The following is a 54,851-nucleotide window of genomic DNA, read 5'->3' as shown; positions in this document are numbered from 1 at the left end:
CCACCGCCGATCACGGCAGATCGTCGCCGATCACCGGTGATCGCCGTTGATCACCGTAGAACGGAAAGTCTCCCGTAGGAAAACGCGAGAGGTCTACACCACTCACATATCGCTTCTGCAACGCATCGCGCGGGGCTCCACCGCCCCTCACCAGGACGAATTTGTATCCGAGCTCAACAATCCTCCGCAGTGGACTAGACCTTTCGGGCATCTTCGCGCGAGACTGTCCCCGTGAGACACGTCATCGCCCTCGATGTGGGCGGCACCGGCATGAAGGCCGCCCTGGTCGGGGCGGACGGCACCCTGCTCCACGAGGCCCGGCGCGCCACCGGCCGCGAGCGCGGCCCCGAGGCGACGGTCGAGACGATCCTGGGCTTCGCCGAGGACCTCAGAGCCCTCGGCCAGGAGCGCTACGGAGAGCCCGCCGCCGCGGCCGGGGTCGTCGTCCCCGGCATCATCGACACCGAGAGCGGCATCGCCGTCTACGCCGCCAACCTCGGCTGGCGGGACGTCCCCCTGCGCGCCCTGCTCAGCGAGCGCCTGGACGGCATCCCCGTCGCCCTCGGCCACGACGTGCGCACCGGCGGCCTCGCCGAGGGCCGGATCGGCGCCGGACGCGACGCCGACCGGTTCCTCTTCGTGCCCCTCGGCACCGGCATCGCCGGCGCCATCGGCATCGGCGGCGAGATCGAGGCCGGCGCGCACGGCTACGCCGGCGAGATCGGCCACATCGTGGTCCGTCCCGGCGGCATCGAGTGCGGCTGCCGCCAGCGCGGCTGCCTGGAGCGGTACGCCTCCGCCTCCGCCGTCTCACTCGCCTGGGCCAGCGCCTCGGGCGACCCCGACGCGGACGCCGCCGACTGCGCCAAGGCCGTCGAGTCCGGCGACCCGGCCGCCGTGCGCGTCTGGCAGGACGCCGTCGACGCGCTGGCCGACGGACTGGTCACCGCGCTCACCCTGCTGGACCCCCGCACCCTCATCATCGGTGGCGGTCTGGCCGAGGCCGGGGAAACCTTGTTCACACCCCTACGGGCCGCGGTGGAGGAGCGCGTCACCTTCCAGAAGCTGCCCGCCATCGTCCCGGCGGCCCTCGGGGACACCGCCGGATGCCTGGGCGCGGGCCTCCTCGCCTGGGACCTGCTCGCCGACCAGCGCCCCGCCGACTCGGAGGTATCCGCCTGATGGCCGTTTCCACAGTTCTCACCGGGGCCCGTGTGGTGCTGCCGACCGGGATCGTCGAGAACGGACGAGTGATCGTCGAGAACGGCCGCATCGCGGGGGCCACCCGCGAGGACGCGCCCTCCCTCGACCTCACCGGCCACTGGCTCGTGCCCGGCTTCGTCGACATGCACAACCACGGCGGCGGCGGCGCGTCCTTCACCTCCGGCACCGTCGACGAGGTGCTCAAGGGCGTCCACACCCACCGGCTGCACGGCACCACCACCGTCGTCGCGTCCTTCGTCACCGGCGAGATGGACTTCCTCACCCAGCGCGCCGGCCTGCTCTCCGAGCTGGCCGAGCAGGGCGAGCTCGCCGGACTGCACTTCGAGGGCCCGTTCATCTCCCCGTGCCGCAAGGGCGCCCACGACGAGACCCTGCTGCGCGACCCCGACCCGGCCGAGGTGCGCAAGCTGATCGACGCGGGCCGCGGCCAGGCCCGGATGGTCACCCTCGCCACCGAGCTGCCCGGCGGCATCGACTCCGTACGGCTGCTCGCCGAGCACGGCGTGATCGCCGCGATCGGGCACACGGACGCCTCGTACGAGCAGACGCAGGCCGCCATCGACGCGGGCGCCACCGTGGCCACCCACCTCTTCAACGCGATGCCCGGCCTCGGACACCGCGCGCCCGGCCCGATCGCCGCCCTCCTGGAGGACGAGCGGATCACCGTCGAGCTCATCAACGACGGCACCCACCTGCACCCGGCCGCCCTGGAGCTCGCCTTCCACCACGCGGGCGCCGACCGGGTCGCCTTCATCACGGACGCGATGGACGCCGCCGGCTTCGGCGACGGGCGCTACATGCTCGGCCCGCTGGAGGTCGAGGTGAAGGACAGCGTGGCGCGGCTCGTCGAGGGCGGCTCCATCGCCGGCTCGACGCTGACCCTGGACCGCGCCTTCAAGCGCGCGGCCACCATCGACAGACTGCCGGTGGAGTCGGTCGTCCAGGCCATCTCCGCCAACCCCGCGAAGCTGCTCGGCGTCTACGACCGGGTCGGCTCGCTGGAGCCCGGCAAGGACGCCGACCTCGTCGTCCTCGACGCGGACTTCGAGCTCAAGGGCGTGATGCGCAAGGGCGCCTGGATCGTCGAGCCGCAGCTCGGCTGACCGGGTCACCCGCTGACCTCGCGTCAGGGCGGTTGGTCCGGGGGTCTGGGCCAACCGCCGTCTCTTTGGCATGATCGGGCGCCAGCGGCTCCGATACGGGACGACCACGAGACGACAGGGGGTGGCACCGGTGATCCTCACGGTCACCCTCAACACGGCGGTGGACCTGACCTACCGGGTCCCCGCGCTCGTCCCGCACGCCTCGCACCGGGTCACCCAGGTCATCGAGCGGCCCGGCGGCAAGGGCCTCAACGTCGCGCGGGTGCTCGGCGCCCTCGGGCACGAGACCGTCGTCACCGGCTTCGCGGGCGGGGCGACCGGCGCGACGCTGCGCGAGCTGCTGGCCCGCACGACGGCCGGGCAGCCGGTGCGCGACGCGCTGGTGCCCGTCGCGGGCGCCACCCGCCGCACGGTCGCCGTGGTCGACGCCGCCGACGGCGACACGACCCAGCTCAACGAGCCCGGACCGGCCATCACCCCGGCCGAGTGGGCCGCGTTCACCGCGCGCTACACCGAACTCCTCGGCGGGGCACGGGCGGTGGCCCTCTGCGGCAGCCTCCCGCCGGGCATCCACGTCGGCGCCTACGCGGAGCTGGTCCGGCTCGCCCGGGGCGCCGGCGTCCCGGTCCTCCTGGACACCAGCGGCGAGCCGCTGCGCCGGGGGATCGCCGCCCGCCCCGACCTGATCAAGCCGAACGCGGAGGAGCTGGCCCAGCTCACCGGCTCCCGCGAGCCGCACCGCGCCACCCGCGACGCCCGCCGCCGGGGCGCCCACACGGTGGTCACCTCGCTCGGCCCCGAAGGTCTCCTGGCGGCCACCCCGGAGGGCCTGTGGCAGGCGGCCCCGCCGGCCCCCGTCCGGGGCAACCCCACGGGCGCGGGCGACTCGGCCGTCGCCGCCCTCCTGGCGGGCCTGGTCGAGGGCACCGACTGGCCCACCCGCCTGGCCCACGCGGTCGCCCTCTCGGCGGCGACCGTCCTGTCCCCGGTGGCGGGCGAGTTCGACGAGACGGCCTACGAGACGATGCTCCCCCGCATCACGGTCCACACCCCGGCGACGGCGGCCTGAGGGGTCCGTCAGCTACCGGGGACGGACTTCACTTCCAGCCAGTCCAGCAGCACGTCGCACTGGTTGCCGGTCTCGCACGAGATCTTGATCTCGTTCTCGCCCTTCTTGAGGTCGACCGGCGCCCAGGTGGTCTGCCAGTTCTTCTCCAGGTTCGGGTCCGAGGAGCTTATGAAGTTCTTGAGGCCGATCGGCTGGGAGTTCGCCTTGCCGTTCACCGTCAGGGTGGCGTTGGCGTCGACGGCCGGGATCGCGTAGCGGACGGTCAGGCGGTACCTGCCCTCCGTCGGCATCGTCGCGTGCCAGGTCACCGAGGAGCCGACCGCGTTGAACCCGGTCACATAGGCGCCGTCCGCGCCCTGCGCGCCCTTGATGTCCTTCGCCAGCACCGCCGACCCGCCCAGCTTCAGCGTCGCCGCGTCCTGCTGGGGCAGGGCCGTGGGGGGCTGGGAGGAGGGGGTGGGGGCGGTCGACGGGGAGTCCTCGACCTGGGTGGGGCCGCCGGAGCCGCCGGCCGTGGCACCCGCCGTGTCCTTGTCCTCGCCACTGTTGGTGATCACCGCCGCCGCGATGCCGATCACGACCACCGCGACGACCGCGACGGCGCCGATCAGCAGGCCCTTGGTGTTGGGGCCGCCGCGCCCGGCCGGGGGCTGCTGGATCGGGCGGGTCTGGGGGCCGCCGGGGTACGTCTCGGGGGCCGCGTACTGCGGGTGCGGCTGGTGGTAGCCCTGCTGCTGCGGCACCTGCGCCGGGGGGCCGCCGTACTGGCGCTCGCCGACCGTACGGACCTGGTTGTACGAGGTGCGGGGGACGCCTGGCTGGGACGCGGGGCCTGGGTAGCCGTAGCCGCCGCCCTGGGGCGGCTGGGCTCCCGCGGCCTGCCCGTCCGCGTACAGGTAGCCGAACGGATCGTCGTCCTCGGGTGTCTTCGCGCCGTCGTTACCCGCAGCCATCCGGGTCACTCCCTTTCCCTGCCCGCCGGCCGTCGCCGACCGGCCGAGCCTACCCCGAACGGCCCTGCGGGGAATTCCGCGCTCCGTGTACGTCCCGTGAACGGGGGCCTCCGGCGGCGGCCTAGCCGGCCCGCCGGTGCATCTTCGAACGGGACCGCTTCTCGATGTACATCCGCTGGTCCGCGCTGTTCAGGACCTCTTCCACGGTCATGCCGCACTCGGCCCAGCCGATGCCGAAGCTGGCCCCGACCCGGACCGCCCGCCCGTCCACCCGGATCGGCGGAATGATCGCGTTCCGCAGCCGCACCGCGAGGTCGGCGGCGTCGGCCGCGCCCAGGCCGTCGGCGAGGACCACGAACTCGTCGCCGCCGAGCCGGGCGACCGTGTCCCCGTCCCGTACTCCCGTGGTGAGCCGGCGGGCGACCTCGATGAGGACGGCGTCGCCGGTGTGGTGCCCGAAGCGGTCGTTGATCGACTTGAAGCCGTCCAGGTCGCAGAAGAGGACCGCGAGCCCCTTCGTGCCGTCGTCGACCTCGCCGCCGCTCGGGGCGACGGAGTGCACGTGCCCGTCGTACGCGCCGGCGGCGGCGCCGACCGGGCTGAAGCCGAAGCCGTGCCCGTGTCCCTGTTCGTAGTCGTACTCGTAGGGCGGCTCGTACGCGTCGGCGGAGGCGCCGGAGCCGGCGAAGGGACGCTCGCAGAGCCGGGCGGAGAGCCGGGAGCGGAGCTCGGCGCTGTTCGGCAGGCCGGTGAGGGCGTCGTGCGAGGCGCGGTGGGCGAGCTGGAGCTCGTGCCGCTTGCGCTCCTCGATGTCCTCGACGTGGGTGAGGAGGAAGCGGGGGCCGTCGGTGGTGTCGGCGACGACCGAGTTGCGCAGGGAGACCCAGACGTACGTGCCGTCCCGGCGGCCGAGGCGCAGCTCGGCCCGGCCGCCCTCGGCGGAGGTGCGGAGCAGGGTGCCTATGTCCTCGGGGTGGACGAGATCGGCGAAGGAGTAGCGGCGCATCACGGAGGCGGGGCGGCCGAGCAGCCGGCACAGCGCGTCGTTGGTGCGCAGCAGGCGGCCGTGCTGGTCGCCGCCCATCTCGGCGATGGCCATGCCGGAGGGCGCGTACTCGAAGGCCTGCCGGAACGACTCCTCGCTGGCGCGCAGGGCCTGCTGCTCGCGTTCGAGGCGGACGAGGGCGCGCTGCATGTTGGAGCGGAGCCGGGCGTTGCTGATGGCGATGCCGGACTGGGAGGCGTACATCTGGAGGGCTTCGCGGCCCCAGGGGCCGGGGTGGCGTCCGTTGCGCGGGCGGTCGACGGAGATGACGCCGAGGAGCTCGCGGCCGGAGCCCGGGGGTCCCCCCGGGTGGGCGGAGCGGGCTCCGGAGGAGTACATGGGGGCGTAGAGGCGGTCGTGGGGGTGCCACTCGTCCTCGAAGCGGGGGGCGGGGCCCTCGGTGTGCCACTGCGGGACGTCGTCCTCGATGAGCACCCAGCCCTCGGTGTGCGGGATGAACCGCAGGTCGCCCCAGGACTCGCCCATGGTGAGGCGGCGGTCCCAGGAGGCGCGGGAGCCGACCCGGCCGGTGATCAGCGCTTCGGCGGCGGGGCTGCCGGCGAAGGCGGCGACGACCAGGTCTCCGTCGGGGCGCACGAGGTTGACGCAGGCCAGCTCATAGTTGAGGCCCGCGACGATGCCGTCGGCGACGGCCTGCAGGGTGTCCGCAAGGCTGCGGGCGGTGTTGAGGTCCGCCACGACCTGATGCAGCTGCCGCAGGGTCGCAAGACGGACGTACGGCTCCGACTCGGTCTCCATCGCTCGCTCTCCCCGAGACCTCGACAGCTAACTCCAGGGTTCTCATCGGCTTCGTACTGCACTGTCCCAGCCACTGAATCACAGCGAGCTGTGCACCCGGTACACAGGGTCAACAAATACTGCACTCTGTGACTCAAGTCACAGCAGGTCGGGGGGTGTTCCGAAGCTCCGGTGGACGTGCGGCGACGGCTCGGCGGAAGGGGTCCCGGGGCCGGCGGGGCCGGTCCTAGGACCGGCGGGGGAAGGCGGACCGGTCCCGGGGCCGATGCGGGGCGGCGGCGGGCCGGATTAGCGTGCGGGGGTGCTGCAGAAGACCCCCGCCCCGAGCCCCACCCGGCCGCCCGTGCGCGACCTGGCCATCCCTCATGCTGAGGGGGTGAGCGACGACGAGTTCAAGGCGGCGATGTCCCGCCTCGCGGCGGGCGTGGTCCTGGTGACCGCCCACGATCCGGACGACGGCCCCTCCGGCGAGGACGTCGGCATGACGGCGACCGCGTTCCTGTCGGTGTCGCTGGACCCGCCGCTGGTGCTGGTCAGCCTCCGCAACGACTCCCGCATGGACGACCTGCTCGCCGAGGTGCCGGTGTGGGCGGTGTCGCTGCTCGCCGAGAGCCAGCGGCACGTCGCCGGGCGGTTCGCGATGAAGGGCCGGGTCAGCGACCGGCTGCTCTTCGCCGACCTGCCGTACACCCGGGGCGAGCACAGCGGCGCCCCGCTGATCGGCGGCGCGCTGGCGACCCTGGAGTGCCGTACGGAGAGCCGGGTGGTGGCCGGCGACCACACGCTGGTCGTCGCGCGCGTGCTGGCGACGAACCTGCCCTCGGCGGAGGGCGGCCCGCTGGCGTACTTCCGCGGGCGGTACCGCACGCTGGGCTGAGCCGCGCGGCCCGGGGAGCCGGGCTCGGCCGGATGACCGGGCTCAGCCGGATGACCGGGCTCGGCCGGGTGACCGGGCTCGGCCGGGTGACCGGGCTCGGCCGGGTGACCGGGCTCGGCTGGACTACCAGTCGCGGCCCTGGCGGCCCCGCTTGGTGTCCGAGCGCTGCTTCTTCTCGCGCAGCCGCCGCTCGTTGATCCCGCGCGGGATCCGGGTCGGGCGGCGCGGCTTCGGCGGCGGGGCGGTGGCCTCGGCGAGCAGCGCGGCGAGGCGGACGGCGGCGGTCTCGCGGTTGCGCCACTGGGAGCGGTGCTCCGAGGCGCGGACCGTGACGACACCGTTCACCAGGCGGCTCGCGAGCCGTTCGAGCGCGCGGGCCTTCCAGACGGCGGGCAGCGCCTCGGTCGCCGCGAGGTCGAAGCGGAGCTCCACCTGCGAGTCGCTGGTGTTGACGTGCTGCCCGCCCGGCCCCGACGACCGCGAGAAACGCCACTGGAGCTCGGCCTCGGGCAGCGAGACGGAGCCGCGGATGGGATACGGACCGGACATGCGGTCCATTGTTCGCCGCCACGGGCCCGCGCGTCACCCCGATTACGCCCGGGAGCTGGAACCGGCGCGCTCCGCCGTGCGTTATCGGGGATGAACACACCGCGATGAAAGGGACTCCCCATGGCTGTAAGCCTCTCCAAGGGCGGCAACGTCTCCCTGACCAAGGAGGCCCCGGGCCTCGCCGCCGTCACCGTGGGCCTCGGCTGGGACGTCCGCACGACCACCGGCACGGACTTCGACCTCGACGCCTCGGCGATCGGCGTCGACGGCGCGGGCAAGGTCGTCTCCGACGCGCACTTCGTCTTCTTCAACAACAAGTCCACCCCGGACCAGACCATCGTCCACACCGGTGACAACCGCACCGGCGAGGGCGGCGGCGACGACGAGCAGATCAACGTCAACCTGGCGGGCCTCCCGGCCGGCGTCGACAAGATCGTCTTCCCGGTCTCCATCTACGACGCGGTCAACCGCTCGCAGAACTTCGGCCAGGTGCGCAACGCGTACATCCGCATCGTCAACCAGGCGGGCGGCGCCGAGCTCGCGCGCTACGACCTCTCCGAGGACGCCGCCACCGAGACCGCCATGGTCTTCGGCGAGCTCTACCGCAACGGCGCCGAGTGGAAGTTCCGCGCCGTCGGCCAGGGCTACGCCTCGGGCCTTGAGGGCATCGCCCGCGACTTCGGCGTGAACATCTGATCCGTCACCCCCGCGTGAGCCGGAGCCCCCATGTCCCAGGGCGTGGGGGCTCTACGCTTGCCGCGTGATCGTCGAACCCCTGGCCGCCAAGGACCCGCGCGACCTCCCCGGCCCGCTGCTCACCGAACTCACCGCGCTGTACGCGTCGAACCACGCGTTCCAGCAGCTCAGCGGCGACTTCCCGGACCCCGACGACATCCGGCCCGAGCAGGTCGCCGCCGCCCTCGCCGACGAGCTCGCGGAGCCGTCCGCCGAGGTGCTGCTGGCCCGCTCCGGGGGACGGCTCGTCGGCATCGCCGTCACCCTCGCGCACCACCCCGACCCGGCCGACCCGGACCCGTGGCTGGGCCTGCTGATGGTCCACGCCGAGGAGCAGCGGGCCGGGCACGGGCGGCGCCTCGCCACCTACGTGGCGGACCGCTTCCGCGCCGAGGGGCGCACCGGGCTGCGGCTCGCCGTGCTGGAGGACAACGCTCGGGCGCTGGCCTTCTGGACCTCCCTCGGGTACGAGGAGACCGCGCGCCGCCCGGACCTGGCGCACGGCCGGCCCTGCGTCGTCCTGCGCAAGGCGCTCTGACCCGGAGCGAAGGGCCGGGCGCCGGGACGCCAGGACCTCCGGACGCCAGGGCGGCGGGACGCCAGGGCCTCCGGACGCCAGGGCGGCGGGACGTCGGGACGTTTGGGCGTCGGGACGTCAGGGCCTCAGGGCGCCAGGGCGGCGGGACGTCGGGACGTTTGGGCGTCGGGACGTCAGGGCCTCAGGGCGTGGCGGGCTTCGCGTCGCCGTACAGCCACACGTCCCACACCCCGCTCAGGTCGCGGCCCGCGACGGACTCCACGTACCGCGTGAAGTCCTCCGTGGTGGCGTTGGCGTGCCGGTACTTCGCCGGCCAGCCCTTCAGGATCTCGAAGAACCTCTCGTCGCCGACCGCCTGCCGGACCTTGTGCAGCACCATCGCGCCCCGCTGGTAGACCGGCGAGGCGAACAGGTCGTCGGCGGTGGGCGGCGCGGCGGGCGGGAAGGCCCAGGCGTCCTCGTCGGCGAAGGCCCCGTCGAAGCTCTTCTGCGCGGGCGTGTCCTCGAAGTCCTCGTCGTACAGCCACTCCGCGTAGGTCGCGAAGCCCTCGTTCAGCCAGATGTCCTTCCAGGACGCCGGCGTGACGGAGTTCCCGTACCACTGGTGGGCCATCTCGTGGACCAGGGTCGGGGTGTTGAAGGAGCCGAAGGGGAACAGCGGGCGGCTCTGGGTCTCCAGGGCGTAGCCGACGTCGCCGTCCCGCTCGACGATCGCGCCGGCCGCGGCGAACGGGTACGGGCCGAAGTTCTCCGTCTCCCACTTCAGGATGTCCGGGACCTTCGCGCGCAGCGCGGCGCTCTTCGCGGCGACCTCCGGGTCGGCGGCGGTGAGCACGGGGACCTTGCCGAGCGCGGTCCCGGTCGTCGTGTCGTACCGCCCGATCGCGAGGGTCGCGAGATAGCTCGCCATCGGCTCCGGTGAGTGCCAGACGGAGGTGGTGCGCCCGTCGGCGGTGGTCTTCTCCGAGGTCAGCACCCCGTTGGAGACGGCCTTGAGCCCGGCGGGGACGGTGACCGTGAGGTCGTAGGCGGCCTTGTCGGAGGGGTGGTGGTTGCCGGGGAACCAGGCCATCGAGCCGGTCGGCTCGCCGACCGCGACGGCCCCGTCGGAGGTCTTGAGCCAGCCCTCCTTCGAACCGTCCGGGTCGGTGATGGTCTCCGGGACCCCGTCGTAGGTGACGACGGTGCGGAACTCGGAGCCCTTGTCGATCTCGTCGCGCGGCCGCAGGGTCAGCTCGTTCCCGGCGCGGCTGACGGAGGCGGGCGCGCCGTCGACGGTGGTGTCGCGGACGGTGAGCCCGGCGAGGTCGAGGTTGAAGGCGCTGAGGGTCTGGGTGGCCTTCGCGGTGATCTCGGCGCGCCCTTCGAGGCGGCCGGTGGCCGGGTCGTAGGCGAGGGTGAGGCCGTAGTGGCCGACGTCGTAGCCGCCGTTGCCGAGCCGGGGGAAGTACGGGTCGCGCAGCCCGGCGGCACCGGGCGTGCCCCGGACCCCGCCGGCTCCGCCGCCGGAGCAGCCGGCGGCGAGCAGGGCGAGGGCCGCGGTGAGGGCCAGGGCTCCGGTTCGGACGCGCGCGTTCACGAACCGATCCTAAACAGGCGTACGAACGTAAACAGGCGTACGAGGTAAACAGACGTACAAGATGAACGGGTGCGCCCAGTGAACGGGGCACCCAGCGCATGGGCGCATGGGCGCATGGGCGCATGGGCGTATGGGCGTGCGCCCGCACGGCCATACGGGCGGAGCCGGACATGACGGATCGGCGGCGCCCGGCGGGGGGTCCGGGTGCCGCCGATCCGCGCAGGGGACCGGGCCGGGGCCGGCCGCGCGGGCCGGGGCCGGGTCAGTCGTTGAGCGCGGCCACGCCCGCCTGGGCGAACTTCTCGTCCAGGTCGCCCGAGGGGGCGCCGGCCACGCCGATGCCCGCGATCGGGGCGCCGTTCGCGGCGACGGGGGCGCCGCCGGCGAGGAAGAGGGTGCCCGGGATGTCCTTCAGGTTCGGGGCCTGGGCGAGGCGGCCCGCGAGGACGGAGGTCGGGGCGTTCCAGGAGACGGCGGTGAACGCCTTGCGCTCGGCCGACTCGTAGGACTGCGGGCCGGCGCCGTCGCCGCGCAGGGTGACGATCGTGTTGCCGTTGCGGTCGACGACGGCGACGGAGACCCGCTGGTTCTCCTTCTCGGCGGCCTTCAGGGTGGCCTGCGCGGCCTTGGTGGCGGCGGCGATGGTCAGGTGGGTGTCCTGGCGCAGGTTGCCCCGGTCCGCGTCGCCCTTCTTCGCCACGGCGGCGGCGGGCGCGGCCTGCGGGGCGGAGGCGCTGGCGGAGACGGCGCCGAAGGTACCGGCGGCGATGACGGCGGCGGTGGTGGCGCCGAGGAGGATCTTCTTCTTCATGGCGGGCTCCTGGAAGTCGAGGGCGGCGGCCGGTGTCGGTGTTCCGTGTTCCGTTCGCTCTGCATCGATCCTCCGCCCGGAATCCGGGCCGTTCGGTCCACGATCCGGCTCGGCCCGGCGCGCACACTGGAGGACGGGGCCGTCAGCCGATCGGTTGATGCCGCCCTGGCCCCCTTGGGTCAGGATGGATGCGTACGACCAGGTCAACGGCTTGACTCGATGCTTGAGGTGGATGATGGAGCGCGACCCGGACGCCCGCTGGCTGGCGCGGGTCATGCACATCGCCTTCTTCCTGCTGCTCGGCGCCTCCCTCGCCCGCTTCCTGCTGCGCCACCCCTGGGAGGACCGCAGCCCCTGGATCGTCGCCCTGTCCGGCGCGCTGGCCTCGCTCTACCTCCTCGGGCCCGTCCTCGGTACCCGCGCCACGCCCCGGCGGATCGCCTGGCTGGGCACGGTCGTCGCCGTGTGGATGGTCCTCGTGGTGCTGGCGCCGAGCTTCGCCTGGTGCGCGGTGCCGCTGTTCTACACGGGCCTGCGCACCCTGCCGCCCAAGGCCGCCCTCGGGCTGGTCACGCTCCTCACCGCCTTCGTGGTGACGGCCCAGGTGAAGCTGTCGCACGGCGGCTGGGACCCGAACCTGGTGATCGCCCCGCCGGCCGTCGCCGCCATCGCGACCGCCGTGTTCGTGCACGCCGAACGGCAGGCGGACCGGCAGCGGGCGCTGATCGACGACCTGATCCGCACCCGCCGCGAACTGGCCGCGACCGAGCGGCGCGAGGGCACCCTCGCGGAGCGGCAGCGGCTCTCGATGGAGATCCACGACACCCTGGCGCAGGGCCTGTCCAGCCAGCAGATGCTGCTTCAGGCGGCCGACCGCACCTGGGACGGCGACCCGGCCACCGCCCGCCGGCACGTCCGCACCGCCCAGTCGATCGCCGAACGGAACCTCGCCGAGGCCCGCCGCTTCGTGCACGACCTGGCCCCGGCGGACCTCGCCGGGGGCGGCGGTCTGGAAGAGGCGCTGCGCGGGCTCGCGACGCGCGAGTCGGCCGCGTTCCGGGTGGACGGGACGCCCGTCGCGCTGCCGGACCGGGTGCAGTCGGCGCTGCTGCGGATCGCGCAGGGCGCCCTCGCCAACATCCGCGAGCACGCGGGCGCGAGCGCCGCCGCGCTGACCCTCAGCTATCTGGACGACCAGGTGGTGCTGGACGTCGCCGACGACGGGCGCGGCTTCGACCCGGCGCCCGCCCGCCCGGACGGCGGCGTCCGGGGCCACGGGCTGCCCGCGATGCGGGTGCGGGCCCGGCAGCTCGGCGGCACGCTGACGATCGAGTCCGCTCCCGGCGAGGGCACCGTGCTCTCGGCCGCGATCCCCCTCTCACACCCCCTGGAGGCAGGCGAGTGACCGTACGGATCCTGCTCTGCGACGACCACGCGGTGGTCCGCGCCGGACTGCTCGCCCTGCTGGGCAGCACCCCCGACATCGAGGTGGTCGGGGAGGCGGGCAGCGGCGAGGAGGCCGTGGCGATGGCCCAGCACCTGCGCCCGGACGTCGTCCTGATGGACCTCCAGCTCGGGCCGGGCATCGACGGCGTCGAGGCCACCCGGCGGATCTCCGGGGCGGGCTCCGGCGTCCACGTGCTCGTCCTCACCACGTACGACACCGACGCCGACATCACCCGCGCGATCGAGGCGGGCGCCACCGGCTACCTCCTGAAGGCCGAGCGGCCCGAGGAGCTGTTCGCCGCGATCCACTCGGCCGCGCGGGGCCGCACGACGCTGTCGCCGCCGGTCGCCAGCCGGGTGATGGACCGGATGCGGGGCGCGGCGGGCCCCACGCTCACCGACCGGGAGCGGGACATCCTCGGGCAGCTCGCGCACGGCCTCGGCAACCGGGAGATCGCCCGCGCGCTGTTCATCAGCGAGGCGACGGTCAAGACCCACCTGGGCCGCATCTACGCGAAGCTCGGCGTCGACACGCGCGCGGGTGCGGTGGCGGTGGCGAAGGAGCAGCGGCTGCTGCCGTAGCCGGGCCCGGGCAGCGGCTGCCGCCGTGGCCGGGCCCGGCACGGCGCCGGGCGGGGCGAGCCGCGCACTGCTACCCTGCGTTGCCATTCCAGCGCACAGTGTTATGCCCCGTGGGAGCGCACGTGAAGATCACCGTCGTCGGCGGCGGGCCCGCCGGTCTGTACTTCTCGATCCTGATGAAGCGCCAGGACCCGGCCCACGAGATCACCGTGTACGAGCGGAACCCGGCCGGCTCCACGTACGGCTGGGGCGTCACCTACTGGGCGGGGCTGCTCGACAAGCTGCGCGCGGGCGACCCCGAGTCCGCCGACGCGATCGCCGCCGCCTCCGTGACCTGGACCGACGGCGTCGCCATCGTCCGCGACGAGCGGACCACCCACCACGGCGACGCCGGCTTCGGCATCGGCCGCCGCCGGATGCTCAACCTGCTCGCCGACCGGGCCCGCGCGCTCGGCGTCCGCGTCGAGTTCGAGCACGGGATCGGCGGCCCGGACGCCCCCGAGCTGGCCGGCTCCGACCTGGTCGTGGCCGCCGACGGCGTGCACAGCGCGCTCCGCGAGGCGCACGCCGACCGCTTCGGCGCCGAGCTGACCAGCGGCCGCAACCAGTACATCTGGCTCGGCACCACCAAGGTCTTCGACTCCTTCAGCTTCGCCTTCAAGGAGACCGAGCACGGCTGGATCTGGTGCTACGCGTACGGCTTCAGCGGCGAGCGCTCCACCTGCGTCGTCGAGTGCTCCCCCGCCACCTGGACCGGCCTCGGGCTGGACCGGATGACCGAGGCGGACAGCCTGAACCTGCTGGAGAAGCTCTTCGCCGACCTCCTCGACGGCGAGCCGCTGATCGGGCGCGCGCACAGCGACGGCAGCGCCCAGTGGCTGACCTTCCGCACCCTGACCACCCGCGCCTGGCACCACGGCCGGCTCGTCCTCCTCGGCGACGCCGCCCACACCACCCACTACTCGATCGGCGCGGGCACCACCCTGGCCCTGGAGGACGCCCTCGCGCTGGCCGCCGCCCTGCGCCCGGCGGGCGACCTGGACGCCGCGCTCACCACGTACGGCGCGCGGCGCCGCGCGGAGCTCGTCTCGGCGCAGAGCGCGGCCCGCTACAGCGCCCAGTGGTACGAGAACCTGCCCCGGTACATGGCGCTGGAGCCGGCCAGGATGTTCGCCCTGCTCGGCCAGCGGCACTCCCCGCTGCTCCCGCACATCCCGCCGCAGCTCTACTACCGCCTGGACCGGGCCGCCGGGTCGCTGGAGCCGCTGCGCCGGCTCAAGCGCTGGCTGGGGCCCCGGGTGGCCCGGGCGGTGCACCGTTCCACCCGGGCATGACACCATCTCCCCGTGCTCGACATCGGCTACTCGCTCTCCCGCCGCTTCCCCGACCCGCCGCAGACGGACTACCGCCACGCGGACGTCCACGCGCTGCGGCACGACCTGTTCTGCGGTGACGTCTACCTCGCGGACACGGAGAAGGACCAGGAGGTGTCCACCGCCTGGGGATGGGTGCCGGTGCTCGACTTCGCGTGGGCGCTGTGCGACATCGTCGAGCAGCTCGACCAGGACCCGCGCGGCAGCCGTGCCGCGCAGCCGCGGTACGCGGAGCTCGACTTCACCGAGTCCTCGGACCGGATGCTGTTCGAGCGCCGCTTCGGCTGGGTGGACGTCGAGGCCGACTGGATGCCGGGCGAGGAGCCGCCGCTCACCTTCAACCACGCGGCCCTGCGCCGCGAGGCCCGCGACTTCCTCCACGACCTGATCGCCGACCTCACGGACATGCACGAGGGCCTCGCCGACAACCCGGCCGTGTGGTCCCTCCAGGCGAAGTTCCCGCGCGTGACGTAGCACGCGGACGTACGGGGGCGAGGCCGGGCGGCGGCGCGGGCCCGGACGGCGGGCGGCCAGCGCGGGCCCGGGGCCCAGCGGCCTCCGGGCCCCGGCAGCCCCGGGCCCGGCCCCGGAGGTCCCGGGCGTCAGTCCTCCACCCGCACCCCCAGCTGCGCCGCGAACACCGGCGCCAGGTCCAGGAGCTGGCCCGTGGAGATCACCGCGCCCGCCAGGGCGTCCACCCCCCGGGCGATCTCCACCCGCTGCGCCGTGCGCAGGTCCACGTCCTTCAGCGTCGCCCGGCTGAGCTCCACGCCCGTCACCACGCAGTCCCGGAACTCCACCCGCTCCAGCTTCGCGCCCCCGAAGTCCGGCTCGCTCAGCACACAGCCCTCGAAGAGCACGTCCCGCAGCTCGGCGCTCCGCAGATTCAGATAGTCGATCTTCCCGCCGCGCACCCACACCCGCTCCAGCACCGCGCCGTGCAGCTGCGTGCCGCCCAGCCGGGCGTCCACCAGCTCGACGTCCCGAAGCTGCGCCCCGGCCAGGTCGGTGCCCACCCCCCGTACGCCCGCGAGCACCGAGTCGAGGAAGCGGGCCGATCTCAGCCGCGTCTCGTCCAGCGCGCAGCCCCGCAGCGCGCAGTCCAGGAAGCGCGCCCCCGCGCCGTCCTGGCCCGCCAGGTCGAGCTCCTCGAACTCCACCCCGTCGTAGTCCCCGTCGGGGTCGAGACCGGGCCCGCCGAAGGGCGCCAGCGGCGGCAGCCGCACCTCCGGCCTGCGGACCTTCGCCACTTTCCTCACCGTCTTGCGCGTCATGCGTCCCATCGTGACGCACCCCACTGACAACGCCCCGCCCGCCGATGTCACGAACCCGCCCCCGCCGTCCGTCACCCCTGTGCGGCCCGGAGAACCCACCGGGCCCACGGACCACGAGGGAGCGGACCATGCGGAAGATCACCATCATCGGCGGCGGCTTCGCCGGACTCACCGCGGCGATCACCGCCGCCGAGGCGGGCGCCGACGTCACCCTGCACGAGGCGCACCACACCCTCGGCGGCCGGGCCCGCACCGCGCCGGGCCCGTACCTCACCAACGACGGCCCGCACGCCCTCTACTCCGGCGGCCCGCACTGGACCTGGCTCAAGCAGCGCGGACTCCTCGGCGAGCTCGCCCCGCTGCCGCCCCTCGCCGTCACCCGGCTGCGCTTCCACCACCGGGGCGCGCTGCGCCGCACGCCCCCGTTCGGCCTGCTGCGCCAGTCCCTCCGCGGCGGCGGACAGGCGCCCGTGGACACCGACTTCCTCACCTGGGCGAGCGGCCTCGTCGGCGAGACCGGCGCCCGCGCCGCCGCCGCGTACAGCGCGGTCGCGCTCTACCACCACGACCCGGGCGCGCTGTCCGCGCGGTTCGTGCAGGAGCGGCTGCACCGGGCCGCCTCGGTGCCGCCCGAGGCGCACTTCGTCAAGGGCGGCTGGGGCCGCCTGGTCGAGCGGATGGCCGCGCGCGCCCGGGAGCTCGGCGTCCGGATCGAGACCTCGTCCCGGATCGGGGGCCTGCCCGCGCAGGACGGCCCGGTCGTCGTCGCGACGGCCCTCAGCTCGGCCGCGCGCCTGCTCGACGACCCGTCGCTGACCTGGGAGTCGGGGCGCACGGTCCTGTTCGACCTGGCGCTGCGCACCCGCGCGGGCGACCCGTTCGCGGTCTCCGACCTGGACGCGCCCGGCTGGATCGAGCGCTTCACCACCCAGGACCCGAGCCTCGCCCCGGCCGGCGAGCAGCTGATCCAGGCCCAGTTGCCGATCGGCCCCGGCGCGTCGAAGGCGGACGGTGTGGCGCACGCGGAGCGGCTCCTGGACCTGGGCTTCGCGGGCTGGCGCGAGCGGACCGTGTGGCGGCGCGAGGCCGTCTCCCAGGGCCGTACGGGCGCGGTGGACCGCCCGGGCACGACCTGGCGCGACCGCCCGGCCATCGACCGGGGCGACGGCGTGTACCTGGTGGGCGACCAGGTGGCGGCGCCGGGGGTGCTGGCGGAGGTGTCGTTCACGAGCGCCGTGGAGGCGGTGTCCCTGGCCCTGCGCGGCACGCGCGGGCCGCGTCCCGCGCCACGGCCGCTTGACCTCAAGCGCGCTTGAGGTCGGAGGCTGGTGCCCACGAGTACGCACCGCGCACCCGCCGAGCACGCGACGAACAGGGGAACGCCATGCACGCCATCCGCCTCCACACCTACGGCCCCGCCGAGAACCTGACGTACGAGAGCGTCCCCGACCCGGTGCCCGGCCCCGGCCAGGTCCGGATCAGGGTCGCGGCGGCCGGCGTGCACCTCCTCGACACCGCGCTGCGCGAGGGGATGCCGGGCCCGTTCCCCGCGCCCGTCGAACTGCCCACGGTGCCCGGCCGCGAGGTCGCCGGCACCGTCGACGCGGTCGGCGAGGGCACCGACCCGGCCTGGCTCGGCAAGCGGGTCGTCGCCCACATCGGCATGGCCCCCGGCGGCTACGCCGAGCTCACCGTCACCGAGGCCGCGCGGCTCCACGAACTCCCCGGCCACCTGGGCGAGGCGGAGGCCGTGGCCATGATCGGCACGGGCCGCACCGCACTGGGCATCCTCCAGTTCACGGAGCTCGGCCCGGAGTCGGTCGCGATCGTCCCGGCCGCGGCGGGCGGCATCGGCACGCTGCTCGTGCAGTACGCGAAGAACGCGGGCGCGACGGTCGTCGGGCTCGCGGGCGGACCGGAGAAGGCCGCCAAGGTCCGGGCGAACGGCGCCGACCTGGCCGTCGACTACACGCTCCCCGACTGGCCGGAGCGGGTCCGCGCGTGGCTCGCGGGGCGCGCCGCGACGGTCGTCTTCGACTCGGTCGGCGGCGCCACCGGCCGCGCGGCGGTGGACCTGCTCGGCGAGGGCGGCCGGCACGTCGTCTTCGGCTGGTCGGGCCAGGGCGTCCACGACGGCGAACCGCTCACGTTCACCGCCGAGGAGCAGGCCGCCCGGGGCATCACGTCGGAGAGCGTCCTGGGCCCCGTCATGATCCAGAAGGCGGGCGGCGACGTCCGCGCCCTCGAACTCGCCGCCCTGGAGGCCGCCACGAAGGGCACCCTGCGCCCCGCCGTCCACCGCTTCCCCCTCGCGGAGGCGGCGAGGGCGCACCGCGCCCTGGAGACCCGGGGGACGACGGGAAAGGTGGTCCTGGTCCCGTGAGGGCCCTCAGACCCCGAGCACGTCCCAGGAGTGCCCCTTGAACTCCTTAAGGAACTCGGGGTGGTCCTCCCACATCCGGGCGATGGAGCGCAGCACGTCCCAGTTGTGCTCCAGCGCCTGGTCCACGACCTGGCGCAGCGCGGGCTCGGTCTCCCGCTTCTCCACCAGCCCGTTGACCGCCGAGGCGGCCTGCACGCTGTAGCGCAGCGCCCGCAGCGCGCGGGAGGTGTCGTCCATGCCGAAGCCGTGGTCGCTGCCGTTCGCGGGGTCGAAGAGGGGCGTGAGCCGCGCCTCGATGAAGGCGGTGATCCGCGCGAACCGCGCCTGAACGCCCATGTCGGTGCCGCTGTCGATGTCCGTGTCCATGCCCCCTTCCTACACCCCGCCCCCGCCCAGCTCGCGCAGCGCCCCGTCCGTCAGCCGGTACACGGTCCACTCGTCCTGCGGGCGGGCGCCCAGGGACTCGTAGAAGGCGATCGAGGGGGCGTTCCAGTTCAGCACCGACCACTCCAGCCGCTCGTAGCCGCGCTCCACGCAGATCCGGGCCAGCTCGGTCAGCAGGGCCTTGCCGTGCCCGCCGCCGCGCACCTCGGGGCGCACGTACAGGTCCTCCAGGTAGATGCCGTGGACCCCGCGCCAGGTGGAGAAGTTGAGGAACCAGAGCGCGAAGCCGGCGACCTCGCCGTCCGCCGTCTCGGCGATGTGGGCGTAGGCGGCGGGCCGCTCCCCGAACAGGGCCTCGTGGAGCTGCTCTTCGGTGGCGCGGGCCTCGTGGAGGGCCTTCTCGTACTCCGCGAGCTCGCGGACGAGGCGGTGGATGACGGGTACGTCGGCGGGGGTGGCGTTTCTGATCATGGGCTCAGGGTGCACCGGACCGGGCCCCGCGCGACAGCAGCGTCCGGGCGATGGACACCTGATCGGGGTCGAGGGCCGGTGCGCCGTCCTCGACGTCCCACAGGCCGTTCTGCAGCACCCGCCCCAGGGTCCAGGCGAGGGCCCGCTCCCGGTCGAGCCCCAGCCGCTCGGTCAGCAGGTCGAAGCGCCACAGCGTCTCGGCCGGGTCCGGGTTCCACAGGTCGGTGAGGGCCGGGAGCAGGTCGAAGCCGGGGTCGCCGGCCAGCGGCTTGGGGTCGATGGCCAGCCAGGGCTCGCGCTCGGCGGCCAGGATGTTGTCGTAGTGCAGGTCCCAGTGGAGCAGCCGGTCGCCGGGCTCGGGCAGGACCTCCCGCACGGCCGCCGCGCAGTCCCGCAGCAGGCGGGCGTCGTCGGCGCCGAGCCGGTCCGCCGCGGCGGGCGCCTCGGCGACCATCCGGCCGGCGATTCCGGACAGCGTGCGCAGCCCGGGCGGGGCGGGGTGGGAACTGAGGCCGGCCAGCAGGCCGGCGAGGATCCGGACGGCCTCGCGGTGGTCCGGGTGGGTCGAGAGGTGGCGGGTCTCGTCGGCCCGTTCGAGGAGCATCACGCCCGTCTCCGGGTCGTGGTCGAGCAGCCGCACGGCGCCGCGGCCGGCCCAGATCCGCAGCCCGGCCGGCTCGCCCTCGCTCTCCTCGTCGAGGATCTGGAGCTTGAGGGCGGCGGGGGTGCCGTCACTCCGGCGCACGGGCAGCACCAGGGAGGCCACGCCGTGCATCGAGGGGCCGGTGAGGACGAGGTCCCAGCGCGCCAGGAACTCCTCCGCGCGGGCGGGCAGCGCGGCGACGAAGGCGCGGCCCGCGGCCCCGTTGTACGTGGCCTGGGAGGCGGCCAGTTCGGCGGGGACGTGGATCGGCGCGCGGGAGGGAGGGCTCACGCACCGAGCCTAGACACCGGCGTCGCGCAGCGCCTTCGAGAATTGCCCCGCGTCGTAGAGGCCGTTGCCGGCGGCGAGCGGCTTGCCGTCGACGAGGACGGTGGGGGTGCCGCCGACGCCGGAGTCCTCGAAGGCGTGCTGGGCGGACTTCACCCAGTCCTTGTGCGCCTTGTCCCGGACGGCCTTGTCGAAGGCGGCGCCGCGCAGACCGGGCACCTGGTCGGCGATCTTCAGGAGGTGGTCGGTGGAGAAGCCGTCGCCGCCCTCGTCGGCGGGCTGACTCGCGAAGAGGTGCGCCATGAAGGTCGCGAAGGCGCCCGGGGCGCCGTCCGCCGCCGCCCGCAGCGCGTTGGCCGCGTCGGCGGAGCCCGTACCGCTGGTGCGGGAGTCGAGGAAGGAGGCGATCACGTACTCGATCCTCACGTCGCCGGCCGCGGCCCGCTCCGCGAGGACCTGGCCGGACGCGGCCTCGAACGTGGCGCAGTAGCTGCAGCGCGGGTCGACGAAAACCGTCACCGTGTGCGGGGCCTTGGGCTGCCCGACCACGATCCGGGGGCCGTCCACGGCGGCGGGCAGCTTGCCCAGCACGTCCGTGTGGTCCGCCTTCTCGACCGTGAAGCCGGCCGACGCCGAGGGGGAATCCTTCGAACAGGCCGTCCCCGCAAGGCCGATGACGGCGACGGTCAGCGCGGCGGCCACCGCCCGCCGGGTCCTGCGTACGCGCATGGCGAGGTCCTTCCACGACGGGGGGCACACGACGGAATCCGCAGCTTCGAACGTAGGCGGCGACGCGGCGGGCGGGAGGCCGCGAAAGGCCCGTATCCAGGGGACCAAGGGCCCGGTAGCCTCCCGCGCACGGACCCGGAAGAGGGATAGACATGAGCACGATCAACGGCGGCATCTCGTTCTGGTACGCGCGGGAGGGCGCGGCCGCGCCGCGCGAACCGCTGCCCGGCGACGTCACGGCCGACGTCTGCGTGGTCGGCGGCGGGTACACGGGTCTGTGGACCGCCTACTACCTCAAGAAGGCGGCGCCCTTCCTCAACGTCGTCGTCCTGGAGGCGAAGTTCTGCGGCTACGGGGCCTCCGGCCGCAACGGCGGCTGGCTCTACAACGGCATCGCCGGCCGCGACCGCTACGCGAAGCTGCACGGCCACGAGGCCGCCGTCCGGCTCCAGCACGCGATGAACGAGACGGTCGGCGAGGTGATCGACGTGTGCGCCGCCGAGGGCATCGACGCCGACCTGCACCGCGGCGGGGTCCTGGAGGTCGCGACGACCCCGGCGCAGCTGGCCCGCCTGAAGGAGTTCCACGCGGCCGAGCTCGCCTTCGGCGAGAAGGACCGGGAGCTGTACGGGGCCCGCGAGACCGCCGAGCGGGTGCGGATCGCGGGGGCCGTCGGTTCGAGCTGGACCCCGCACGGGGCGCGCCTGCACCCGGTGAAGCTGGTGAAGGGGCTGGCCGACGCGGTGGAGGCGCTCGGGGTGACGATCCACGAGTCGACGCCGGTGACCGAGATCCGCCCGAAGCACGCGGTCACGCCGTACGGGACGGTCCGCGCGCCCTATGTGCTGCGCTGCACGGAGGGTTTCACCGCCTCGCTCGCGGGCCAGCGGCGCACCTGGCTGCCGATGAACTCCTCGATGGTGGCGACCGAGCCGCTGACCGAGGCGCAGTGGGAGTCCATCGGCTGGAACGGCCTGGAGACCCTCGGCGACATGGCGCACGCCTACATGTACGCGCAGCGCACGGCGGACGGGCGGATCGCGCTGGGCGGCCGGGGCGTCCCGTACCGCTTCGGCTCGAAGACGGACAACGACGGCCGGACCCAGGCCCGGACGATCGAGGCGCTGCGCGAGATCCTGGTCCGCTTCTTCCCGCAGCTCGCGGGCGTACGGATCGATCACGCCTGGTCCGGCGTGCTCGGCGTGCCGCGCGACTGGTGCGCGACGGTGACCCTGGACCGCTCGACGGGCCTGGGCTGGGCGGGCGGCTACGTGGGCTCGGGCGTCGCGACGACGAACCTGGCGGCGCGCACCCTGCGCGACCTGATCCAGCAGGACTCGACGCCGTCGGGCCCCACCGCGCTGACCACCCTGCCCTGGGTGAACCACAAGGTGCGCAAGTGGGAGCCCGAGCCGCTGCGGTGGGTGGGCGTGCAGACGATGTACGCGGCGTTCCGCGGCGCCGACCGGCGCGAGGCGGTGGGCCGCACGGCGCACACGGACCCGGTGGCGACCTGGGCCAACCGCCTCAGCGGGCGCTGACCGGGAGCGCGTCGAACAGCCCGAGGAGCGGGCCGGGCAGCGGCTGCCCGGCCCCGAGGGCCTCGACGAGCACCCGCCCGTAGCGGATCTTGCGCCCCTTCTTGGTCCCGAAGAACCGCCGGAGCCGCTGCCCCGGGTCCCGCCCCTGCTGATCGGGCTGCCGCAGAAACGTCCGCAACGCCCGCCCCTCCCCTTCCTCCCGCACCACCTCGACGACCCGCTCGACCCCGAGCAGCCGCACGAACTCGTCCTCAAGGTCGGCGGAGCAGACGAAGACATCCCGCCCGGGCACCCCGCCCCGCTCCCAGGCCCGCTCGAAGTACCCCCGCTCCCGCTCGTCACAGAGCCCGAACAACGGCACCCCCAGCCCCCGAGGCCCCAGCACCCCCACGAACCGCCCCACGCTCATGGCCCCGCCCATCGGCACCACGCACACCCCGTCGCCCCCGAGATCCCACCCGCCCCGCCGCGCCGCGGCCTCGACGGCATGGACATCGCTGTCCCCCTCGACCAGCACGACGGCCCGCACCCCCGCCTCCCGGGCGACCCGTCCGACCCGCCCCCGCACGAGGCCGTCCCCGCCCCCGTCCCCGCCCCCGCCGGCGGCCCACCCGACGACGGCGTCCCGGAACGCGTCCATGCCCTCTCCCACCCAGCCCCTCCGAACCCGGCCCCACGCCGCGCGACACGGCTCCCGCCTACTCCTCGGCGACATCGATGCGGTACTCCGCGATCAGCTCCTGGAGGCCGCCGCGGTATCCCTTGCCCCCGATGCCCCCGATGACGGAGTCCCAGTCCCCGCTCGCCCGGCGCCGGAACGACCCCAGCACCAGGGCGGTCTCGCCGGCGCGTCCGTCGGCCACCCCCACCCGGCACAGCCCGACGCCACAGGCACCGCACGCGCGAAGGGCCGGCCCGGGAGCATCCCCCCGCACCGGCCCTCGGCCCTGGAGCCCCCTGTCGGGTTCGAACCGACGACCCCCGCTTTACAAGAGCGGTGCTCTGGCCAGCTGAGCTAAGGAGGCAGCCCGTGCAGTGTAACGAACCGGCGCCGGGGCGGGGGCGGGAATCTCGTGGGCCGGGGGTGCTGACAGATCGGGTAGCGGCGGGTAGCGTCACTTGCGGTTCACCCAGGTGGACTAGACCTCAATCCCTCCTTTACTCGGATCGTCCGGCACGTTCCTGCCGGTGAAGGGACACATCACCATGGCTTCCGTCACCTATGACAAGGCGACCCTGGTCTACCCCGGCGCCGAAAAGCCCTCCGTCAACGAGCTGGAGATCGAGATCGCCGACGGCGAGTTCCTCGTTCTCGTCGGCCCCTCCGGCTGTGGCAAGTCGACCTCGCTGCGCATGCTGGCCGGCCTGGAGGACGTCACCACCGGCGCCATCCGCATCGGCGACCGCGACGTCACGCACCTGCCCCCGAAGGACCGGGACATCGCCATGGTGTTCCAGAACTACGCGCTCTACCCGCACATGACCGTCGCCGACAACATGGGCTTCGCCCTCAAGATCGCCGGCGTCAACAAGAGCGAGATCCGCACCAAGGTCGAAGAGGCCGCGAAGATCCTCGACCTCACCGAGTACCTCGACCGCAAGCCGAAGGCGCTCTCCGGCGGTCAGCGCCAGCGCGTCGCCATGGGCCGCGCCATCGTGCGTGAGCCGCAGGTCTTCCTCATGGACGAGCCGCTGTCCAACCTGGACGCCAAGCTCCGCGTCTCGACCCGTACGCAGATCGCCAGCCTGCAGCGCCGGCTCGGCATCACCACGGTGTACGTGACCCACGACCAGACCGAGGCGCTCACCATGGGCGACCGCGTCGCCGTCCTCAAGGACGGTCTGCTCCAGCAGGTCGACACCCCGCGCACCATGTACGACAAGCCCGCCAACCTCTTCGTCGCCGGCTTCATCGGCTCCCCGGCCATGAACCTGATCGAGGTCCCGATCACCGACGGCGGCGTGAAGTTCGGCAACAGCGTCGTCCCGGTCTCCCGTGACGCCATCGCCGCCGCCTCCGCCAAGGGCGACACCACGGTCACCGTCGGCGTCCGCCCCGAGCACTTCGACGTGCAGAGCGCCGCCAGCAAGGACGGCCTCGCCGTGACCGTCAACGTCGTCGAGGAGCTCGGCTCCGACGGCTTCGTCTACGGCTCCACCCGCGTCGGCGGCGAGGACAAGGACGTGGTCGTCCGCGTCGGCGGCCGTGACGTCCCGGCGAAGGGCTCCACCCTCCAGGTCGTGCCCCGCCCCGACGAGCTCCACGTCTTCTCGACCTCGACCGGCGAGCGCCTCACCGACTGACCGGCTCACCGGCTGACCGGCTCCGGTACGCGCCGGGCGCACCCCGGCGCGCTCGGCTCGCCCGGCCGCACCTCCCGACGGCTCCGTCCCCGCTTGCGGGGGCGGAGCCGTTCGCGTACAGAAGGCATGAAACCCGGAGTCGGCGAAAACCCCGGCAGAACTGGGCAATCAGGCCCCCGACACCCCACCCTCGTCAACACGGGATTCGAAAAGACACTTCGAACCATCCCCCGCGAGAGTGACTAAATGTCGCCATATCACTACCGGCCGCTACGCTCGCCTGCGTGACGCACACTGCCCGCCGAATCGGCCGCTCTCTCGCCCTCGTCCTGCCCGTCGTCCTGGTGCTCTCCGGCACGCTCGCGGTGTCCGCCGTGCCGTGGGCCGGACGCGACTCCGGGACCGAGCTGCTGGCCTCGTCCACGGACGTCTCCACCCGCGCCAAGTCCCGCGCACCGCAGGATATTCTGCGCGACCAGCTCCTCGCAGAGCTTCAGGAGAAGGACCCCGGAACGGCCCTCACCCACCTCCAGCGCGAGGTCGAGAACCGCCCGTCCCTCGCCAAGCACTGCATGTCCATCGCCCGCTCCCTCGGCGCCGCCGCCGTGCGCCACTACGGCCCCGCGCGCGCCCAGTCCTTCTCCCGCCCGGTCTGCGACACCTCCTTCGCGACCGGCGTCATGCACGCGGGCTGAGTGGGGTCCGGCACCGCCGGTGCGCATATCGTTCCCGGTATGCATACCTCCCCGACGCAGGCCGTGGTCCTGGCGGGCGGCCAGGGCTCGCGGCTGCGCCCGTACACCGACGACCGCCCCAAGCCGATGGTCGAGATCCCGGGCACCGGGACCCCGATCATCGGCCATCAGCTTTCCTGGCTCGCCGCCGAGGGAGTGACGGACGTCGTCGTCTCCTGCGGGCACCTGGCAGAGGTGCTCCAGGAGTGGCTGGACGGCGCCGTGCTGCCCCTCAAGGTGACCACGGTCGTCGAGACGGAGCCGCTCGGCCGAGGCGGCGGCCTCAAGTACGCCGCCGCCCACCTGCCCGAGCCCGACCGGCCCTGGTACGCCACCAACGGCGACATCTGGACCCGCTTCTCGCTGCGCGAGATGGCCGAGTTCCACGAGGAGCGCGACGCCACCGCGACCCTCGCCCTGGCCCGCCCCCGCATCCCCTGGGGCGCCGTCGAGACCGACGCCTTCGGCCACATCACCGACTTCATCGAGTCGCCGCCGTCCCCGTACCTCATCAACGCGGGCGTGTACGTCTTCTCCGCCGCCTTCACGGATCTGCTGCCCGACCTCGGCGACCACGAGCGCACCACCTTCCCCCGGCTCGCCCGCGAGCGGCGCCTGGCCGGCTTCCCGCTGCCCCAGGGGGCCTACTGGCGGGCCATCGACACCGCCAAGGACCTCACCGAGGCCGCCAAGGAGCTCGCCGCCCACGCCTAGGGCCCGTGACGACAGGCCCCAGGCCCCCGCCCGACCCGGCGGCGCGCGCTCAGAGCAGCGCCGCCGCCGTCAGCGCCAGGGCCGAGCCGGCTCCGCAGGATCGCCAGGTCGGCGAGCAGCGCCAGGGAGGAGAAGGCCCGGCACGACGAACACACCCTCGCCGTGTACGAGCGGGCCGGGTTCGCCGGGGCCGCCGCCGACCGGGCCGCCGCCGCCGTCTTCACGTACGTCCTCGACGCCCTCCTCGACGGCCTCCAGGCCCGCCTGGCCCGAGGACGGACACGAGGAAGGGCCCGGGTGCGTGGCACCCGGGCCCTTCACGTCTCCCGTACGTCAGCCCAGCAGGCCGCCGATCGGGTTCTGCGGACCGGACGTGGACGAACCGCCGTCCGAGGAGCCGCCACCGCCGCTGCCGCCGCTGCTCGGGGTGCCGCTCGTGCCGCCCGAACCGCCCGCGCCGGAACCGGAGCCCGTCGAGCTCGGCGGCGCCGCCGTACGCGACTGGCTCGGGCTGCGGGTGCCGCCGCCCTGCGTGGCCGAGGGGCTGGTCCGCCGGCTGCGGGGCGGCTCCGCCGTCTTCGAGGGCTTCGCCGTCTTCTCGGACCGCGCGCCCTCGCTCGCCCCGCTCGTCGCCGAGGGCTCGGGGCTCTTCGGCTGCTTGCGCGACGGGCCCGCGGCGCCGGGCTCCTTCGGCAGCGGCTGGCCGGGCAGGTGGTTGACCGGGTCGTCGTCCGGACCCGGCACCGTCACCATCTGCGTGGACCGCACGGCCCCGCCGAGCATCGAGCCGCCCAGCAGCGTCAGCCCGACGACGACCGCGGCGACGATCGCGCCCCGGCGCAGCACCCGGCGGCGCAGCTCCCACAGCTCGGAGCGCGGCCCGAGGGTCCGCCAGGCCTCGCCGGCCAGCCGCCCGTCGATCGAGTACACCGGGGCGCCCGCGATGATCAGCGGCGACCAGGCGGCCAGGAAGATGATGTCGGGCGCGTCGTAGACCGGGACGGTCTTCCAGCTCACCGTCAGGATCAGCGCCGCCGACAGCATCGCGCCGACCACGGCGGCGACCCGCTGCCACAGGCCCAGCACCGTCAGGACGCCGACGACGACCTGGAGGAAGGCGACCGTGAGGCCCGCGCCGACCGGGTGCTGGAGGGCGAAGTCGCGCAGCGGCTCGGCGAGCGGCCACGGGTGCAGCGAGTTCAGCCACTTGACCATCGAGCCGCGCTCGCCGCCGTCGAAGTAGACGGGGTCGCAGAGCTTGCCCATGCCCGCGTAGATGGAGATGAAGCCGAGGAAGACCCGCAGCGGCAGCAGCACCACGCCCAGGTTCATCCGGCGGCCCGGGTAGTAGGCGTGCCGCACCGCGTCCGCGCCGTGCCGCTGCGCGGCCCGGCCGTCCGGGTCGGCGCCCGGGTCGTGGGCGTCCGGCCCGATCGCGTAGACCTCGTCGTACGCGCCCCCGTCGTACGCCCCCTCGGCGCGCCGCATCGGCGGCAGCAGCGGGGCGGCGGGGCCGGCGGGCACCACCGGGGTCGGCATCGTGTCGTCGATGCGCGGGATGGTCTGCGTCGCCGGTTCCAGCGTGGAGACCGAGGCGGCCACCGACGATTCGCGCACCGCCTGGAGCAGACCGCCCGCGCCGGGCGCGGACTTCCCGGTCCACACGACGGGCCGGCGGCGCGCGCCACCCGCCGCGGCACCTCCCACGGCCGCTCCGGCGAGGGCGGCGATACGGGGGTTCACGGCGAACTTCGGCTGTTGGGCCGGCGCGAGCCGCACACGGAAGCTGGCGTGGTTCACGATCACCTGGGCGGGATCGGAATCCACTTTGACCATGCTCAGCGCGGGCTGATCGTCGAACCCCGGCCGGGGCGTTCTGGTGTCCACACTCATCTAACCGAGTGACGCGCGGTTAGGACACTGCCTTGACGGCTCCCAAATGTCCGAGACCCGTCAAGATCACGGAGGGGGCGCGTCCCCCGATCGGGTCAGCCCGTCCGGGGGACGCCGGGGCGGCGGGTCAGCGCGCCCGGCGGCGCGCCGCCTCGTACAGCACGACACCCGCGGCGACACCGGCGTTCAGCGACTCGGCGCCGCCCGGCATCGGGATGCGGACGAGGTAGTCGCAGGTCTCGCCGACGAGCCGGCCGAGGCCCTTGCCCTCGGAGCCGACGACGATGACGACCGGGCCGGCCAGCGCGTCCAGCTCCTGCACCTCGTGCGTGCCCTCGGCGGCGAGGCCGACGACCGCGATGCCGGCCTTCTTGTACTCCTGGAGCGCGCGGGTCAGGTTGGTGACCCGGGCGACCGGGGTGCGCGCGGCGGTGCCGGCGGAGGTCTTCCAGGCACCGGCGGTCATGCCGGCCGCGCGGCGCTCGGGGATGACCACGCCGTGGCCGCCGAAGGCGGAGACGGAACGGACGATCGCGCCGAGGTTGCGCGGGTCGGTGACGCCGTCGAGGGCCACGATCAGCGGGTCCTCGCCGTCGTCGTACGCGGCGGCGGTCAGGTCCTCCGGGTGCGCGTACTCGTACGGCGGGACCTGGAGCACCAGACCCTGGTGGTTGAGCCCGTTGGTCATCCGGTCGAGCTCGGGGCGCGGGGCCTCCATCAGGTTGATGTTGCCGCGCGCGCCGGCGAGCTGGAGCGCCTCGCGCACCCGCTCGTCGTTGTCGATGAACTGCTGCACGTACAGCGTCGTGGCGGGCACGCCGTCGCGCAGCGCCTCGAAGACCGGGTTGCGGCCGACGACCATCTCGCTCTGGCCCTTGGGACCGCCGCGGCGGGGGGCGGGGCGGCGCTTGGCGGCCTGCCGGGCCATGGCGTTGGAGACGCGGAAGGCCTTGTGGCCCTTGCGGTCCTCCGCCTTGGGCGTCGGGCCCTTGCCTTCCAGGCCCTTGCGCCGCTGGCCACCGCTGCCGACCGTCGCGCCCTTCTTGTTGGACGTGCGGCGGTTCCTGCGCTGGCTGTTCCCGGCCATGACTACCTGTTTCCTCTGCCTGCTGTGTACGTGCGTCAGTCCGCGCGTACTCCCTGTGCGTAAGTCTCTCTGTAGGACGGGTCCGCGTGGAGGACACGTCCGGTAACTGAAGTGTGCCGCCCGGGGCCCCGGACGGCACATCATCGGCGTGCTAGCGGTTGCCGAGCGTCCAGCGGGGGCCGTCCGCTCCGTCCTCGATGGCGAGGCCCGACTGGCTCAGCTGGTCGCGGATGGCGTCCGCGGTCGCCCAGTCCTTGCGCTCCCGCGCCGACTCGCGCTGCTGGAGCACCAGCCGTACGAGGGTGTCGACGACCCCGTGGAGCTCCTCGCCGCCGGACTCGTCGGCCCAGTGCGGGTCGAGCGGGTCCAGGCCGAGGACGCCGAGCATGGCGCGCACCTCGGCGAGGCGGGCGACCGCCTCTTCCTTGTCGTCGGCGGCCAGCGCGCTGTTGCCCTGGCGGACCGTGGTGTGGATGATCGCCAGCGCGTGCGGCACGCCCAGGTCGTCGTCCATCGCCTCGGCGAAGGCCGGCGGCACCTCGGCGGCGGGGGCGACGGGCGCCCCGGCCTTCTCGGTGGCGCGCTGGACGAAGCCCTCGATGCGGGCGAACGCCGCCTCGGCCTCGCGCAGGGCCTCCTCGCTGTACTCGATCATCGAGCGGTAGTGCGGGGTGCCCAGGTAGTAGCGCAGGACGATCGGGCGCCAGTTCTTCACCATCTCGGAGACGAGGACGCTGTTGCCCAGCGACTTCGACATCTTCTCGCCGCTCATGGTGACCCAGGCGTTGTGCACCCAGTACCGCGCGAACTCGTCGCCGAAGGCCCTGGCCTGGGCGATCTCGTTCTCGTGGTGCGGGAAGATCAGGTCGAGCCCGCCGCCGTGGATGTCGAAGGCGGGGCCCAGGTACTTGTGCGCCATGGCCGAGCACTCCAGGTGCCAGCCGGGGCGGCCCCGGCCCCACGGGGTCTCCCAGTCGGGCTCGCCCGGCTTGGTCGCCTTCCACATGGCGAAGTCGCGGGAGTCGCGCTTGCCGGAGACGCCCTCGTCGGGCTGGAGCAGGTCGTCGACGTCCTGGTTGGACAGCGACAGGTAGTCCGGGAAGGAGCGCACGTCGAAGTAGACGCTGCCGTCCGCCTCGTAGGCGTGGCCGCGCTCGATGAGGCCGCGCATCATCTCGATCATCTCGGGCACGTGGCCGGTGGCGCGCGGCTCGTAGGTCGGCGGGAGGCAGCCGAGCGCCTCGTAGCCGGAGTTGAACGCGCGCTCGTTCTCGTAGCCGATGGACCACCAGGGGCGCCCCTGCTCCGCGCCCTTGATGATGATCTTGTCGTCGATGTCGGTGACGTTCCGGATGAACGTGACGTCGTAGCCTCGGTACGCGAACCAGCGGCGCATGATGTCGAAGTTCAGCCCCGACCGGATGTGGCCGATGTGCGGGGCGGCCTGCACGGTGGCGCCACAGAGGTAGATCGAGACACAGCCCGGTGTGAGCGGGGTGAAGTCGCGGATCTGCCGGGCGCTGGTGTCGTACAGGCGAATGGTCACCACTCCAGGGTAGTGGGCGGGTGGTAGTGCCCCGCGCCCGTTTCCCGGTCGCGGGGCGCCTTTTTTGCGCCTACGGGGCCGATTACGGCGCCGGTGCGGGCGCCGTGCCGGGAGTGGCCGGTGCGGCGGGCGGCGCGGCCGGATAGACGAGCGCGGTGGCGATGGCGGCGAGGCCCTCGGCGCGCCCGGTCAGGCCGAGCCCGTCGGTGGTGGTGCCGGAGACGGAGACCGGCGCGCCGGCCGCCGCGCTGAGCGCCTTCTGGGCCTCGTCGCGGCGCTTGCCGACCTTGGGGCGGACGCCGATGACCTGCACGGCGATGTTGCCGATCTCGAAGCCCTCGGCGCGCACGATCCGGGCGGCCTCGGCGAGCAGGGTGACGCCGGCGGCGCCGGACCACTCGGGGCGGGAGGTGCCGAAGTGGGCGCCGAGGTCGCCGACTCCGGCGGCGGAGAACAGCGCGTCGCAGGCGGCGTGGGCGGCGACGTCGCCGTCGGAGTGCCCGGCGAGTCCGTAGCCCTCGCTCGCGGCCTCGTCCCAGAGCAGGCCGGCGCACCACAGCTCGCGGCCCCGCTCGAAGGCGTGCACGTCGGTGCCGATGCCGGTACGGGGCAGCGGGGGCAGCGGAGAGAAGGGAGAGGGGCTAGAAGCCATCGGTGGCCCTCCTGCGGGCGAGTACGGCCTCGGCGAGGACCAGGTCGAGCGGGCGGGTCACCTTGAACGCCTCCTCGTGGCCGGGCACGACGACGACGGGCGCGCCGAGCTTCTCGACCATGCCGGCGTCGTCGGTGGCGCCCTCGCCGGTGAGGGCGACGGTGGCGTGGGCGTTGACGAGGGTGTCGCGGTCGAAGCCCTGGGGGGTCTGGACGGCGCGGAGCCGGGCGCGGACCGGGGTGGCGACGACCTGCTCGGGGCCGCCGGGGCGCTCGGCCGGTTCGACCTCCTTGACGGTGTCGGCGACGGGCAGCGCGGGGACGACGGCGACGGCCCCGTCCCGTACGGCCTCGATCACGGTGTCGACGGTGTCGACGGGGACCAGCGGGCGGGCGGCGTCGTGCACCAGGACGGTGGTGACGTCGGCCGGGACGGCGTCGAGGCCGAGGCGGACGGACTCCTGGCGGGTGTCGCCGCCGGGGACGACGGCGTAGTCGGTGCGCTCGGGGAGGGCGTGCGCGTCGAGGAGGTTCTTCACCTCGGCGGCGCCGTCCGGGGGCGCGACGACCACGACGAGGGAGACGGCGCGGGAGGCGGCCATCGCCCGGACGGCGTGGATGAGCATGGGGGTGCCGTTCAGCGCGCGGAGCGCCTTGGGGGCGCCCGGGCCGAGGCGTACGCCCCGGCCGGCCGCGGGGATCACCACGGCGGTACGTGGAGGACGCGCTTCGTCTGACATCGGTTGCACTCCGGCAGGTTTGTTTCCGCGGGCGACGTGGGTATGGCGTCAACGAGCTTGTTGCGACGCCTCGACCGGGCCCTTTCCGTGACGACGGTCGGGGCGTCGCCTTTGCGAGAGCGGTACGGAGGGTGCCCGGAGACGTGCGGTGGGGGGTCGGGTAGGAAGAGACGAACATGCCGCGGTGCCCGGCGAGGCGCTGTGGCACCGATGGGCCCCTGGGGGATCCATCGATGGGATTCACAGCGCGTCGGCAGGCACCGCGGCATGGGTGTTGAGCATGGCTGGACGCCAGGCGTCAGAGCGCAGGCGTCAGGACGCGAGCACCTCGTCGAGGAGGGCCTCGGCCTTGTCCTCATTGGTGTTCTCGGCGAGAGCGAGCTCGCTCACCAGGATCTGGCGAGCCTTGGCGAGCATCCGCTTCTCACCCGCGGAGAGGCCTCGCTCCCGCTCGCGGCGCCACAGGTCGCGCACCACTTCGGCGACCTTGATGACGTCGCCGGAGGCGAGCTTCTCCAGATTTGCCTTGTATCGACGAGACCAGTTCGTCGGCTCCTCGGCGTACGGCGCGCGCAGCACCTCGAAGACCCGGTCCAGCCCGTCCTGACCGACCACGTCGCGAACTCCGACGAACTCCGCATTGTCCGCCGGCACACGAACCGTCAGGTCGCCCTGCGCGACCTTGAGCACCAAGTAGGTCTTGTCCACGCCTTTGATCTGGCGAGTTTCGATGGCCTCGATCAGCGCGGCCCCGTGATGGGGATAGACCACGGTGTCGCCAACCTTGAACGTCATGTGACAGGTACCCCTTCCGTGGCTATCCAGGGTAACACGGATACGGCTTCTTCTGAATGGCGTTTTCGCAGGTCAGGGCATATCTCGGGGCTTGACAACAGCGCGGCGGACGTGCTGCGGCGGGCTTCCGGAAGGCGGTATTCGCAGGTCGGAGCCGCTGTGCGGACGGAGAGAAACGCGCACGCTACACCTGTCCGGGGCGTCGCGACAGTGGGCTGATGCCCCGGTTTGCCCGGTTCGGTGTGGCCCTCTTCACGTACTCCGTTCGAGGATCGCCCACTCGTACGGATGCATCCAGGGTACTCAACCGACCGAATCCCGAATTGATCACCGGGAGGGCGGTGCGGGCTTTTCCGATGATCGGGCCGGGGGAATGCGGGACGGTGGCCGAATTGATCACCGCGCTTATGTGAACGGCAGGTCAATGGGGCGTGATCCGGCCATGTCGGCGTGTTCATGACGGTCTCGGGGCGGGCCCGAGGACGGCCCGGGAGCGGGGCGGGAGCGGGGCGCGGACGGGGCGCGCGGGCGGCCCGGGGAGCCCGCGGGGGCGTAAGGGGGCGGGTCGGGTGCGGGACGGAGAGTGCGGCTCGGTAACCTAAGGCCGCTGACACACCTTTAGCTCGTCCTTAGCCTGTCCGTTCGTCCTAGGAGATGCCGCCGCCGTGAGCCGCAGCCTTCGACGCGGCGCCCTCGCCGCCACCGCCATCGCTCTCTCGATCGCCTCGCTGTCCGCCTGCGGGGCGGGCAACAACGCACAGACGCTCGGCATCCGGCCGGACAACGCCGCCGTCACGGTGGACGACGTCAAGATCCAGAACGCGCTCGTGATCACCCAGCCCGAGCCGGGCGCCGTGGGCCCGGCCGTCGTCTCCGCGACGGTCTTCAACAACGGCACGACCCGCCAGACCGTCGACTCGGTCACCCTGCCGGGCACCACCGGCACGGTGAAGCTCAAGGCGGCCGAGGGCGACGGTCCGATCGTCGTCCCCGCCGGCGGCTCCGTCACCATCGGTGGCAAGGGCAACGCGACCGCCACCATCGAGGGCGGCCTGCGCGAGGCGAAGAACGGCGACGCCCAGAAGGTCGTCTTCAAGCTGAGCAAGACCGGTGACGTGGGCCTGAACGCCTTCGTCGTCCCGGCGCACAGCTACTTCAAGGAGTTCGGCCCGACCGAGATCCCGGCCCCGCCGGCCACCGCCACGACGACCCCGTCGGGCACGGCCACCCCCTCGGGCACCGCCACCCCGTCGGGCGAGGCGAGCCACGCGGCCGGTCACTGACCGTCCGACCGGTTGTACGAAAGGGGCGCCCCCTCCGCGAGGAGGGGGCGCCCCTTTCGTACGTTCAGGCGGCTCAGGCGCTCAGCGCGCCGCTCGCGGCCTACGGCTCGAACTTGTAGCCCAGGCCGCGGACCGTCACCAGGTAGCGCGGGGCACCCGGGTCGGGCTCGATCTTGGCGCGGAGGCGCTTCACGTGGACGTCGAGGGTCTTCGTGTCGCCCACGTAGTCCGCGCCCCAGACGCGGTCGATCAGCTGCATCCGGGTGAGGACGCGGCCCGCGTTGCGCAGCAGCATCTCCAGGAGGTCGAACTCCTTCAGCGGCAGGTCGACCTTGCCGCCCGCCACGGTGACCACGTGCCGGTCCACGTCCATGCGGACCGGGCCGGCCTCCAGGGCCGCGGGGGTGACCTCCTCCGGCTCGCCGCGGCGGCGCAGGACCGCGCGGATGCGGGCGACCAGCTCCCGCGAGGAGAAGGGCTTCGTCACGTAGTCGTCGGCTCCTATTTCCAGGCCGACGACCTTGTCGATCTCGCTGTCCTTGGCGGTCACCATGATGACCGGGACGTTCGAGCGGCCGCGCAGCTGGCGGCACACCTCGGTGCCGGGCAGCCCCGGCAGCATCAGGTCGAGGAGGACGAGGTCCGCTCCGTTGCGCTCGAACTCGTCGAGGCCGTCGGGCCCGGTCGCCGCGACGGCGACCTCGAAACCCTCCTTGCGGAGCATGTAGGACAGGGCGTCGCTGAAGGATTCCTCATCCTCGACGACAAGCACTCGGGTCACGGAAGGTCCTCCGGGGCGGGGAGCGGTTCGGTCATGAGAGCGGGGGTGTGGGAGAGGCGGAGGCGGCGGTGCCGGGGGCGGCGTCGAACTCCGCGCCGAACTCCGTGTCGAAGTCCGGATCGAAGTCGGCGTCGAGGTCGGCGGCGACGCCGGCCTCGGCGGCGGACCCGCGGCTCCGCCGCGCGGCGCCCGCCTCGGGCAGCCGCAGGGTGAAGGTGGAGCCCTGGCCTTCGGTGCTCCAGACCGTGACCTCCCCGCCGTGCGAGGCGGCCACGTGCTTGACGATGGCCAGGCCGAGGCCCGTGCCTCCGGTGGCACGGGAGCGGGCCGGGTCGACGCGGTAGAAGCGCTCGAAGACCCGCTCGCGGTCCTTCTCCGAGATGCCGATGCCCTGGTCGGTCACGGCTATCTCGATCAGGTCGCCGCCGGGTGCCGCGACGCGGCGGGCGGCGATGCCCACCCGGGTACGGGCCGGCGAGTAGTTGACGGCGTTCTCGACGAGGTTGCCCAGGGCGGCGGCGAGCTGGCCCCGGCTGCCCCAGACGTGCAGGTCGGCGGTGCCGCCGGAGGCCATGGTGATCTGTTTGGTGGACGCGGTGTGGCGGGAGCGGTCGATCGCCTCGGCGACCAGCTCGTCCACCCGCACCGGCTCGGAGTCCTCCAGCGGGTCGTCGTTCTGCACCCGGGAGAGGTCGATGAGCTCCTGGACGAGGTTGGTGAGGCGGGTGGCCTCGATCTGCATCCGGCCCGCGAAACGGGTGACCGCCTCGGGGTCGTCCGAGGCGTCCATGACGGCCTCGGAGAGCAGCGAGAGGGCGCCCACGGGAGTCTTGAGCTCATGACTCACGTTGGCCACGAAGTCGCGCCGCACCGCCTCGATCCGGCGCGCCTCGGTCAGGTCCTCGACGAGCAGCAGGACCAGGCGGGAGCCGAGCGGGGCGACCCGGGCGGAGACGGCGAGGGCCTCGCCGCGTCCCGTACCGCGCCGCGGCAGGTCGAGCTCGACCTGCCGTATCTCCCCGTCCCTGCGGGTGTCGCGGGCCATGTTGAGCATGGGCTCCACGGCCAGCTTGCCGCCCCGGACCAGCCCGAGGGCGTACGCCGCCGAGCTGGCCTTGACCACCGAGTCGCTCTCGTCGAGGACGACCGCGGAGGAGCGCAGCACGGACAGCACGGTGTCGACGCCGGGCGGGAGCACGGCGTCGGTGTGCAGGGAGGTACGGGTGGGTCTCGCCTGGTCGCGCTCGCTCCAGCGGAACGCCAGCATGGCGATCACGCCGGTGCACACTCCGGCGATAGCGGCCAATGCGGCGACCGCCGCGTTCACGTCCATGGCATCCAGGTTATGCGGGTCCGTCGGCACTCTCCCAGCCGCCCGAGTGGCTGCTCGAACAGTCGTCGCCCAGAGTTCACCATGGGGACGGTGCTGGTTCATTTGCTCGGGTGGGCTACGCGCCGCGCGTCGCCCAGAGTTCACCTGGGTGACGGTGCCGGTTCATGTGAGGGGGTGGAGCCCGACGCGTACGGGGCCGAACGTGGGAGCGTGGGAGTCCGAGCCCACCCGATCCCGGTCGCGGAGGCGACCCCGGTCGCGGGGCCGGCTCCGGTCATGGAGCCGACTCCGGTCGTCGTAGAGGTAGAGAGGGACATCCATGCGTGACGCGTACCACGAGGAACTTGACTCGATCGGCGAGGGCCTGGTCGAGATGGCCCGCCTGGTCGGGTCGGCGATCGGGCGCGCCACGACGGCGATGCTGGACGCGGACCTGAAGCTGGCGGAGAGCGTGATCGCCGCCGACCAGCGGGTCGACGACCTCCAGCACGACCTGGAGGCCCGCGCGATAGCCCTGCTCGCCCGGCAGCAGCCGGTGGCGACGGACCTGCGGATCGTCGTCACCTCGCTGCGGATGAGCGCGGACCTGGAGCGCTCGGGCGACCTGGCCCAGCACGTCGCGAAGCTGGCCCGGCTGCGCTTCCCCGACCGCGCGGTGCCGAACGACCTGCACGCCACGATCCTGCAGATGGGACAGCTCGCGCAGCGCCTGATGGCGAAGGCGGCGGAGGTCATCATCACCAAGGACGTCGACCTGGCGCTCCAGCTGGAGCAGGACGACGACGAGATGGACCTGCTGCACCGCACGCTCTTCCAGCACCTCATGGACGACCGCTGGAGCCACGGCATCGAGACGGCGGTCGACGTGACGCTGCTGGGCCGCTACTACGAGCGCTTCGCCGACCACGCGGTGTCGGTGGCCAAGCGCGTGGTGTACCTGGTGACGGGCGAGCACGCGGACGAGCTCCAGCCGGCGGAGTCGCCGGTCGAGGGCGCGTAAGCCGTACGGAGACGGGGGTCGCACACCAGTGCGCCGTCGATGCGCCCCGTGGCGCGGGCATTCCCTGGGCATCCAAGGGGAAGAGGCGAGGTACGCCTTCCAGGGAGGGACCCCATGGCCGAATCCGCTCCGACCACCGACCCCCAGCAGGAGATCCCGCGCGACGCGGAGTTCCTGCCCGTCCTCGGCGCCTGCGGCTGCGGCTCGGGCTGCGGCTGCGGCTGCCAGTCCGGCGGGCCCTGCCAGTGCGGGGGCTGCTCCGGCTGACCTGAGGCCGGGCCCCGCCGACCGAGCGGGGCCCGGCCCCGGGCACCGGCCTCAGGCGTCCGGGGCCTCGGAGGCGCCGCCGGGGCCGATGCGGAGGACGCCGACGGTCTGGTCGCCGCTGGTCTCGCCGGTCTCCTCGAAGCCGAGCCGGCGGTAGAAGTCGCCGGGACCGTGCTCCCCCGGCTCCCAGGTCACGTACATCTCGCGCGCCCCGCGCCGCGCCAGCTCCTCGCGCACGGCGTCCACGGCGAAGCGCCCGTATCCCTTGCCCTGGTGCCCGGCCCCGATGTTGAGGCGCCACAGTCCGCTGCGGCGGTCGGCCGGGTCCTTCGCCGGGTTCCACTGGATGTCGACGAAGGCCATCAGGAAGCCCACGAGCTCCTCCCCGTCGAACACCAGCCTCGGCCAGGCCGTCTCGCCGTGCGCGTACGCCTCCGCGAGGGAGTGGGCGACGGGGGCGACGTTCTTCTCCTGGTGCGGGTGGACGCGCAGGGCGAGGGCGGCGTCGACGGTGGCGGGGGTGACGGGTGCGAGGTGCGGTGACGTGCTCATGGCCTGGACGGTAGCCAAGGGGGCACCCGGAGCGCACCGGGATAAGGGCCCCCGTCCCCCGGGGGCCCTTCCCCTCACGTGCCGATGAAGGCGACCGAGCGGAGCTTCAGGCGGTCGGAGGCGGGGCGCCCGTGGGGCCGCAGGGTCCAGTGGTCGCCGCCGCAGTCCGGTCCGGTGAAGACGATCGCGTACTCGTCGGTGTCGTTGTGCGGGGCGAAGGCCGGCTCCGAGGAGCCGGGGTCGGCGACCTCGGGCAGCACGACGCACACGCCGCTCTCGGGGTCCTGGAGCGTGGCCGACACGGGAGTGCCGTCCAGGCCGACGACCTTGTAGTGGAAGGCGCCGCTGGCGGCGTGGGCGGGGGTGGCCAGGGCGGCCGTCAGGGCGAGGGCGCCGCAAGCGGCGGCGAGGGAGTGCCGGAGACGCACAGGGGTTCTCGTTCCGTGAGAAGTCGGGGTACGGGGCGGGCGCCGGACCGACCGGTGCCCGCCCCGCACCCTGCTCCCCCACGGCCCCGCTCATGCCCGCCCCACCGGCCGGAAGGTTTCCCCCTCACCCGTCCGGCCGTTCCCCGGGGTCACGGCGAAGGCCCCCTCCCCGGCGGCGGAAACCGCGGGGAGGGGGCCTTTCGCGCGTGCGTCAGGGTTACTTCTTGCCCTGGTTCTTCACGGCCTCGATCGCGGCCGCGGCGGCGTCCGGGTCGAGGTAGGTGCCGCCCGGCTTCAGCGGCTTGAAGTTCTCGTCCAGCTCGTAGGCCAGCGGGATGCCGGTCGGGATGTTCAGGCCCGCGATGTCCGCGTCCGAGATCCCGTCCAGGTGCTTGACCAGGGCGCGCAGGCTGTTGCCGTGGGCGGCGATCAGGACCGTGCGGCCGGCCAGCAGGTCCGGGACGACGCCGTCGTACCAGTACGGGAGCATCCGCTCCACGACGTCCTTCAGGCACTCCGTCTGCGGGCGCAGCTCCGGCGGGATCGACGCGTAGCGGGCGTCGTGGGCCTGGGAGTACTCGTTGTCGTCGGCGAGCGGCGGCGGCGGGGTGTCGTACGAGCGGCGCCACAGCATGAACTGCTCCTCGCCGAACTCGGCGAGCGTCTGCGCCTTGTCCTTGCCCTGGAGGGCGCCGTAGTGACGCTCGTTCAGGCGCCACGAGCGGTGGACCGGGATCCAGTGGCGGTCCGCGGACTCCAGCGCGAGCTGGGCGGTGCGGATCGCGCGCTTCTGGAGGGAGGTGTGCAGCACGTCGGGCAGCAGGCCGGCGTCCTTCAGCAGCTCACCGCCGCGCGCCGCCTCCTTCTCACCCTTCGCGGTGAGGTTCACGTCCACCCAGCCGGTGAACAGGTTCTTCTCGTTCCACTCGCTCTCGCCGTGGCGGAGGAGGATCAGCTTGTACGGTGCGTCGGCCATGCGTCCGAGCCTAGACGACACCCGCCGATTGACGCGCGCCGTCAATTCAGTGGCGTCCGGCGTATGAGATGCGTAAGTTTCACTCCCGGAAAGCGGCACTTACGTAACACCCAGGGGGCGGGCTCACATGTCGATCTCTTCACTCATCCGATCGGCACGGGCCCAGACGGCGGGACTTCCGCCCGGGTTCTGGTGGCTCTGGCTGTCGACCTTGGTCAACCGGACCGGGGCTTTCGTCCTGACTTTCCTCTCGCTCTACCTCACCACCGAGCTCGGGCACTCCGCCTGGTTCGCCGGACTCGTCGTCGCCCTGCACGGCCTCGGCGGCGTCGCCGGGTCCCCGCTCGGCGGCTACCTCACCGACCGCTGGGGCCGCCGCCCCACCATGGTGACCATGCACCTGGCGGCCGCCACCTGCGCCCTGATGCTCGCCTTCGTCACCAGCGCCTGGGGCATCGCCACCGTCGTCCTGCTGATGGGCGTCGCCATGCAGGGCGTGCGCCCCGCCATCAACGCCGCCATCGCCGACATGGTCCCCGCGCACGACGTCCGCCGCGCCTACGCCCTCAACTACTGGGCCCTCAACCTCGGCTTCGCCATCGCCGCCATCGGCGGCGGCGCCGCGATCGTGCTGGGCTACCACGCCCTCTTCATCGCCGACGCGACCGCCACCGCGCTCTGCGCCCTGATCGTCTTCCTGCGGCTGCCCGAGACCCGGCCCGAGGCCGAGGTCGACCAGGTGACCGGCGAGGCCGTCGCCGAGGAGAAGGTCGGCATCCTCACCGTCCTGCGCGACGCGCCCTTCCGCACCCTGGTCCTGCTCAACCTGCTGGTCTGCCTCGTCTTCACCGCCCCCTGGATCGGCCTGCCGCTCACCATGGCCGGCGAGGGCCTCAAGCCCTCCGCGTACGGCGTCGTCATCGCCGTGAACGGCATCGTGATCGTCGTCTTCCAGCTCCTGGTCAACAAGTACACGGACAAGCGCTCCCCCGTGCTGCTGCTGACCGTCTCCTCGCTGCTCTTCGCCCTCGGCACCGGCGCCACGGCGCTGGCCGGCTCCTCGGTCGCGTTCGCCGCCACCGTCGTCGTCTGGACGATCGGCGAGATGGTCCACGTCCCCACCAACGCCGCCGCCACCGCCCTGCTCTCCCCGGAGCACGCCCGAGGGCGCTACCAGGGCGTGATGGGCATGTCCTGGGCCCTCGCCGGGTTCGTCGCGCCGATCCTGGCCGGCCTGATCGTCGACGGGCCCGGCCCGGACGTGCTGTGGATCGCCTGCGCCGTGATCGGCACCGTCGCCGCCGTCGGCTACCAGACCCTCCTGCGGGGCGCCCTCGCCGGGGCGGAGCGGGACGAGGTCGTGGGGGCGGGAGCGGGAGCGGGTGCGTCTGTGGCTCCCGTCGTGCCCGTGGCTCCCGTCGCGCCTGTGGCTCCCGTCGCGCCGGTCTCGGCCGAAGAGACCGCCGAGAGCGCCGAGACCGTCGCTTCCGGGAAGGTCGTCGCTCCCTGACCCCCGGTCCCTCCGTACGTACGTGACGGTCTTCCCCGGCCGGAGAAGGGTCAGCCCGTCGGGCGGCCCTTCTCCGTCAGGTTCCTGAACGCGTCCAGGTTCCGCGTCGACTCGCCGCGCGACACCCGCCACTCGTACTCGCGCCGGATCGCCGACGCGAAGCCCAGCTCCAGCAGCGTGTTGAAGTCGCCGTCCGCCGCCTCCAGGACCGAGCCCAGCAGCCGGTCCAGCTCCTCCGGGGTCACCGCCGCCAGCGGGAGCTTGCCCGCCAGGTAGACGTCGCCGAGGGCGTCGATCGCGTACCCCACGCCGTACAGCCTGAGGTTCCGCTCCAGGAGCCAGCGGTGGACGCCCGCCTCGTTCTCGTCCGGGTGCCGGATCACGAAGGCGTTGAGCGAGAGGGAGTGGCGGCCGACCCGCAGCGACAGGGTCGTGAACAGCTTGCGGGTGCCGGGGAGCTTGACCACGTAGGAGCCCGCCTCGGGGGACTCCCACTCCAGTTCCGCGTCCTTGAACGTACTCTCGATGATCTTGGTGATCTCGATGATCGCGGCGGTCCGCCCGCCGCCCGCAGCCTGAGCCTCAGCCATGGTGCGAGCGTACGCGACGCCGCTGCTCCTTCAGCCGGTGGTCGTGCATCGCCGCCGTGTACACGTCGGCGGTCCCGGAGGCGGCCGTGTCCCAGCCGAACGAACCGGCGTGCCGGGCCGCCGCCGCGCCCATCGACGCCGTCAGCGCCGGGTCGTCCGCGAACCGGCCGAGCGCGCGGGCGTAGTCCGCCGGATCGTGGCCCTGCACGAGGAAGCCGGTGACCTCGTCCCGTACGGCCACGGGCAGACCGCCCACCGCCGCCGCGACGACCGGTGTGCCGGCCGCCTGCGCCTCGATGGCGACCAGGCCGAAGGACTCGCTGTACGAGGGCATCACCAGCACGCTCGCGGCCCGGAACCAGTCCGCGAGCCGCTCCTGCCCGACCGGCGGGTGGAAGCGGACGATGTCGCCGATGCCCAGCTTCGCGGCCAGCTTCTGGAGCCCTTCGGGCTTGGCGAGCCCGCTGCCGCTCGGGCCGCCGACGACCGGGACGACCATGCGCGAGCGCAGCGAGGGGTCGCGGTCGACCAGCACGGCCGCCGCGCGCAGCAGGATGTCCGGGGCCTTCAGCGGCTGGATGCGGCCCGCGAAGACGGGGATGAAGGCGTCGGCGGGCAGCCCCAGCCGGGCGCGGGCGGCGGCGCGCCCGTCGGCGGGGCGGAAGTGGTCCAGGTTCACGCCCGGGTGCACGACGGCGAGCTTGGCGGGGTCGGCCTCGTAGAAGCGGGCGAGCTCGTCCGCCTCCTCGGCGGTGTTGGCGATCAGCCGGTCGGCCGCCTCGACGATCTGGGTCTCGCCGATCACGCGGGCGGCGGGCTCGGGGGTGTCGCCCTCGGCGAGCGCGGCGTTCTTGACCTTGGCCATGGTGTGCATGGCGTGCACGAGGGGGACGCCCCAGCGCTCGGCGGCGAGCCAGCCGACGTGGCCGGAGAGCCAGTAGTGGGAGTGGACCAGGTCGTAGTGGCCGGGCCGGTGCCCCGCCCAGGCCTGCATCACGCCGTGCGTGAAGGCGCACAGCTGGGCCGGCAGCTCCTCCTTGGCGAGCCCCTCGTACGGGCCCGCGTCCACGTGCCGGACGAGCACCCCGGGGGCGAGCTCGACGACCGGGGCGAGGCCGCCGGTGGTGGCCCGGGTGAAGATCTCGACCTCGATGTTGATGGCGGCGAGGCGCTTGGCGAGCTCGACGATGTAGACGTTCATGCCGCCCGCGTCGCCCGTGCCGGGCTGGTGCAGGGGGGAGGTGTGGACACTGAGCATCGCCACACGGCGCGGGCCGCGGTGCCGGCCGGGAAGCCGGAGCCGGGGCGGCGCCGCCAGGGTGCCGGCGAACCGGGACACGTACTGGCTCACGTCGGCGGTCCTTCCGCTGTCGGGCATGGCGGGCATGACTGTCGGAGGGCGCGGTCTCCGTCCTCCAGCCGCCAGAACACCGGAATGGCGGATTTCATTTCCCCGCCCCGGGCCGCTTTGCCAATTCATTACGGGGTCCCGGTCGAGGCGGGTACGGGCCTGGGCCGGGGCCGGGGCTGGTTACGGGCCGGGTACGGGTACAAGCCGGGTACGGGCCTGGGCCGGGACTGGGTACGGGCCTGGGCCGGGACTGGGACGGGCCGGGACAGGGCCGGGGTCCGCCCCCGCCCCACCCCGTACGCTCGTGCCATGGCCCCCCGCACCACCCGCCCCGTCGGCACGATCACCCGCGGGACCACCAATCCGAACCGGCTGCGCCGCCAGGACCGCTGGATCGCGGCCACGCACGGGCCGGCGCTGCGGCGTTCGGCCGGCGCGCCCGTCGCCGTGGACCTCGGCTACGGGGCCGCTCCCTGGACCGCCGTCGAGCTGCTGGCCCGGCTGCGCACCGCCGACCCCCGCACCCGGGTCGTCGGGGTCGAGATCGAGCCCGCCCGGGTCGCCGCCGCCAAGCCGTACGAGCGCGAGGGGCTCGCCTTCCGGCACGGCGGCTTCGAGGTGCCGGTGGCGGGCGAGGTGGCCCTGATCCGGGCCGCGAACGTGCTGCGCCAGTACGACGAGGACCAGGTCGCCGCCGTGTGGGAGCGGCTGTGCGGGCGGCTCGCGCCCGAGGGGCTGCTGGTGGAGGGGACCTGCGACGAGATCGGGCGGCGGCACGTGTGGGTGGCGCTCGGCCGGGGCGGGCCGCGGACCGTGACGTTCGCCACTCGGCTGGGCTCGCTGGACCGCCCGTCCGACCTGGCGGAGCGGCTGCCGAAGGCGCTGATCCACCGGAACGTGCCGGGCGAGCCGGTGCACGCCTTCCTGCGGGACTTCGACCGGGCGTGGGCGGCGGCGGCCCCGTACGCCTCGCTCGGCGCCCGGCAGCGCTGGATCCGCTCGGTCCGCGAACTGGCGGCGGACTGGCCGCTGACGGACGGTCCGCGGCGTTGGCGGCAGGGCGAGGTGACGGTCCGTTGGGAGGCGCTGGCCCCTCGGGACGGCGGGCTGGCCGGCTACGGAACGTCTGACTCCGGCTGAAGAACTCCCGTATTCCGCCCGTATTCCACCGCTATTCCGCCGATTCTCCGCCGGCGTTCCCCCTCTCCTCCCCACCATGGGGAACGCGGACGGCCAATCGATCGTCCACCGAGGGGGAAGTGGTCGGGCCCCGCCTTCCCCTGTCGTTTTCGGCGCCCTCGTGGCACCATCACCAAGGTCACGACTAAGTTACTGACGGTAAATCAGATTTCGGCCATCGACCAGGCCACCGATGTGGGCCGCCAGAGGGGGAGCCTGTGAACCGACACCGCCACGCCATCGCCACGATCACCGTGGTCTGCGCCCTGACGGTGCTGGCCTCACCCGCCCTCACCCTCCAGGCCGCCGCGGCACCGCTGCCGCCGGCCCCGCCGAGCCAGCCGAAGAAGACCCTCGACGAGGTCCGCAAGGAGATCGACGGGCTCTACCGGCAGGCCGCCGCCGCCACCGACGCGTACAACCTCGCCGAGGAGAAGGCCGACGAGCAGTCCGGCGAGATCGTGAAGCTGGCCCGGATGATCGTCGCCGGCAACGGGAAGATCGACGACCTCAAGGCCAGGGCCGGCGCCGCCGCCCGCGCCCAGTACCGCAACGGCGGGCTGCCGGAGGGCGCGCAGTTCGTGCTGACGGACGACCCCCAGCTCTTCCTCGACAACGCGAGCCGCCTGAAGGAGGGCCAGAAGGCCACCCGGGACCTGCTCGGCGAGATGACCCGCACCCAGGACGAGCTCACCGCCTACGCCAAGGACGCCAGCGTCAACTGGACCAAGCTGGAGGCCAACCGCCTCAAGCAGGCCAAGGCGAAGAAGGAGATCAACGACAAGATCGCCGCCGCCGAGAAGCTGGAGTCCGAGCTCGCCGCCGAGGAGCGGGCCCGGCTGCTGGCCCTGGAGGAGCAGGAGCAGTACCGGGCGCAGACCGCCTGGGTCGGCTCCGGCATCCTCAAGGGCCTGAGCACCGCGACGACCCCCGAGGGCAAGCGGGCGGTGCAGTTCGCGACCTCGCAGATCGGCAAGCCGTACGTGTGGGGGGCCGAGGGCCCGGACTCGTACGACTGCTCGGGGCTCACCCAGCGCGCCTGGGGCAGCGCGGGGCGCCCGATCCCGCGCACCTCGCAGGAGCAGTGGCGGCTGCTGCCGCACGTCGACATCAAGGACATGCGGCCCGGCGACCTGATCGTCTACTTCAAGGACGCGAGCCACATCGGGATGTACGTCGGCAACGGCGCGATCGTGCACGCGCCCCGCCCCGGGCGGGACGTGACGGTCGCGGGCGCCGGCTCGATGGAGATCCTGGGCGTGGTCCGGCCGTAGCCGTGCCATTGCCGTAGCCGCACCCGTAGCCGTAACGCAGCCCGTCCCGGAGCTCTCGCGCTCTCGCGGCCGGGCGGCCGGGCGGTCCCGGAGCCCTCTCGGCCGCGCGCGGGCGCAGTGACGTTTCTCATCGTGCCGGGGGCGGGCGGGAGCCGCCGGGCGCGGCGCCGTCCGCCCCCATCCGGCCGCCCGCGTGCGACTACCTCCCCATCCGCGGCATATGCCACGGCCCGGGCCGCCGCCCCCCTCCCCCGTCACTCCGGTCCAGCGGCCGATCGCCCGTTCCGCCGCGCGGGGCGCTACCGCTATGGTCGGTCCCCGGCCCTCGGGGGGAGGGAAGGAAACCCAGACCGATGCCCGTACCCGTACCTCGGCAGAGAATCGATTCTCTCCCGGCTTCAGGCACCGCCGCCGAGCTCACGCTCCTGGTCGTCGAGGACGACCCGGCGGGCGCCCTCGTCGTACCCGAGCTGCTCGACGCCGTCGGCACCCGGGTCCGCATCCGTACCGCCCGCAACCTCACCGAGGCCGAGCGGCTGCTCACCGACGACGTGCACTGCGTGCTCGTCGACCTCGCGCTGCCCGCGCCCCGCGGCGCCGACGACGACGCGCTGGCGCCGCTGCGGCACATCCTGCGGCTCGCCCCGCGCCACGCCGTCCTCGCGCTGGCCGCCTCGGCGGACGCGGAGCTGGCGGCCGAGGCGGTACGGGTCGGGGCCCAGGACCACCTGTTCCGCGAGGAGCTGGACGGGCGGCTGCTGAGCCGCGCGATCCGCTACGCCGTCGAGCGCAAGCGCGCCGACGTCGTCCAGGTGAAGCTGGCCGAGTCGCGGCTGCGGGCCCAGGAGAACGCGCGCCTGGAGCGCGGGCTGCTGCCCACCCCGCTCCTGGAGGGCTCCGATCTGCGGTTCGCCGCGCGCTACCGGCCCGGCAGGTCCCGGGCGCTGCTCGGCGGCGACTTCTACGACACCGTGCGCACGCCCGACGGCACGGTCCACGCCATGATCGGCGACGTCTGCGGGCACGGCCCCGACGAGGCGGCGCTGGGTGTGGAGCTGCGGATCGCCTGGCGGGCACTGACCTTCGCGGGGCTGTGCGGGGACGAGCTGCTGTCCACGATGCAGCGGGTCCTGGAGCACGAGCGGGAGAGCGAGGAGATCTTCGCGACCCTGTGCACCGTGGACATCGCGCCGGACGGGCGGCGGGCCGGGCTGTGCCTGGCCGGGCACCCGGCGCCGCTGATCGCGCGGCACGGCAGCGCGGCCCGGCTGCTGCCGTACGAGGCCGGGGGCCCGGCGCTCGGCCTGCTGCCGCACGCGCGCTGGCCGCGCCGCCAGGTGGAGCTGGGCGCGGCCTGGAGCCTGCTGATGTACACGGACGGGCTGATCGAGGGGCGCTCGGCGGGGCCCGGTTCGCCTCGGCTCGGGCAGGACGGGATGGTCGAGATGATCAACCGGCAGCTCGCGGCGGGGCTGCGCGGCGAGGAGCTGCTGGCCGCGGCCGTCACGGAGGTGCGGGCGCTGAACGGCGGCGAGCTGACGGACGACGTGGCCGTCCTGGCCCTGGAACGGGACAGGCCCCGGGGCTGACGCCACCGGGACCTGACCACCACCGCGTCACGCGCGTCACGGGGAGACGGGCTCAGCGCCCGCCGTTGTACGGGCCGTACGGCCCGTCGCTGCTGGAGCCGCCGCCGCGCCTGCCGCCTCCGCCGCCGGAGACCGCGCGGAGCGCGGGGCGGACGTCGACCATGAAGACGATGGCGGCGATGAGGCCGGCGATCTGGAGGAAGAGGATCGGCAGCAACAGGTTGATGACCAGGTTGGCGCCGAGCAGGATCAGCCAGAACTTCTTCGTCTGCTTCTCCGCCGCGCGGAAGGCGTCCTCGCGCGCCATCGCGGCGAACACGAGGGGGGCGACGGCGAAGCCGAGGAAGACCAGCCTGACGACCAGCCCCAGAGCCGAGTCGAATCCTTCGCGCAACATGCTGTGCACCGCCTAGGTGAGTGGAGAGAGCGCCTCGCGGTCAAGGTACCCGTTACAACGCCCGGGACACGGCGAATAGTGCCCGGCTCGACCGCTACTCGGCACCTTCGGCGGCGGCGGCCTTCTTGGCGGGCGCCTTGCGGGCGGCGGGCTTGCGGGCGGGCTTGGCCTCGGCCTCGGGCTCGACGGCGGGCTCCTCGACGAGGGCCTCGGCAACGGGCTCGACGACCGGCTCGACGACCGGCTCGGGCTCGACGACGACGGAGATCTCGGTGGCCTCCTCGGCGGTCTCGCCGCGCCAGGCCTTCACGGTCTCCTCGCCGTGGGCGGCGAGCTCCTCGTACTTCTCGCGCGCCTTGACGGCGTACTCGGCGGCGACGCCGACGCCACGCAGGGCGAGGTCCTGGGCCTGCTCGCCCAGCTTCTTCAGGTCGGTGTCGAGACCGCCCACGAGCTCGGCGAACTTCGCCTGCGCCTTCTCCTGGACCGCCTTCGGGTCCGTCTTCTTGACGGCCTCGATCCGGGACGGGGCCTCGGCGGCGATCTGCTCGATCAGGCCGGGAACCTTCCTGGCCTGCTGGACGGCGAGGTCGGCGGTGCCGGCGGCGAAGTAGAGGGGGGTGCGGAGTTCGTCGATGATGGCCATGGTCGTGGTCCTCCCGGAGGTTTACGTCTCGGTGGGCTGCGGCGGCTGGTGCGCCTGCTGTGCCTGCTGCTCGGCGGCCTGCGCGGCCTCGGCGGCGTTCTCCTTGCGGAAGGAGTCGTAGATCTGGAGCAGCACCTGCTTCTGCCGCTCGTTGATCGACGGGTCGGCCAGGATGACGGCGCGCGTCTCCAGCTCGTCCCGCTCCTTCTCGTCGAGGATCCCGGCCCGCACGTACAGCGTCTCGGCGGAGATCCGCAGCGCCTTGGCGACCTGCTGCAACACCTCGGCGCTGGGCTTGCGCAGCCCTCGCTCGATCTGACTCAGATACGGATTGGACACGCCCGCGGCCTCGGCGAGCTGCCGCAGTGACAGCTGCGCGGTGCGCCGCTGTTCGCGGAGGTACTCGCCAAGATTGCCGACGTTGAGCGATGCCATACCCCAGACCCTGCCAGTCCCCGCTAACTATTGCAAGCAGCCGCTTGCAATAGTTCCGTCACAGCCGACCCGCCTCACGCAGCCCCATCGGATCAACTGGACGACCCGGCGAAGGCTCGGCAGAGCGCTGAGGAGCAATCGCGCAGTGGGGTACTCCCAGCACGACATCGACTGTCTGATCAGTTCGGAGGAGGGGACTGAAGGATCCCCGGCTCCTCACTGCGAGCTCGGGCGCAACGCGTGTGCCACCTATCCACACTCAGGCCGCGCTCGCACCTGGTGATCCGTACGTCGCTATCTCAACCTCTGCCTCTCCTGGCGCGACGACACGGAACAGGCCGCGTGAACATCCACGGACTCTCCCGCCTCCGCGGACTGAACACGATGAGACCGCACATGGGACCACCAGCCGGCCAAAGCAGATTGAATGGCTCACCACCACCTCGCCGAGACCGGAACCCACCCGTCGGAGCCCTCCACCACCCGAGCGTCATCGACGCTCTCGCCCGCGGCGGAACCCGCGCTCCAGGCCCTCCCCGAACAACCCGGGCGCAACCACCCCCCAGAACGCTCAGATGTGCGCCTGCACGAAGCTGAGCTCTTGCCTGGGGACCCGAGTCCCGCTGGCGGCGCGACGACTCGTCGGAGAGGGATCCGCGCCACCGGCAAGGCCCGCCGCATCACGCCGCTCGTCGACGCCTACGTAACGGGAGCGAGCACGGGCGACGTCGGGCATACGCTCGTTGGGACGGAAGTACGCGTTCTCCCACACAGCATCCGAAACCCACAGGTTCCAAGTCTTGATCAGCAGTCCCAGCTGGAGCGGACTGACCGTGTTTCCGTTCCGAGGGCGGGCGGGGTTCTGGAAGTAGCGGCGAGCGACCCAGCGGGGGTCCGCCGTGTCCAAGTGCGCTCCAGAGATCAACCCTTGGAAGAATTCATCGGCCTTCAGGGTGTCACAGCCGTCCCTGTGCACCAAGTACGCGCAGGCCAGTGATGCGGCAGGGGCGGAATAGACCCCACTCCTGAGCGCCGTCATGAGCGGCAGGAAGTTAGGGAGGTCCGAATAGGTGTCCTGGAAGAAACGCACGACCTCGGCGTTGGTGTAGACGACAGACCGCCAGGCCGGCCAAGCAACGTTCCCACGTTCGGCATCGTAGAGCTGGAGCAGCCGGACGGTGGAGGAGATGGCCTTCGAATGCCGCTCGACACCAACGATGGACAACGCAGTGGCCGCCGAACGCGCCTTGCCACAGTCCATAATCGTCACAGTCGCATGGGGAACATCCCGCGCGACAAGGAAACTCCGCGACACCTGACTGATGATCACTGCCTCGAGACGATGCTGCCCCTGCAACGCCGCCCCATGCTCACACAACGACAGCACATCCGGGTTGTAGTCATCCCAGCTTCCACTGGACATATCACGCGCAAGCCGCTTCGCGTACGAAGAATCCAACTTACGCGGATTGCATCCATGAAGCCGGGTCTGCTCCAAGATCTCCGCCGCCGCAGCAGGGGTAACGGTCTCTCGCACCGGATCAGGCAGAGGTGCGAGAACGGACATGCTCTCGTCGTTCACGGGCGGACTCCGGTTGACTACGGGATAAAGACCATGAGCGGATTCCGTGGTGATGCCCTGCATCACCACGGCGTTTTCCCGGCTCACGTCGCTTGACCACATGACCTTGAGGCATGCGGATACGGGCCCCGCCCACCCGCCACAGGATCCGCTCTCCCAAGAAGCAGAGAGTAGCGAGGCCAGTGAGGGCAAAGCGAGCAAATACCCGTTAGATGCGAGAGGAATAAATCCCTCTGGGTGCTGTCACTCTGTATGTTTATGCAAAAAACCAAAGGTTCCGCCGAACGTACAGGCTCCCGCGGTCAGAGCGGACAGGGGCTGTCCGCCAGCGAACGCCACGAGGCAGGCCACACTGTTGGCGAAAGCGCAGGCCCCGAACAACACAAGCACTGTGCGCTGTTGAAACAGCGGGGTGCGCCCAAGGGCTCTGAGCGGTGCGTGCGTTGGTGAGGGCCAATGCGCAGGGCCAGCGCATGACGGCAAGAGATCCGCCGTACAGGCGACGGCTTCGCCGGGACTCCTGCGCCGCCACAGAGCGGCAGGTCCCCTGAGACTATGGGTCATGTCCGTGTGGATCCTTTCTGAGAGCATCACGGATAGTGACGGGAGCCCCATGCGCCGGGGCTCCTGTCACGCTCCATCGCACCAGGCCACACCACTCAAGATCAACGACTGCTGCCCGAATCAGCCCTGTGGCGTGGGCAGGAGAAACCAGGTGGCGCAACACGAGCCTTCTGGACTGCCTTGCCAGGTGGCAACAGCTTCCGCACCCACCGCGCCGGCGCACCCCTCTGGCATCGCCCTCAGGCAGCGGTCCGTACTCCGCGTCGGAGGCCGCGGAACAGGAAGCGCAGGGCTCTTCTCTATCAACCATCGCCACTCGCCGACCGTCGCCCGCGTACCCGCCCATGACAACTGTCCACGGACTCTGAGACGCCGGCCTCATACCTGAATGCAACTCTCATCCAGGGGAAGATGCACCTGAACGCCTTCGTTCCTGCTAGATACAGGAACGCGACCAGAGGTGCGGCGGCGTGAGGGAGTACGCGGTCCGTCTGCCCTTCTGATGCCAGACGTGGGAACGTCGCTGACGTTTACGACATCGGGCATGCCCTGGCTGGGTCGAAAATAGACGAGTTGCCACGTTTGGCCAGTAGCCCACAAGTTCCACGTCTTAATCAGGATACCCAGGTGATAAACACTGGTCATGTTGCCACGCCGGGGGCGCGAGGGGCCTTGGAAGTAGCGGCGCGCGACCCAGCGGGGGTCTACTGTGTCCAAGTTGGCACCCGATGCCAGCCCTTCAAAGAAGTCATCGGCTCTCGAGGTGTTCCCGCCGTCCCGGTGAACCAGGTACGCGCAGGCGAGCGAAGCGGCCGGGGATGAGGACATACCCGTCTTCAGGGCAGTCATCAGAGGCAGGAAAACTGCGAGGTCCTTGTAGGCGGTCTGGAAGAAGCGCACGATCTCGGCATTGGTGTAGACGACAGACCGCCAGGCAGACCACGGAACCTTGTCGCGTTCGACGTCGTAGTGCTGGAGCAGCCGGACGGTGGAGGAGATGTCCTTGGAATGCCGCTCGACACCAACGATGGACAACGCAGTGGCCGCCGAGCGTGCCTTGCCACAGTCCATAATCGTCGCAGTCGCATGGGGAACATCCCGCGCGACAAGGAAACTCCGCGACACCTGACTGATGATCACTGCCTCGAGACGATGCTGCCCCTGCAACGCCGCCCCATGCTCACACAACGACAGCACATCCGGGTTGTAGTCATCCCAGCTTCCACTGGACATATCACGCGCAAGCCGCTTCGCGTACGAAGAATCCAACTTACGCGGATTGCATCCATGACGCCGGGTCTGCTCCAAGATCTCCGCCGCAGCAGCAGGGGTAACGGTCTCTCGCACCAAGCCCGGTAGCGGTGTGGAGGCAAGCGCAGCGTCGTCGTTCACAGTCAGCTCCGGTGGCGTACTGGCGTATGGCAATCGGGAGACACTTCGTGTGCCAACCCATCCGAGCAGCTCAAAGATCGATTCTCCAAACTGGCGTCACCCGGTCCAGTGACGCCGCCATACGGAAGCACACCGACTCAGCGGTCGGCTGGCTCCGCCCCATAGACGGGCCCGCCGACAAAACACACCACGACGTCATTCAATCTGCGCTAGCGCCGACCGTAACGCGGTGACAGTGCGGGGCTTGATGACTACGAGCAACACAGCCCGATGAGCCCTAGGGGGTGTTGGGTTCGTTTCTGGGTGTGGTTACGTCCAGGTTGTTCGGGGAGGAGCTGACGGGCGTCTCGTCGCAGGTGGGAGCGGGTGGCGTTGGCCGAGGGCTCGTCGGTGTGGTTCGAGTGAGGAGATGAGAGCAGAGAGCCTTTCGGGGATGCTGTTGAACGTGGTCGCGATGCGCTGGTAGGTGGTGGGCTCTGGCGGTGGGTCGTTGTGTGGTCGTGAGGTGGGTGCGTCGATGACTGCCGGGTCGCGGCGGGTTCCGGCCTCGGCGAGGTCGATGGTGAGTCGTTCAGTCTGCTTTGGTCGGCTGGTGTCCTCAGGCGCGGTCTCATCGTGTTCAGTCCGCCGCTGCGGGAGAGTCCGTGAGCGTTCACGCGGCCTGTTCTGCGCCGTCACACCAGGAGAGACAGAGGTCGAGACAGCGGGGCATGTAATCCCGCAGCCCTTGAAGTTCTGGCTGGCTCAGACGCTTTCCGAGCGCCTCCTGCCGCGCTCGGCCGCCTAGGGCCTGTCGTCAAAGTCCCCTCGTCGCCCGGAGGGCGGCCTCGCGGCGTCTGGTGCGTGCTCTCGGCGTGCCGGGCGCAAGCCCGCGTACTGGACGTACTCGGGCTTTCGCCCGGTGCGGCGAGAGCGCGTGCCAGGCGTCGCGAGGCAGACGGAGTGTGACGACAGGCCCTAGCCCAGCAGGGCGATGCGGGCCTTGCTGTCGTGCCCGCTCGGGGCGCGCACCACCGTGTCGATGGTCACGATCAGCCTGGCAACGACATCGCCACTCCGTTCCAGGCCCCTTCTAGAACGTATCCAGTCCCGTGCCGGGACGTACCCGACCAGGCCCGGAGATAGTGCGGCAGGAGCCGTTTTAGACAGCCCACCCACTCTGGAAAGGCCGCACCTTTGCGCAGGTCGCAGGAGTCCGAGTTCCGGGCACCGACCGTGCCGCACCCTCCTGGTTCCGCTCAGTGGCCAGCCCCTCGCTCAACGCCTACCGCGCCCTGGGCAAGTCTTTGTCGTACGCAATCCGTTCACGGAGGCGGCCTTACCGCGCACACGACATGATGCGAGCGAGAAGCCATCGCAAGCAGGTGTTCCGAGGTCGACTGGCAGGGGGGCCAGTGTGAGCACCAACCGCGTTTGGTAGATGCGGCCTCGGCGCTTCGAGGCCAGACAACTGGTCCACGCCATTGCCATGTCGCGTGCAGAGCTCCTCATGGTCGACAAGGTCGATCCCCCGTCATCCAGCTGGCGGGATACCGGCGTCCACGGCATGGGGCCGCCCCAGGACTCGCTACTCAGTCGATAGCTTCGTTCGCGATGCCGTCGCAGCCGATAACAGGGACTGCTCTGCTCGGTGATCCGGGATCGTGGTGGCATCGGCGACCTTCCGCCCTCCTTGACCGGAACGGCTCACAACGGGCCGCCCACTCCGCCACCGCCGCGAAGTCCGCCGACGTCAGCCCCAGGTGCGGGTCCACCCGGCGCAGGAGCGTGGGGGCCGGATGGTGGGCCGAGGTCCAGGCGCGGTCGAGGGGGCGGAGCTCGTCGTCCAGCCAGGCGTACGGGCGGCCCGCCGCCCAGGCGGAGAGGGCGCGGGTCTTCCAGTGCAGGCCGCGCGGACCGGACGCGAGCGCCTCGCCGCCACCCTCGCCCTCGCCCTCGCCCTCGCCCTCGTCCTCGTCCTCGTCCTCGTCCTCGTCCTCGTCCGGCCAGTCGACCACCGGCAGGGGTGCCAGGCCCAGGCGCGGGGCGAGGAGTTCGTTGGCGGCGGCGCCCCAGGTGGTCGCCCAGACGAGCTCACAGCCCAGGGCGGAGAGGCGGGGGCCGTGTGCCGGGTCGAGGCGGCCGAGCAGGGGGTGGACGCCGGCCGGGGGCACGGGGGCGTGGACCGGGTGCGGGGCCGGGCCGCCGAAGGGGATCAGGGGGCCGTCGACGTCCAGGAACAGCAGGGGCCCGCCGGTCACTGGGACTGCCTCGCGCGGCGGGCGTTGTGGGGGCCCTGGTCGGGGGTGGCCAGGTGGCCGGTGGCCAGGAGGTTCAGGGCGTGGAGGAGGGCTTCGCGGTCCTGGGCGGGGAGGGAGGCCAGGGCGGTCTCGTGGACCGAGTCGACGATCCGCTGGCTCTCCTTCGCGACCCGCGCGCCCTCCTCGGTGACCGCGATGATCCGGGCGCGGCGGTCGGCGCTCGACGGGCGGCGTTCGGCCAGGCCCGCCTTCTCCAGGGCGTCGACGGTCACCACCATCGTCGTCTTGTCCATGTCGCCGATCTCGGCGAGCTGCGCCTGCGTCCGCTCCTGCTCCAGCGCGTGGACCAGGACGCAGTGCATCCGGGCGGTCAGCCCGATCTCGCCGAGCCGGGCGGCCATCCGCGTCCGCAGGACGTGGCTGGTGTGGTCGAGGAGGTAGGAGAGGTCGGGCTCGGTGCGTGCGGGCGCCATGGAGGTCATACGGACCAGGGTACCGAGAAAGACTGACCGAGATAGATAGTCCGCAACGGAACTATCTGTTAGCGTTCCATCTCGTCGACACCGTCGCCACGCACGGACCCCCCGCCCCGCACCCGCCCCGAAAGGGAGGCACCGTCATGCCCGCCTCACGCTGGACCGCCCTCGCCGTCCTCGCCACCA

At 72.6% G+C, this 54,851-nt stretch carries 56 protein-coding genes and 1 tRNA gene (1 of these 57 cut by a window edge); 24 read left to right on the top strand and 33 right to left on the bottom strand.

All coding sequences use genetic code 11. The features are described 5' to 3' along the window. Window positions 1-231: 231 nt before the first annotated feature. The 3 genes from ACZ6J5_RS00570 to ACZ6J5_RS00560 all read left to right on the top strand — a co-directional run bounded on the left by ACZ6J5_RS00570 (window position 232) and on the right by ACZ6J5_RS00560 (window position 3,396). Window positions 232-1,182: an ROK family protein gene (locus tag ACZ6J5_RS00570; RefSeq protein ID WP_469386208.1), complete on the top strand. Its 951-nt coding sequence runs from the start codon at window positions 232-234 to the stop codon at window positions 1,180-1,182. Next, window positions 1,182-2,327, top strand: coding sequence for an N-acetylglucosamine-6-phosphate deacetylase (gene nagA / locus ACZ6J5_RS00565; RefSeq protein WP_469386206.1), 1,146 nt, complete (start codon window positions 1,182-1,184; stop codon window positions 2,325-2,327). Before ACZ6J5_RS00570 ends, nagA begins: the two co-directional genes overlap by 1 nt. Window positions 2,328-2,457: 130 nt before the next feature. Further along, window positions 2,458-3,396 carry a 1-phosphofructokinase family hexose kinase gene (locus tag ACZ6J5_RS00560; protein WP_469386204.1) on the top strand — a complete coding sequence of 313 codons (939 nt, stop codon included), beginning with the start codon at window positions 2,458-2,460 and terminating at the stop codon, window positions 3,394-3,396. 8 nt (window positions 3,397-3,404) lie between these two features. Here ACZ6J5_RS00560 and ACZ6J5_RS00555 read toward each other — a convergent pair whose 3' ends face one another. Both ACZ6J5_RS00555 and cdgB read right to left on the bottom strand, forming a co-directional pair. Then, entirely contained in the window at window positions 3,405-4,349 is a 945-nt protein-coding gene (locus ACZ6J5_RS00555; RefSeq protein WP_469386202.1) for a CBM35 domain-containing protein, read from the bottom strand. A 121-nt stretch (window positions 4,350-4,470) separates the two neighbouring features. Further along, window positions 4,471-6,153: a diguanylate cyclase CdgB gene (cdgB, locus tag ACZ6J5_RS00550; RefSeq protein ID WP_469386200.1), complete on the bottom strand. Its 1,683-nt coding sequence runs from the start codon at window positions 6,151-6,153 to the stop codon at window positions 4,471-4,473. Window positions 6,154-6,454: 301 nt separating this feature from the next. On the opposite strand from cdgB, the gene ACZ6J5_RS00545 reads away from it, so the two are divergent. Continuing rightward, entirely contained in the window at window positions 6,455-7,030 is a 576-nt protein-coding gene (locus ACZ6J5_RS00545; protein WP_469386198.1) for a flavin reductase family protein, read from the top strand. A 123-nt stretch (window positions 7,031-7,153) separates the two neighbouring features. On the opposite strand, the gene arfB is transcribed toward ACZ6J5_RS00545, so the two are convergent. After that, complete coding sequence (arfB, locus tag ACZ6J5_RS00540; protein WP_469386196.1) at window positions 7,154-7,588, bottom strand: alternative ribosome rescue aminoacyl-tRNA hydrolase ArfB; 435 nt, start codon at window positions 7,586-7,588, stop codon at window positions 7,154-7,156. A 111-nt stretch (window positions 7,589-7,699) separates the two neighbouring features. Here arfB and ACZ6J5_RS00535 point away from each other — a divergent pair, with 111 nt between their 5' ends. Both ACZ6J5_RS00535 and ACZ6J5_RS00530 read left to right on the top strand, forming a co-directional pair. Then, a complete protein-coding gene (locus tag ACZ6J5_RS00535; protein WP_469386194.1) occupies window positions 7,700-8,275 on the top strand; it encodes a TerD family protein in 576 nt (191 codons plus the stop codon). 64 nt (window positions 8,276-8,339) lie between these two features. After that, complete coding sequence (locus ACZ6J5_RS00530) at window positions 8,340-8,852, top strand: GNAT family N-acetyltransferase (RefSeq protein ID WP_469386192.1); 513 nt, start codon at window positions 8,340-8,342, stop codon at window positions 8,850-8,852. Window positions 8,853-9,033: 181 nt separating this feature from the next. On the opposite strand, the gene ACZ6J5_RS00525 is transcribed toward ACZ6J5_RS00530, so the two are convergent. Continuing rightward, the gene (locus ACZ6J5_RS00525; protein ID WP_469386190.1) at window positions 9,034-10,431 is read right to left on the bottom strand and encodes a M1 family metallopeptidase; all 1,398 of its coding nucleotides are present in this window, start codon (window positions 10,429-10,431) and stop codon (window positions 9,034-9,036) included. Between the two features lie 262 nt (window positions 10,432-10,693). Further along, window positions 10,694-11,242 carry a GlcG/HbpS family heme-binding protein gene (locus tag ACZ6J5_RS00520; protein WP_469386188.1) on the bottom strand — a complete coding sequence of 183 codons (549 nt, stop codon included), beginning with the start codon at window positions 11,240-11,242 and terminating at the stop codon, window positions 10,694-10,696. A gap of 232 nt (window positions 11,243-11,474) precedes the next feature. Here ACZ6J5_RS00520 and ACZ6J5_RS00515 point away from each other — a divergent pair, with 232 nt between their 5' ends. The 4 genes from ACZ6J5_RS00515 to ACZ6J5_RS00500 all read left to right on the top strand — a co-directional run bounded on the left by ACZ6J5_RS00515 (window position 11,475) and on the right by ACZ6J5_RS00500 (window position 15,117). Then, window positions 11,475-12,647, top strand: a complete 1,173-nt coding sequence (locus ACZ6J5_RS00515; protein WP_469386186.1) for a sensor histidine kinase — start codon at window positions 11,475-11,477, stop codon at window positions 12,645-12,647. Continuing rightward, window positions 12,644-13,270, top strand: coding sequence for a response regulator (locus ACZ6J5_RS00510; RefSeq protein ID WP_469386184.1), 627 nt, complete (start codon window positions 12,644-12,646; stop codon window positions 13,268-13,270). The genes ACZ6J5_RS00515 and ACZ6J5_RS00510 overlap by 4 nt, the downstream gene beginning before the upstream one ends. A gap of 122 nt (window positions 13,271-13,392) precedes the next feature. Next, on the top strand, window positions 13,393-14,604 hold the full coding sequence (locus ACZ6J5_RS00505; protein ID WP_469386183.1) for an FAD-dependent monooxygenase: 1,212 nt from the start codon (window positions 13,393-13,395) through the stop codon (window positions 14,602-14,604). A gap of 12 nt (window positions 14,605-14,616) precedes the next feature. Next, complete coding sequence (locus ACZ6J5_RS00500) at window positions 14,617-15,117, top strand: hypothetical protein (protein WP_469386181.1); 501 nt, start codon at window positions 14,617-14,619, stop codon at window positions 15,115-15,117. Window positions 15,118-15,245: 128 nt separating this feature from the next. On the opposite strand, the gene ACZ6J5_RS00495 is transcribed toward ACZ6J5_RS00500, so the two are convergent. Continuing rightward, window positions 15,246-15,926: a pentapeptide repeat-containing protein gene (locus ACZ6J5_RS00495; protein ID WP_469386179.1), complete on the bottom strand. Its 681-nt coding sequence runs from the start codon at window positions 15,924-15,926 to the stop codon at window positions 15,246-15,248. 119 nt (window positions 15,927-16,045) lie between these two features. Here ACZ6J5_RS00495 and ACZ6J5_RS00490 point away from each other — a divergent pair, with 119 nt between their 5' ends. Together ACZ6J5_RS00490 and ACZ6J5_RS00485 are read left to right on the top strand one after the other, a co-directional pair. After that, entirely contained in the window at window positions 16,046-17,233 is a 1,188-nt protein-coding gene (locus tag ACZ6J5_RS00490; protein WP_469386177.1) for an FAD-dependent oxidoreductase, read from the top strand. Window positions 17,234-17,301: 68 nt separating this feature from the next. After that, window positions 17,302-18,300, top strand: a complete 999-nt coding sequence (locus ACZ6J5_RS00485; RefSeq protein ID WP_469386175.1) for a zinc-binding dehydrogenase — start codon at window positions 17,302-17,304, stop codon at window positions 18,298-18,300. Between the two features lie 6 nt (window positions 18,301-18,306). Here ACZ6J5_RS00485 and ACZ6J5_RS00480 read toward each other — a convergent pair whose 3' ends face one another. From ACZ6J5_RS00480 to ACZ6J5_RS00465, 4 genes are read right to left on the bottom strand one after another with little or no spacing between them, the layout of a single operon-like run. Then, window positions 18,307-18,666 (bottom strand): hypothetical protein, encoded by a 360-nt coding sequence (locus ACZ6J5_RS00480; RefSeq protein WP_469386173.1) that lies wholly within the window; start codon window positions 18,664-18,666, stop codon window positions 18,307-18,309. Window positions 18,667-18,675: 9 nt separating this feature from the next. Continuing rightward, window positions 18,676-19,155, bottom strand: a complete 480-nt coding sequence (locus ACZ6J5_RS00475) for a GNAT family N-acetyltransferase (RefSeq protein WP_362482200.1) — start codon at window positions 19,153-19,155, stop codon at window positions 18,676-18,678. Between the two features lie 4 nt (window positions 19,156-19,159). Then, window positions 19,160-20,065, bottom strand: coding sequence for an aminoglycoside phosphotransferase family protein (locus ACZ6J5_RS00470; RefSeq protein ID WP_469387387.1), 906 nt, complete (start codon window positions 20,063-20,065; stop codon window positions 19,160-19,162). Window positions 20,066-20,098: 33 nt separating this feature from the next. Further along, on the bottom strand, window positions 20,099-20,815 hold the full coding sequence (locus ACZ6J5_RS00465; protein ID WP_469386171.1) for a DsbA family protein: 717 nt from the start codon (window positions 20,813-20,815) through the stop codon (window positions 20,099-20,101). Window positions 20,816-20,967: 152 nt separating this feature from the next. Between ACZ6J5_RS00465 and ACZ6J5_RS00460 the strand changes: the two genes are divergently transcribed. Next, window positions 20,968-22,356 carry an NAD(P)/FAD-dependent oxidoreductase gene (locus tag ACZ6J5_RS00460; protein WP_469386169.1) on the top strand — a complete coding sequence of 463 codons (1,389 nt, stop codon included), beginning with the start codon at window positions 20,968-20,970 and terminating at the stop codon, window positions 22,354-22,356. Here the strand turns inward: ACZ6J5_RS00460 and ACZ6J5_RS00455 are convergent. The 3 genes from ACZ6J5_RS00455 to ACZ6J5_RS00445 form a co-directional block, all read right to left on the bottom strand. Then, entirely contained in the window at window positions 22,343-22,996 is a 654-nt protein-coding gene (locus ACZ6J5_RS00455) for a TOPRIM nucleotidyl transferase/hydrolase domain-containing protein (RefSeq protein WP_469386167.1), read from the bottom strand. The two genes, ACZ6J5_RS00460 and ACZ6J5_RS00455, sit on opposite strands and share 14 nt — an antisense overlap. A gap of 58 nt (window positions 22,997-23,054) precedes the next feature. After that, window positions 23,055-23,219: a TerD family protein gene (locus ACZ6J5_RS00450; protein WP_469386165.1), complete on the bottom strand. Its 165-nt coding sequence runs from the start codon at window positions 23,217-23,219 to the stop codon at window positions 23,055-23,057. Window positions 23,220-23,304: 85 nt separating this feature from the next. Next, window positions 23,305-23,381: transfer RNA gene (locus ACZ6J5_RS00445), tRNA-Thr, on the bottom strand. Between the two features lie 181 nt (window positions 23,382-23,562). Between ACZ6J5_RS00445 and ACZ6J5_RS00440 the strand changes: the two genes are divergently transcribed. From ACZ6J5_RS00440 to ACZ6J5_RS00430, 3 genes are all read left to right on the top strand, one after another. Beyond that, window positions 23,563-24,660, top strand: coding sequence for an ABC transporter ATP-binding protein (locus tag ACZ6J5_RS00440; protein WP_469386163.1), 1,098 nt, complete (start codon window positions 23,563-23,565; stop codon window positions 24,658-24,660). Window positions 24,661-24,944: 284 nt separating this feature from the next. Beyond that, on the top strand, window positions 24,945-25,355 hold the full coding sequence (locus ACZ6J5_RS00435; protein ID WP_362482222.1) for a hypothetical protein: 411 nt from the start codon (window positions 24,945-24,947) through the stop codon (window positions 25,353-25,355). A 39-nt stretch (window positions 25,356-25,394) separates the two neighbouring features. Continuing rightward, the gene (locus ACZ6J5_RS00430) at window positions 25,395-26,108 is read left to right on the top strand and encodes a nucleotidyltransferase family protein (RefSeq protein WP_469386161.1); all 714 of its coding nucleotides are present in this window, start codon (window positions 25,395-25,397) and stop codon (window positions 26,106-26,108) included. Between the two features lie 333 nt (window positions 26,109-26,441). On the opposite strand, the gene ACZ6J5_RS00425 is transcribed toward ACZ6J5_RS00430, so the two are convergent. From ACZ6J5_RS00425 to ACZ6J5_RS00400, 6 genes are all read right to left on the bottom strand, one after another. Then, the gene (locus ACZ6J5_RS00425; RefSeq protein WP_469386159.1) at window positions 26,442-28,001 is read right to left on the bottom strand and encodes a DoxX family membrane protein; all 1,560 of its coding nucleotides are present in this window, start codon (window positions 27,999-28,001) and stop codon (window positions 26,442-26,444) included. A 127-nt stretch (window positions 28,002-28,128) separates the two neighbouring features. Continuing rightward, on the bottom strand, window positions 28,129-29,088 hold the full coding sequence (rlmB, locus tag ACZ6J5_RS00420; protein WP_469386157.1) for a 23S rRNA (guanosine(2251)-2'-O)-methyltransferase RlmB: 960 nt from the start codon (window positions 29,086-29,088) through the stop codon (window positions 28,129-28,131). Between the two features lie 151 nt (window positions 29,089-29,239). Continuing rightward, window positions 29,240-30,634, bottom strand: a complete 1,395-nt coding sequence (cysS, locus tag ACZ6J5_RS00415; protein ID WP_469386155.1) for a cysteine--tRNA ligase — start codon at window positions 30,632-30,634, stop codon at window positions 29,240-29,242. Between the two features lie 82 nt (window positions 30,635-30,716). Further along, window positions 30,717-31,286, bottom strand: coding sequence for a 2-C-methyl-D-erythritol 2,4-cyclodiphosphate synthase (ispF, locus tag ACZ6J5_RS00410; RefSeq protein ID WP_469386153.1), 570 nt, complete (start codon window positions 31,284-31,286; stop codon window positions 30,717-30,719). Beyond that, on the bottom strand, window positions 31,276-32,025 hold the full coding sequence (gene ispD / locus ACZ6J5_RS00405) for a 2-C-methyl-D-erythritol 4-phosphate cytidylyltransferase (RefSeq protein ID WP_469386151.1): 750 nt from the start codon (window positions 32,023-32,025) through the stop codon (window positions 31,276-31,278). Before ispD ends, ispF begins: the two co-directional genes overlap by 11 nt. A gap of 312 nt (window positions 32,026-32,337) precedes the next feature. After that, window positions 32,338-32,820 carry a CarD family transcriptional regulator gene (locus ACZ6J5_RS00400; RefSeq protein ID WP_003953493.1) on the bottom strand — a complete coding sequence of 161 codons (483 nt, stop codon included), beginning with the start codon at window positions 32,818-32,820 and terminating at the stop codon, window positions 32,338-32,340. Between the two features lie 665 nt (window positions 32,821-33,485). On the opposite strand from ACZ6J5_RS00400, the gene ACZ6J5_RS00395 reads away from it, so the two are divergent. After that, complete coding sequence (locus ACZ6J5_RS00395) at window positions 33,486-34,103, top strand: DUF461 domain-containing protein (RefSeq protein WP_469386149.1); 618 nt, start codon at window positions 33,486-33,488, stop codon at window positions 34,101-34,103. A 100-nt stretch (window positions 34,104-34,203) separates the two neighbouring features. Here the strand turns inward: ACZ6J5_RS00395 and phoP are convergent, their stop codons facing one another. Together phoP and phoR are read right to left on the bottom strand one after the other, a co-directional pair. Further along, window positions 34,204-34,875, bottom strand: a complete 672-nt coding sequence (phoP, locus tag ACZ6J5_RS00390; protein ID WP_466728736.1) for a two-component system response regulator PhoP — start codon at window positions 34,873-34,875, stop codon at window positions 34,204-34,206. A gap of 40 nt (window positions 34,876-34,915) precedes the next feature. Then, window positions 34,916-36,217 carry a two-component system sensor histidine kinase PhoR gene (gene phoR, locus ACZ6J5_RS00385; RefSeq protein ID WP_469386147.1) on the bottom strand — a complete coding sequence of 434 codons (1,302 nt, stop codon included), beginning with the start codon at window positions 36,215-36,217 and terminating at the stop codon, window positions 34,916-34,918. 319 nt (window positions 36,218-36,536) lie between these two features. Here phoR and phoU point away from each other — a divergent pair, with 319 nt between their 5' ends. Then, the gene (gene phoU / locus ACZ6J5_RS00380; protein ID WP_046908611.1) at window positions 36,537-37,217 is read left to right on the top strand and encodes a phosphate signaling complex protein PhoU; all 681 of its coding nucleotides are present in this window, start codon (window positions 36,537-36,539) and stop codon (window positions 37,215-37,217) included. Window positions 37,218-37,331: 114 nt separating this feature from the next. Further along, complete coding sequence (locus tag ACZ6J5_RS00375) at window positions 37,332-37,484, top strand: hypothetical protein (protein WP_469386145.1); 153 nt, start codon at window positions 37,332-37,334, stop codon at window positions 37,482-37,484. Between the two features lie 51 nt (window positions 37,485-37,535). On the opposite strand, the gene ACZ6J5_RS00370 is transcribed toward ACZ6J5_RS00375, so the two are convergent. The 3 genes from ACZ6J5_RS00370 to ACZ6J5_RS00360 form a co-directional block, all read right to left on the bottom strand. Next, a complete protein-coding gene (locus ACZ6J5_RS00370; protein ID WP_469386143.1) occupies window positions 37,536-38,036 on the bottom strand; it encodes a GNAT family N-acetyltransferase in 501 nt (166 codons plus the stop codon). A gap of 74 nt (window positions 38,037-38,110) precedes the next feature. Beyond that, on the bottom strand, window positions 38,111-38,464 hold the full coding sequence (locus ACZ6J5_RS00365) for a hypothetical protein (protein WP_469386141.1): 354 nt from the start codon (window positions 38,462-38,464) through the stop codon (window positions 38,111-38,113). Window positions 38,465-38,681: 217 nt separating this feature from the next. Continuing rightward, on the bottom strand, window positions 38,682-39,440 hold the full coding sequence (locus tag ACZ6J5_RS00360) for a phosphoglyceromutase (RefSeq protein WP_362481820.1): 759 nt from the start codon (window positions 39,438-39,440) through the stop codon (window positions 38,682-38,684). 127 nt (window positions 39,441-39,567) lie between these two features. On the opposite strand from ACZ6J5_RS00360, the gene ACZ6J5_RS00355 reads away from it, so the two are divergent. Further along, a complete protein-coding gene (locus tag ACZ6J5_RS00355; protein WP_469386139.1) occupies window positions 39,568-40,950 on the top strand; it encodes an MDR family MFS transporter in 1,383 nt (460 codons plus the stop codon). A 50-nt stretch (window positions 40,951-41,000) separates the two neighbouring features. Here ACZ6J5_RS00355 and ACZ6J5_RS00350 read toward each other — a convergent pair whose 3' ends face one another. Next, on the bottom strand, window positions 41,001-41,540 hold the full coding sequence (locus ACZ6J5_RS00350) for a type III secretion system chaperone family protein (RefSeq protein ID WP_469386137.1): 540 nt from the start codon (window positions 41,538-41,540) through the stop codon (window positions 41,001-41,003). Then, window positions 41,533-42,891: a D-inositol-3-phosphate glycosyltransferase gene (gene mshA / locus ACZ6J5_RS00345; RefSeq protein WP_469386135.1), complete on the bottom strand. Its 1,359-nt coding sequence runs from the start codon at window positions 42,889-42,891 to the stop codon at window positions 41,533-41,535. Before mshA ends, ACZ6J5_RS00350 begins: the two co-directional genes overlap by 8 nt. Window positions 42,892-43,200: 309 nt before the next feature. On the opposite strand from mshA, the gene ACZ6J5_RS00340 reads away from it, so the two are divergent. The 3 genes from ACZ6J5_RS00340 to ACZ6J5_RS00330 all read left to right on the top strand — a co-directional run bounded on the left by ACZ6J5_RS00340 (window position 43,201) and on the right by ACZ6J5_RS00330 (window position 46,933). Then, on the top strand, window positions 43,201-44,031 hold the full coding sequence (locus ACZ6J5_RS00340; protein ID WP_469386133.1) for a class I SAM-dependent methyltransferase: 831 nt from the start codon (window positions 43,201-43,203) through the stop codon (window positions 44,029-44,031). Window positions 44,032-44,288: 257 nt separating this feature from the next. Then, a complete protein-coding gene (locus tag ACZ6J5_RS00335; RefSeq protein WP_469386131.1) occupies window positions 44,289-45,344 on the top strand; it encodes a C40 family peptidase in 1,056 nt (351 codons plus the stop codon). Window positions 45,345-45,697: 353 nt separating this feature from the next. Further along, window positions 45,698-46,933, top strand: a complete 1,236-nt coding sequence (locus ACZ6J5_RS00330; protein WP_469386129.1) for a PP2C family protein-serine/threonine phosphatase — start codon at window positions 45,698-45,700, stop codon at window positions 46,931-46,933. Between the two features lie 52 nt (window positions 46,934-46,985). Here the strand turns inward: ACZ6J5_RS00330 and ACZ6J5_RS00325 are convergent, their stop codons facing one another. The 7 genes from ACZ6J5_RS00325 to ACZ6J5_RS00295 all read right to left on the bottom strand — a co-directional run bounded on the left by ACZ6J5_RS00325 (window position 46,986) and on the right by ACZ6J5_RS00295 (window position 54,671). Beyond that, a complete protein-coding gene (locus ACZ6J5_RS00325; protein WP_362481804.1) occupies window positions 46,986-47,330 on the bottom strand; it encodes a DUF2516 family protein in 345 nt (114 codons plus the stop codon). 94 nt (window positions 47,331-47,424) lie between these two features. Next, on the bottom strand, window positions 47,425-47,976 hold the full coding sequence (locus ACZ6J5_RS00320) for a hypothetical protein (protein ID WP_469386126.1): 552 nt from the start codon (window positions 47,974-47,976) through the stop codon (window positions 47,425-47,427). 21 nt (window positions 47,977-47,997) lie between these two features. Continuing rightward, complete coding sequence (locus tag ACZ6J5_RS00315; protein WP_469386124.1) at window positions 47,998-48,411, bottom strand: helix-turn-helix domain-containing protein; 414 nt, start codon at window positions 48,409-48,411, stop codon at window positions 47,998-48,000. 571 nt (window positions 48,412-48,982) lie between these two features. Further along, complete coding sequence (locus ACZ6J5_RS00310) at window positions 48,983-49,993, bottom strand: hypothetical protein (protein WP_469386123.1); 1,011 nt, start codon at window positions 49,991-49,993, stop codon at window positions 48,983-48,985. A 942-nt stretch (window positions 49,994-50,935) separates the two neighbouring features. Continuing rightward, window positions 50,936-51,949: a hypothetical protein gene (locus ACZ6J5_RS00305; RefSeq protein ID WP_469386121.1), complete on the bottom strand. Its 1,014-nt coding sequence runs from the start codon at window positions 51,947-51,949 to the stop codon at window positions 50,936-50,938. A gap of 1,571 nt (window positions 51,950-53,520) precedes the next feature. Continuing rightward, the gene (locus ACZ6J5_RS00300) at window positions 53,521-54,189 is read right to left on the bottom strand and encodes an HAD domain-containing protein (RefSeq protein ID WP_469386119.1); all 669 of its coding nucleotides are present in this window, start codon (window positions 54,187-54,189) and stop codon (window positions 53,521-53,523) included. After that, window positions 54,186-54,671 (bottom strand): MarR family winged helix-turn-helix transcriptional regulator, encoded by a 486-nt coding sequence (locus tag ACZ6J5_RS00295; protein ID WP_469386117.1) that lies wholly within the window; start codon window positions 54,669-54,671, stop codon window positions 54,186-54,188. The genes ACZ6J5_RS00300 and ACZ6J5_RS00295 overlap by 4 nt, the downstream gene beginning before the upstream one ends. Before the next feature lie 137 nt (window positions 54,672-54,808). Between ACZ6J5_RS00295 and ACZ6J5_RS00290 the strand changes: the two genes are divergently transcribed. After that, window positions 54,809-54,851 carry the 5' portion of an MFS transporter gene (locus ACZ6J5_RS00290; RefSeq protein WP_469386115.1) on the top strand. The gene runs 1,376 nt beyond the window's last position, so only the first 43 of its 1,419 coding nucleotides appear in the window; it begins with the start codon at window positions 54,809-54,811; its stop codon lies beyond the right edge, outside the window.

This window comes from Streptomyces sp. NPDC042100 (genome assembly GCF_055582325.1).
This window is presented reverse-complemented; position numbering and strand designations above follow the sequence as displayed.

Excerpts from the sequence above, each read along its gene's own strand:
- nagA (WP_469386206.1), top strand. The coding sequence starts at position 1,182 with ATGGCCGTTTCCACAGTTCTCACCGGGGCCCGTGTGGTGCTGCCGACC.
- ACZ6J5_RS00555 (WP_469386202.1), bottom strand. The coding sequence starts at position 4,349 with ATGGCTGCGGGTAACGACGGCGCGAAGACACCCGAGGACGACGATCCG.
- cdgB (WP_469386200.1), bottom strand. The coding sequence starts at position 6,153 with ATGGAGACCGAGTCGGAGCCGTACGTCCGTCTTGCGACCCTGCGGCAG.
- arfB (WP_469386196.1), bottom strand. The coding sequence starts at position 7,588 with ATGGACCGCATGTCCGGTCCGTATCCCATCCGCGGCTCCGTCTCGCTG.
- ACZ6J5_RS00535 (WP_469386194.1), top strand. The coding sequence starts at position 7,700 with ATGGCTGTAAGCCTCTCCAAGGGCGGCAACGTCTCCCTGACCAAGGAG.
- ACZ6J5_RS00520 (WP_469386188.1), bottom strand. The coding sequence starts at position 11,242 with ATGAAGAAGAAGATCCTCCTCGGCGCCACCACCGCCGCCGTCATCGCC.
- ACZ6J5_RS00515 (WP_469386186.1), top strand. The coding sequence starts at position 11,475 with ATGATGGAGCGCGACCCGGACGCCCGCTGGCTGGCGCGGGTCATGCAC.
- ACZ6J5_RS00495 (WP_469386179.1), bottom strand. The coding sequence starts at position 15,926 with ATGGGACGCATGACGCGCAAGACGGTGAGGAAAGTGGCGAAGGTCCGC.
- ACZ6J5_RS00490 (WP_469386177.1), top strand. The coding sequence starts at position 16,046 with ATGCGGAAGATCACCATCATCGGCGGCGGCTTCGCCGGACTCACCGCG.
- ACZ6J5_RS00485 (WP_469386175.1), top strand. The coding sequence starts at position 17,302 with ATGCACGCCATCCGCCTCCACACCTACGGCCCCGCCGAGAACCTGACG.
- ACZ6J5_RS00480 (WP_469386173.1), bottom strand. The coding sequence starts at position 18,666 with ATGGACACGGACATCGACAGCGGCACCGACATGGGCGTTCAGGCGCGG.
- ACZ6J5_RS00475 (WP_362482200.1), bottom strand. The coding sequence starts at position 19,155 with ATGATCAGAAACGCCACCCCCGCCGACGTACCCGTCATCCACCGCCTC.
- ACZ6J5_RS00465 (WP_469386171.1), bottom strand. The coding sequence starts at position 20,815 with ATGCGCGTACGCAGGACCCGGCGGGCGGTGGCCGCCGCGCTGACCGTC.
- ACZ6J5_RS00460 (WP_469386169.1), top strand. The coding sequence starts at position 20,968 with ATGAGCACGATCAACGGCGGCATCTCGTTCTGGTACGCGCGGGAGGGC.
- ACZ6J5_RS00455 (WP_469386167.1), bottom strand. The coding sequence starts at position 22,996 with ATGGACGCGTTCCGGGACGCCGTCGTCGGGTGGGCCGCCGGCGGGGGC.
- ACZ6J5_RS00440 (WP_469386163.1), top strand. The coding sequence starts at position 23,563 with ATGGCTTCCGTCACCTATGACAAGGCGACCCTGGTCTACCCCGGCGCC.
- ACZ6J5_RS00430 (WP_469386161.1), top strand. The coding sequence starts at position 25,395 with ATGCATACCTCCCCGACGCAGGCCGTGGTCCTGGCGGGCGGCCAGGGC.
- ACZ6J5_RS00425 (WP_469386159.1), bottom strand. The coding sequence starts at position 28,001 with ATGAGTGTGGACACCAGAACGCCCCGGCCGGGGTTCGACGATCAGCCC.
- rlmB (WP_469386157.1), bottom strand. The coding sequence starts at position 29,088 with ATGGCCGGGAACAGCCAGCGCAGGAACCGCCGCACGTCCAACAAGAAG.
- ispF (WP_469386153.1), bottom strand. The coding sequence starts at position 31,286 with ATGGCTTCTAGCCCCTCTCCCTTCTCTCCGCTGCCCCCGCTGCCCCGT.
- ispD (WP_469386151.1), bottom strand. The coding sequence starts at position 32,025 with ATGTCAGACGAAGCGCGTCCTCCACGTACCGCCGTGGTGATCCCCGCG.
- ACZ6J5_RS00400 (WP_003953493.1), bottom strand. The coding sequence starts at position 32,820 with ATGACGTTCAAGGTTGGCGACACCGTGGTCTATCCCCATCACGGGGCC.
- phoR (WP_469386147.1), bottom strand. The coding sequence starts at position 36,217 with ATGGACGTGAACGCGGCGGTCGCCGCATTGGCCGCTATCGCCGGAGTG.
- phoU (WP_046908611.1), top strand. The coding sequence starts at position 36,537 with ATGCGTGACGCGTACCACGAGGAACTTGACTCGATCGGCGAGGGCCTG.
- ACZ6J5_RS00375 (WP_469386145.1), top strand. The coding sequence starts at position 37,332 with ATGGCCGAATCCGCTCCGACCACCGACCCCCAGCAGGAGATCCCGCGC.
- ACZ6J5_RS00370 (WP_469386143.1), bottom strand. The coding sequence starts at position 38,036 with ATGAGCACGTCACCGCACCTCGCACCCGTCACCCCCGCCACCGTCGAC.
- ACZ6J5_RS00360 (WP_362481820.1), bottom strand. The coding sequence starts at position 39,440 with ATGGCCGACGCACCGTACAAGCTGATCCTCCTCCGCCACGGCGAGAGC.
- ACZ6J5_RS00355 (WP_469386139.1), top strand. The coding sequence starts at position 39,568 with ATGTCGATCTCTTCACTCATCCGATCGGCACGGGCCCAGACGGCGGGA.
- ACZ6J5_RS00350 (WP_469386137.1), bottom strand. The coding sequence starts at position 41,540 with ATGGCTGAGGCTCAGGCTGCGGGCGGCGGGCGGACCGCCGCGATCATC.
- ACZ6J5_RS00340 (WP_469386133.1), top strand. The coding sequence starts at position 43,201 with ATGGCCCCCCGCACCACCCGCCCCGTCGGCACGATCACCCGCGGGACC.
- ACZ6J5_RS00330 (WP_469386129.1), top strand. The coding sequence starts at position 45,698 with ATGCCCGTACCCGTACCTCGGCAGAGAATCGATTCTCTCCCGGCTTCA.
- ACZ6J5_RS00325 (WP_362481804.1), bottom strand. The coding sequence starts at position 47,330 with ATGTTGCGCGAAGGATTCGACTCGGCTCTGGGGCTGGTCGTCAGGCTG.
- ACZ6J5_RS00320 (WP_469386126.1), bottom strand. The coding sequence starts at position 47,976 with ATGGCCATCATCGACGAACTCCGCACCCCCCTCTACTTCGCCGCCGGC.
- ACZ6J5_RS00315 (WP_469386124.1), bottom strand. The coding sequence starts at position 48,411 with ATGGCATCGCTCAACGTCGGCAATCTTGGCGAGTACCTCCGCGAACAG.
- ACZ6J5_RS00295 (WP_469386117.1), bottom strand. The coding sequence starts at position 54,671 with ATGACCTCCATGGCGCCCGCACGCACCGAGCCCGACCTCTCCTACCTC.